Annotated in this window: 55 protein-coding genes (1 of these 55 cut by a window edge); 28 read left to right on the plus strand and 27 right to left on the minus strand. The window is 64.9% G+C overall.

Annotated elements, in window-relative coordinates; genetic code table 11:
• Positions 1–121: 121 nt before the first annotated feature.
• The 4 genes from F3N42_RS15850 to secF are packed head-to-tail and all read left to right on the plus strand — an operon-like array spanning position 122 to position 3,272.
• Positions 122–244, plus strand: coding sequence for a preprotein translocase subunit YajC (locus tag F3N42_RS15850; RefSeq protein ID WP_318190939.1), 123 nt, complete (start codon positions 122–124; stop codon positions 242–244).
• Positions 241–444, plus strand: a complete 204-nt coding sequence (gene yajC, locus F3N42_RS15855) for a preprotein translocase subunit YajC (RefSeq protein ID WP_318190940.1) — start codon at positions 241–243, stop codon at positions 442–444. The genes F3N42_RS15850 and yajC overlap by 4 nt, the downstream gene beginning before the upstream one ends.
• Positions 445–490: 46 nt before the next feature.
• Positions 491–2,320 carry a protein translocase subunit SecD gene (gene secD, locus F3N42_RS00010; protein WP_150862324.1) on the plus strand — a complete coding sequence of 610 codons (1,830 nt, stop codon included), beginning with the start codon at positions 491–493 and terminating at the stop codon, positions 2,318–2,320.
• A gap of 10 nt (positions 2,321–2,330) precedes the next feature.
• Positions 2,331–3,272 carry a protein translocase subunit SecF gene (secF, locus tag F3N42_RS00015; RefSeq protein WP_150862325.1) on the plus strand — a complete coding sequence of 314 codons (942 nt, stop codon included), beginning with the start codon at positions 2,331–2,333 and terminating at the stop codon, positions 3,270–3,272.
• A 183-nt stretch (positions 3,273–3,455) separates the two neighbouring features.
• Here secF and F3N42_RS00020 read toward each other — a convergent pair whose 3' ends face one another.
• Complete coding sequence (locus tag F3N42_RS00020) at positions 3,456–4,256, minus strand: inositol monophosphatase family protein (protein WP_150862326.1); 801 nt, start codon at positions 4,254–4,256, stop codon at positions 3,456–3,458.
• Here F3N42_RS00020 and F3N42_RS00025 point away from each other — a divergent pair.
• Together F3N42_RS00025 and F3N42_RS00030 are read left to right on the plus strand one after the other, a co-directional pair.
• A complete protein-coding gene (locus tag F3N42_RS00025; RefSeq protein WP_150862327.1) occupies positions 4,255–5,070 on the plus strand; it encodes an RNA methyltransferase in 816 nt (271 codons plus the stop codon). The genes F3N42_RS00020 and F3N42_RS00025 overlap by 2 nt on opposite strands.
• Before the next feature lie 445 nt (positions 5,071–5,515).
• Positions 5,516–5,926, plus strand: coding sequence for an MGMT family protein (locus tag F3N42_RS00030; protein WP_150862328.1), 411 nt, complete (start codon positions 5,516–5,518; stop codon positions 5,924–5,926).
• A 60-nt stretch (positions 5,927–5,986) separates the two neighbouring features.
• Here the strand turns inward: F3N42_RS00030 and fghA are convergent, their stop codons facing one another.
• From fghA to F3N42_RS00100, 14 genes are read right to left on the minus strand one after another with little or no spacing between them, the layout of a single operon-like run.
• Positions 5,987–6,835, minus strand: coding sequence for an S-formylglutathione hydrolase (gene fghA, locus F3N42_RS00035; RefSeq protein ID WP_150862329.1), 849 nt, complete (start codon positions 6,833–6,835; stop codon positions 5,987–5,989).
• A gap of 17 nt (positions 6,836–6,852) precedes the next feature.
• Positions 6,853–7,962: an S-(hydroxymethyl)glutathione dehydrogenase/class III alcohol dehydrogenase gene (locus F3N42_RS00040; RefSeq protein ID WP_150862330.1), complete on the minus strand. Its 1,110-nt coding sequence runs from the start codon at positions 7,960–7,962 to the stop codon at positions 6,853–6,855.
• Positions 7,959–8,786 carry a DUF6498-containing protein gene (locus F3N42_RS00045; protein WP_150862331.1) on the minus strand — a complete coding sequence of 276 codons (828 nt, stop codon included), beginning with the start codon at positions 8,784–8,786 and terminating at the stop codon, positions 7,959–7,961. The genes F3N42_RS00040 and F3N42_RS00045 overlap by 4 nt, the downstream gene beginning before the upstream one ends.
• A complete protein-coding gene (locus F3N42_RS00050) occupies positions 8,783–9,076 on the minus strand; it encodes an encapsulin-associated ferritin-like protein (RefSeq protein WP_150862332.1) in 294 nt (97 codons plus the stop codon). Before F3N42_RS00050 ends, F3N42_RS00045 begins: the two co-directional genes overlap by 4 nt.
• Before the next feature lie 6 nt (positions 9,077–9,082).
• Entirely contained in the window at positions 9,083–9,916 is an 834-nt protein-coding gene (locus F3N42_RS00055) for a mechanosensitive ion channel family protein (RefSeq protein ID WP_150862333.1), read from the minus strand.
• Between the two features lie 25 nt (positions 9,917–9,941).
• Complete coding sequence (locus F3N42_RS00060) at positions 9,942–10,349, minus strand: hypothetical protein (RefSeq protein WP_150862334.1); 408 nt, start codon at positions 10,347–10,349, stop codon at positions 9,942–9,944.
• 10 nt (positions 10,350–10,359) lie between these two features.
• Positions 10,360–11,127 (minus strand): SDR family NAD(P)-dependent oxidoreductase, encoded by a 768-nt coding sequence (locus tag F3N42_RS00065; RefSeq protein ID WP_150862335.1) that lies wholly within the window; start codon positions 11,125–11,127, stop codon positions 10,360–10,362.
• 4 nt (positions 11,128–11,131) lie between these two features.
• The gene (locus tag F3N42_RS00070; protein ID WP_150862336.1) at positions 11,132–11,938 is read right to left on the minus strand and encodes an enoyl-CoA hydratase/isomerase family protein; all 807 of its coding nucleotides are present in this window, start codon (positions 11,936–11,938) and stop codon (positions 11,132–11,134) included.
• A 22-nt stretch (positions 11,939–11,960) separates the two neighbouring features.
• Complete coding sequence (locus F3N42_RS00075; protein ID WP_150862337.1) at positions 11,961–13,568, minus strand: carboxyl transferase domain-containing protein; 1,608 nt, start codon at positions 13,566–13,568, stop codon at positions 11,961–11,963.
• Between the two features lie 7 nt (positions 13,569–13,575).
• A complete protein-coding gene (locus F3N42_RS00080) occupies positions 13,576–14,748 on the minus strand; it encodes a thiolase family protein (RefSeq protein ID WP_150862338.1) in 1,173 nt (390 codons plus the stop codon).
• 52 nt (positions 14,749–14,800) lie between these two features.
• The gene (locus tag F3N42_RS00085; protein ID WP_191621125.1) at positions 14,801–15,232 is read right to left on the minus strand and encodes a PIN domain-containing protein; all 432 of its coding nucleotides are present in this window, start codon (positions 15,230–15,232) and stop codon (positions 14,801–14,803) included.
• Positions 15,219–15,443 carry a DUF6364 family protein gene (locus tag F3N42_RS00090; protein WP_150862340.1) on the minus strand — a complete coding sequence of 75 codons (225 nt, stop codon included), beginning with the start codon at positions 15,441–15,443 and terminating at the stop codon, positions 15,219–15,221. Before F3N42_RS00090 ends, F3N42_RS00085 begins: the two co-directional genes overlap by 14 nt.
• Positions 15,444–15,496: 53 nt before the next feature.
• A complete protein-coding gene (locus tag F3N42_RS00095; RefSeq protein WP_150862341.1) occupies positions 15,497–16,642 on the minus strand; it encodes an acyl-CoA dehydrogenase family protein in 1,146 nt (381 codons plus the stop codon).
• A 45-nt stretch (positions 16,643–16,687) separates the two neighbouring features.
• Complete coding sequence (locus F3N42_RS00100) at positions 16,688–17,791, minus strand: Glu/Leu/Phe/Val dehydrogenase (protein ID WP_191621126.1); 1,104 nt, start codon at positions 17,789–17,791, stop codon at positions 16,688–16,690.
• 348 nt (positions 17,792–18,139) lie between these two features.
• Here F3N42_RS00100 and F3N42_RS00105 point away from each other — a divergent pair, with 348 nt between their 5' ends.
• The 13 genes from F3N42_RS00105 to F3N42_RS00165 all read left to right on the plus strand — a co-directional run bounded on the left by F3N42_RS00105 (position 18,140) and on the right by F3N42_RS00165 (position 32,233).
• Positions 18,140–19,384, plus strand: a complete 1,245-nt coding sequence (locus tag F3N42_RS00105) for a sugar phosphate isomerase/epimerase family protein (RefSeq protein ID WP_150862342.1) — start codon at positions 18,140–18,142, stop codon at positions 19,382–19,384.
• Between the two features lie 293 nt (positions 19,385–19,677).
• Positions 19,678–21,363: a dihydroxy-acid dehydratase gene (gene ilvD / locus F3N42_RS00110; RefSeq protein WP_150862343.1), complete on the plus strand. Its 1,686-nt coding sequence runs from the start codon at positions 19,678–19,680 to the stop codon at positions 21,361–21,363.
• Between the two features lie 52 nt (positions 21,364–21,415).
• Positions 21,416–22,426, plus strand: a complete 1,011-nt coding sequence (ilvC, locus tag F3N42_RS00115; RefSeq protein WP_150862344.1) for a ketol-acid reductoisomerase — start codon at positions 21,416–21,418, stop codon at positions 22,424–22,426.
• A gap of 28 nt (positions 22,427–22,454) precedes the next feature.
• Entirely contained in the window at positions 22,455–24,149 is a 1,695-nt protein-coding gene (gene ilvG / locus F3N42_RS00120; protein WP_150862345.1) for an acetolactate synthase 2 catalytic subunit, read from the plus strand.
• 2 nt (positions 24,150–24,151) lie between these two features.
• The gene (locus F3N42_RS00125; protein ID WP_191621127.1) at positions 24,152–24,457 is read left to right on the plus strand and encodes an ACT domain-containing protein; all 306 of its coding nucleotides are present in this window, start codon (positions 24,152–24,154) and stop codon (positions 24,455–24,457) included.
• A complete protein-coding gene (locus tag F3N42_RS00130) occupies positions 24,450–26,006 on the plus strand; it encodes a 2-isopropylmalate synthase (RefSeq protein ID WP_150862347.1) in 1,557 nt (518 codons plus the stop codon). Before F3N42_RS00125 ends, F3N42_RS00130 begins: the two co-directional genes overlap by 8 nt.
• A 19-nt stretch (positions 26,007–26,025) precedes the next feature.
• Positions 26,026–26,982 carry a branched-chain amino acid transaminase gene (locus tag F3N42_RS00135; protein ID WP_150862348.1) on the plus strand — a complete coding sequence of 319 codons (957 nt, stop codon included), beginning with the start codon at positions 26,026–26,028 and terminating at the stop codon, positions 26,980–26,982.
• Positions 26,975–28,393, plus strand: a complete 1,419-nt coding sequence (gene leuC / locus F3N42_RS00140; protein ID WP_150862349.1) for a 3-isopropylmalate dehydratase large subunit — start codon at positions 26,975–26,977, stop codon at positions 28,391–28,393. Before F3N42_RS00135 ends, leuC begins: the two co-directional genes overlap by 8 nt.
• Positions 28,393–28,971 (plus strand): 3-isopropylmalate dehydratase small subunit, encoded by a 579-nt coding sequence (gene leuD, locus F3N42_RS00145; protein WP_150862350.1) that lies wholly within the window; start codon positions 28,393–28,395, stop codon positions 28,969–28,971. Before leuC ends, leuD begins: the two co-directional genes overlap by 1 nt.
• Positions 28,961–30,040, plus strand: a complete 1,080-nt coding sequence (gene leuB, locus F3N42_RS00150; RefSeq protein ID WP_150862351.1) for a 3-isopropylmalate dehydrogenase — start codon at positions 28,961–28,963, stop codon at positions 30,038–30,040. Before leuD ends, leuB begins: the two co-directional genes overlap by 11 nt.
• Positions 30,040–31,623 (plus strand): threonine ammonia-lyase, biosynthetic, encoded by a 1,584-nt coding sequence (ilvA, locus tag F3N42_RS00155; protein WP_150862352.1) that lies wholly within the window; start codon positions 30,040–30,042, stop codon positions 31,621–31,623. Before leuB ends, ilvA begins: the two co-directional genes overlap by 1 nt.
• A 129-nt stretch (positions 31,624–31,752) precedes the next feature.
• Entirely contained in the window at positions 31,753–31,986 is a 234-nt protein-coding gene (locus F3N42_RS00160) for a CopG family transcriptional regulator (RefSeq protein WP_150862353.1), read from the plus strand.
• The gene (locus F3N42_RS00165) at positions 31,973–32,233 is read left to right on the plus strand and encodes a type II toxin-antitoxin system RelE family toxin (RefSeq protein ID WP_150862354.1); all 261 of its coding nucleotides are present in this window, start codon (positions 31,973–31,975) and stop codon (positions 32,231–32,233) included. The genes F3N42_RS00160 and F3N42_RS00165 overlap by 14 nt, the downstream gene beginning before the upstream one ends.
• 13 nt (positions 32,234–32,246) lie before the next feature.
• Here the strand turns inward: F3N42_RS00165 and cysG are convergent, their stop codons facing one another.
• On the minus strand, positions 32,247–33,659 hold the full coding sequence (gene cysG / locus F3N42_RS00170; RefSeq protein WP_150862355.1) for a siroheme synthase CysG: 1,413 nt from the start codon (positions 33,657–33,659) through the stop codon (positions 32,247–32,249).
• A gap of 371 nt (positions 33,660–34,030) precedes the next feature.
• Between cysG and F3N42_RS00175 the strand changes: the two genes are divergently transcribed.
• Positions 34,031–35,056, plus strand: a complete 1,026-nt coding sequence (locus F3N42_RS00175) for a LysR substrate-binding domain-containing protein (protein ID WP_150862356.1) — start codon at positions 34,031–34,033, stop codon at positions 35,054–35,056.
• A gap of 6 nt (positions 35,057–35,062) precedes the next feature.
• On the opposite strand, the gene F3N42_RS00180 is transcribed toward F3N42_RS00175, so the two are convergent.
• The 5 genes from F3N42_RS00180 to F3N42_RS00200 all read right to left on the minus strand — a co-directional run bounded on the left by F3N42_RS00180 (position 35,063) and on the right by F3N42_RS00200 (position 41,090).
• Positions 35,063–36,217: a BamA/TamA family outer membrane protein gene (locus tag F3N42_RS00180; protein WP_150862357.1), complete on the minus strand. Its 1,155-nt coding sequence runs from the start codon at positions 36,215–36,217 to the stop codon at positions 35,063–35,065.
• 2 nt (positions 36,218–36,219) lie between these two features.
• Positions 36,220–36,666, minus strand: a complete 447-nt coding sequence (locus tag F3N42_RS00185) for a hypothetical protein (protein ID WP_150862358.1) — start codon at positions 36,664–36,666, stop codon at positions 36,220–36,222.
• Positions 36,667–36,738: 72 nt separating this feature from the next.
• Positions 36,739–37,497 (minus strand): phosphoadenylyl-sulfate reductase, encoded by a 759-nt coding sequence (locus F3N42_RS00190; RefSeq protein WP_150862359.1) that lies wholly within the window; start codon positions 37,495–37,497, stop codon positions 36,739–36,741.
• A 142-nt stretch (positions 37,498–37,639) separates the two neighbouring features.
• Positions 37,640–39,277 (minus strand): assimilatory sulfite reductase (NADPH) hemoprotein subunit, encoded by a 1,638-nt coding sequence (gene cysI, locus F3N42_RS00195; protein WP_150862360.1) that lies wholly within the window; start codon positions 39,275–39,277, stop codon positions 37,640–37,642.
• 1 nt (position 39,278) lies between these two features.
• Positions 39,279–41,090, minus strand: coding sequence for a diflavin oxidoreductase (locus tag F3N42_RS00200; protein WP_150862361.1), 1,812 nt, complete (start codon positions 41,088–41,090; stop codon positions 39,279–39,281).
• 123 nt (positions 41,091–41,213) lie between these two features.
• Between F3N42_RS00200 and F3N42_RS00205 the strand changes: the two genes are divergently transcribed.
• Positions 41,214–41,681, plus strand: coding sequence for an META domain-containing protein (locus tag F3N42_RS00205; protein WP_224784596.1), 468 nt, complete (start codon positions 41,214–41,216; stop codon positions 41,679–41,681).
• Between the two features lie 24 nt (positions 41,682–41,705).
• Here F3N42_RS00205 and F3N42_RS00210 read toward each other — a convergent pair whose 3' ends face one another.
• On the minus strand, positions 41,706–44,633 hold the full coding sequence (locus F3N42_RS00210; protein WP_150862362.1) for a M16 family metallopeptidase: 2,928 nt from the start codon (positions 44,631–44,633) through the stop codon (positions 41,706–41,708).
• 184 nt (positions 44,634–44,817) lie between these two features.
• On the opposite strand from F3N42_RS00210, the gene F3N42_RS00215 reads away from it, so the two are divergent.
• Genes F3N42_RS00215 through F3N42_RS00225 form a run of 3 tightly spaced genes read left to right on the plus strand, consistent with a single transcriptional unit; the run spans position 44,818 to position 48,605 of the window.
• The gene (locus F3N42_RS00215) at positions 44,818–46,746 is read left to right on the plus strand and encodes a DUF3604 domain-containing protein (protein ID WP_150862363.1); all 1,929 of its coding nucleotides are present in this window, start codon (positions 44,818–44,820) and stop codon (positions 46,744–46,746) included.
• A 27-nt stretch (positions 46,747–46,773) separates the two neighbouring features.
• On the plus strand, positions 46,774–47,601 hold the full coding sequence (locus tag F3N42_RS00220; RefSeq protein WP_150862364.1) for a peptidyl-prolyl cis-trans isomerase: 828 nt from the start codon (positions 46,774–46,776) through the stop codon (positions 47,599–47,601).
• On the plus strand, positions 47,598–48,605 hold the full coding sequence (locus F3N42_RS00225; protein WP_150862365.1) for a HupE/UreJ family protein: 1,008 nt from the start codon (positions 47,598–47,600) through the stop codon (positions 48,603–48,605). The genes F3N42_RS00220 and F3N42_RS00225 overlap by 4 nt, the downstream gene beginning before the upstream one ends.
• A gap of 60 nt (positions 48,606–48,665) precedes the next feature.
• On the opposite strand, the gene F3N42_RS00230 is transcribed toward F3N42_RS00225, so the two are convergent.
• Genes F3N42_RS00230 through F3N42_RS00240 form a run of 3 tightly spaced genes read right to left on the minus strand, consistent with a single transcriptional unit; the run spans position 48,666 to position 50,061 of the window.
• On the minus strand, positions 48,666–49,265 hold the full coding sequence (locus F3N42_RS00230; protein ID WP_150862366.1) for an HdeD family acid-resistance protein: 600 nt from the start codon (positions 49,263–49,265) through the stop codon (positions 48,666–48,668).
• Positions 49,266–49,295: 30 nt separating this feature from the next.
• Complete coding sequence (locus F3N42_RS00235) at positions 49,296–49,790, minus strand: PIN domain-containing protein (RefSeq protein ID WP_150862367.1); 495 nt, start codon at positions 49,788–49,790, stop codon at positions 49,296–49,298.
• On the minus strand, positions 49,768–50,061 hold the full coding sequence (locus tag F3N42_RS00240) for an AbrB/MazE/SpoVT family DNA-binding domain-containing protein (protein ID WP_150862583.1): 294 nt from the start codon (positions 50,059–50,061) through the stop codon (positions 49,768–49,770). Before F3N42_RS00240 ends, F3N42_RS00235 begins: the two co-directional genes overlap by 23 nt.
• 89 nt (positions 50,062–50,150) lie before the next feature.
• Between F3N42_RS00240 and F3N42_RS00245 the strand changes: the two genes are divergently transcribed.
• The 3 genes from F3N42_RS00245 (at position 50,151) to F3N42_RS00255 (ending at position 52,759) form a co-directional block, all read left to right on the plus strand.
• Positions 50,151–51,035, plus strand: coding sequence for a transporter (locus F3N42_RS00245; RefSeq protein ID WP_224784597.1), 885 nt, complete (start codon positions 50,151–50,153; stop codon positions 51,033–51,035).
• A gap of 132 nt (positions 51,036–51,167) precedes the next feature.
• Entirely contained in the window at positions 51,168–52,169 is a 1,002-nt protein-coding gene (locus F3N42_RS00250) for an HAD family hydrolase (RefSeq protein WP_150862368.1), read from the plus strand.
• Positions 52,170–52,195: 26 nt separating this feature from the next.
• The gene (locus F3N42_RS00255) at positions 52,196–52,759 is read left to right on the plus strand and encodes a DUF4136 domain-containing protein (RefSeq protein WP_150862369.1); all 564 of its coding nucleotides are present in this window, start codon (positions 52,196–52,198) and stop codon (positions 52,757–52,759) included.
• A 75-nt stretch (positions 52,760–52,834) separates the two neighbouring features.
• On the opposite strand, the gene F3N42_RS00260 is transcribed toward F3N42_RS00255, so the two are convergent.
• Positions 52,835–53,512, minus strand: coding sequence for a DUF3313 family protein (locus F3N42_RS00260; protein ID WP_150862370.1), 678 nt, complete (start codon positions 53,510–53,512; stop codon positions 52,835–52,837).
• Between the two features lie 17 nt (positions 53,513–53,529).
• On the minus strand, positions 53,530–54,738 hold the full coding sequence (locus tag F3N42_RS00265; RefSeq protein WP_224784598.1) for a BamA/TamA family outer membrane protein: 1,209 nt from the start codon (positions 54,736–54,738) through the stop codon (positions 53,530–53,532).
• 117 nt (positions 54,739–54,855) lie between these two features.
• On the opposite strand from F3N42_RS00265, the gene F3N42_RS00270 reads away from it, so the two are divergent.
• Positions 54,856–56,254, plus strand: the 5' portion of a protein-coding gene (locus F3N42_RS00270) for a carbohydrate-binding family V/XII (RefSeq protein ID WP_150862371.1). The gene runs 875 nt beyond the window's last position; the window shows 1,399 of its 2,274 coding nt (coding positions 1–1,399); it begins with the start codon at positions 54,856–54,858; its stop codon lies off the right edge, out of view.

Genomic DNA, 56,254 nt, shown 5'->3' on the forward strand with positions numbered 1-56,254 from the left:
ACCCCGAACCCACACCCCCACCCCGCAACACCCCCGTCAGGTATAATTGCGCGCCCCCGAGTTGAACTGGCTGCCCAGCGGCCCCATTTCGGGGAAATGACATAATAATTTGAGGCATTCCATGGACTTTTTCATTGCTTCCGCATACGCACAGGACGGCGCCCAACCCGGCGGCCTGGCGCAGTTCCTGCCGCTGATCCTGATCTTCGTGTGTTCTATTTCCTGCTCATTCGCCCGCAGATGAAGCGCGCCAAGGAGCACAAGGCGCTGGTCGCAGGCCTGGGTAAGGGCGACGAGATCGTCACCAACGGCGGCCTGCTCGGCAAGATCGTTGACCTCAACGATTCCTTCGTGACCCTTGAGCTGGCGGACAACGTCCAGATCAAGATCCAGCGTCACGCCATCGCCAGCGTCATGCCGAAAGGCACGATCAAGTCCTCCTGATAGCGGCACCAGAAACCGTAACAGGACCACCCTCAGGGAGCGTTCCATGAACCAGTATCCAGCCTGGAAGTACGTGCTGATTCTCCTGGTGATTGCCGTGGGCGTGATTTACGCGCTGCCCAACCTTTACGGCGACCACCCGGCGGTGCAGGTGACTTCCGCCCGTGGCTTCCAGCTTCCGCTGGAGATCGAGACCACGATCGACGACACCCTTGCCAGCGAGCAGATTCCGTTCCTCGGCACCGAGCTGGGCGACAATCGCGTGCTGGTTCGGCTGAGCAACACCGACGACCAGCTGCGTGCCTCCGACGCGCTGCAGAAGACCCTGGGCGACGGCTACGTCGTGGCCCTGCACATGGCCCACGCCACCCCGGGCTGGCTGCGCGCCTTCGGCGCCAAGCCGCTGACCCTGGGCCTGGATCTGCAGGGCGGTGTGCACTTCCTGATGCAGGTGGACATGGAAACCGCCCGCAGCCAGCAGCTCGACCGCTATGTCGATGACATTCGCGCCGCGCTGCGCGAGGCCGGCATCCGCTACGTGTCGGTCCGTCATGAGAACGAGAACGTGCTCATCCAGCTGCGCTCCGAGGCCGACCGCGAAGAGGCCGAGCGCATCATCAACCGTGACCAGAGCCTGGACGGCCTGGACCTGGAAGAGCTGCCGGCCGGCGAGACCTTCGGCCTGTCCGGCACAGTGCTGGAACGCCAGTTGCTGGAATTGCAACAGACCGCGCTGAAGCAGAACATCACCACGCTGCGTAACCGCGTCAACGAACTGGGCGTGGCCGAGCCGGTCATCCAGCAGCAGGGCGCCGACCGCGTGGTCGTGCAGCTGCCCGGCGTGCAGGACATGGCCGAGGCCAAGAAGATCATCGGCGCCACGGCCACCCTGGAGTACCGCGCCGTGGACGAGGTCAATGACGCGTTTACCGCGCAGCAGACCGGCCGCATTCCATCTGACTCGCGTATGTACAGCTACCTGGGCAGCCCGCTGCTGCTGAAGAAGCGCCTGATCGTGTCCGGTGATCAGCTCATCGGCGCCTCCGGCGGTTTCGACCAGCAGAGCGGCACGCCGATGGTGTCCGTCACTCTGGACGGCGTCGGCGCCTCGCGCATGCTGGACTTCACCCGCGAGAACGTCGGCAACCGCATGGCGGTGGTCTACATCGAACAGAAGCCAGGCGGTGAGCGCGTCGAGGAAGTGATCTCGGTCGCCAACGTCCGTGAGCCGTTTGGCAAGCGTTTCCAGACCACCGGGCTCGACTCCATCGGCGAAGCCTCGCAGCTGGCTCTGCTGCTTCGCGCCGGTGCCCTGGCCGCGCCCATGGAGATTGCCTTCCAACGCACCGTCGGCCCCTCACTGGGTGCCGACAACATCGCCCGCGGCTTCAAGTCGGTGATTATCGGCTTCGCCCTGGTGCTGGTGTTCATGGCCATCTACTACCGCACCTTTGGCCTGTTCGCCGACATCGCGCTGTTCTGCAACCTGGTGTTGCTGCTGGCGCTGCTGTCGATGCTGGGCGCCACGCTGACCATGCCGGGTATCGCCGGTATCGTCCTGACGGTGGGTATGGCGGTGGATGCCAACGTGCTCATCTTCGAGCGTATCCGCGAGGAGCTGCGCAACGGCAACACGCCGCAGGCCAGTATCCGCGCGGGTTATGACAAGGCGTTCTCGACCATCGCGGATGCCAACGTCACCACGCTGATCGCCGCCTTCGTGCTGTTCCTGTTCGGCAGCGGCCCGGTGAAGGGCTTCGCTGTAACGCTATCGCTGGGCATCATCACGTCCATGTTCACCGCCATCATGGGTACGCGCGCGCTGGTGAATCTCTACTACGGCCGCCGCGCGCGGGTCGAGAAACTGGCGATTTGAGGGCGATCACATGAGACTTCTCAAGGACAAGACCAATATCGACTTCATGGGCAAGCGCAAGATCACGCTTGTCTTCTCCGCCATCCTGATCATCGTCGCCCTGGTGACGCTGCCGACCATGGGCCTGAACTTCGGCCTGGACTTCACCGGCGGTACCGAGGTCGAGGTGCGCTTCAACGAGGCGCCGGATGTGGGCGCCGTGCGTGAATCGCTGGCAGGCGCCGGCATGGATGACGCCACGGTGCAGACCTTCGGCTCCAGCACCGACATGCTGGTGCGGATTCCGCCGCACGAGGGTGATTCCAACGCCGACACCCAGGCCACCCAGGTGATCGAGGCGCTGGCCCAGGACTTCCCGTCCGGTGTGGAAATGCGTTCCTCGGGCTTTGTCGGCCCGCAGGTGGGCGAAGAGCTGACCGAGCAAGGCATCCTGGCGGTCATCTACGCGCTCATCGGCATCTTCATCTACGTCATGTTCCGCTTCCAGTGGCGCTTCTCCGTGGGCGCCGTGATCGCGGTTATCCATGACATCCTGGTGACGCTGGGCATGCTGGCCATCCTGCAGATCGACTTCGATCTGACCGTGGTCGCGGCGTTGCTGGCCGTGGTCGGTTATTCGCTGAACGACACCATCGTGCTGTTCGACCGCATCCGCGAGAACTTCCCGCGCATGGGCAAGAGCACGCCGACCGAGGTCATCAACCGCTCCGTCAACGAGACCCTGTCACGTACGTTGATGACGTCGTTGACCACGCTGCTGGTGCTGATCGCGCTGTTCTTCTTTGGCGGCGAGATCATCCACGCCTTCGCCTGGACGCTGATCGTCGGCGTTGTCGTGGGTACCTACTCGTCCATCTACGTGGCCAGCGTCGCGCTGTTGCTGCTGGGTGTCAGCAAGCAGGACCTGCTGGTTATCGAGAAGGAAGGCGCCGAGATCGACTCCATGCCTTGATGGGTGACGCGTTACGCGTTACGCGTGACTCGTAACGCGTGGACCGGGCGGCCATCGGCCGCCCTCGGTTACAAAAAAACCCGCCGGTTGGCGGGTTTTTTTACGTCCGGGATGTCGCCGGGCTTAGAGTGGCGCGGGTCCGGCCGCTACGCCCTTCGCGTCACGCGTCACGCGTCACCAGCCTCACCCGTTCTTGGCGGCCTTCCAGGCCGGCTCAATCAGCTGCCGCAGCGGCGTCATCAGCTTGTACGGCGCGGCGATCACGCTGCCGGAGTTTTCCAGGCGGTCATTGCCGTCGAAGTCGGTGCAGACGCCGCCGGCTTCGCGGACCAGCAGGGCGCCTGCGGCCACATCCCAGGCCGCGGTGCCAATCTCGAAGTAGCCGTCCAGGCGGCCGGCCGCGGTCCAGGCCAGGTCCAGCGAGGCGGCGCCGGCGCGGCGAATATCCTGGATGCGGCGGAACACCGAACTGAACATCTTCGTGTACATCGGCATCAGTTCGCGTTTGCGGAACGGGAATGCCGTGGAGATGATGGCGTCGTCCAGCGTCGTGCGCTGCGATACGCGGATGCGGCGCTGGTCCAGGAACGCGCCCTTGCCGCGGCTGGCGGTGAACAGCTCGTCACGCATCGGGTCGTAGACCAGCCCGTGCTCGGTGCGGCCATTGACCTGCAGCGCAATGGACACAGCAAAATGCGGGATCCCCTGGATGTAATTGCTGGTGCCGTCGACCGGGTCGATGATCCAGACGTGGTCGGATTCGCCCTGCATACCGCCTTCCTCGCCCAGGATGGCGTGGTCGGGGTAGTACTTGCGGATTTCTTTTACAATCACGTCCTCGCAGGCCTGGTCGACTTCGCTGACGTAGTCGTAACGGGCCTTTTTGGCAACCGGGACACTATCCAGGTTGCGCAGATTTCTGCGCATCAGTTCGCCGGCGGCGTGGGCCGCCTCGGTGGCGACATTGATTGCGGGATGGGCCATGACTGAAACACTCGACGACAGGGCGGCACAGGATACCAGAACAGCGGCGCAGGCGGCAGAGCGACTGGCCCGCGTGCGTATCGTGCTGATTCACACCACCCATCCCGGCAACATCGGATCCACCGCCCGCGCCATGAAAGTGATGGGGCTTTCGCAGTTGCACCTGGTCGCCCCCGAAGCGGCCTTTCCCAGCGCCGATGCCACCGCGCTGGCCTCCGGCGCCGCCGACCTGCTGCAAACCGCGCAGGTTCATGACGACCTGGACGGCGCGCTCGAGGGCTGCTCGCTGGTCCTGGGCACCAGCGCGCGCCTGCGCAGCCTGTCGATGCCGCAGATGGATGTGCGCCGCGCCGCCGTCGAGGCGCTGGCGGAGGTGTCCGCCGACAGCGCTGGCGACGTGGCTATCCTGTTCGGCCGCGAGGCCTGGGGCCTGACCAACGAGGAGATCCAGCGCTGCCACCAGCTGGTGCATATCGAGACCAACCCCGAGTTCGGTTCGCTGAACCTGTCCCAGGCCGTGCAGGTGGTGGCTTACGACCTGCGCATGGCGGCCCTGGACGAGACCGGCGTGGAGCGTGCACCGCTGGACTGGGAGCCCGTCGACGCGGTCCAGATGGAGCGGTTCTACGAGCACCTGGAGCAGACCCTGCTGGATATCCGCTTCCTTAACCCCGACCAGCCCAAGCGCCTGATGGGCCGCCTTCGGCGCCTGTTCAACCGCGCCCGGCCGGACCAGAACGAGATGAACATCCTGCGCGGCATCCTGGCCGCGGCGCAACGCGAGGCCAAGCCCGAAGACCGCTCCGGGGACTGACGTTTTACCGATTCCCGGTTTGAATTCCGGTGTGCTTCTGATACGGTTTAACCAGGGAGTGAGTCAGGGAAGATATCGCTACCATTGGTGGCGACAGGGACCACGGAAAAGGTTCTGAGTTCGAATGAATTTACACCTCCCTTCAGCCCGGGTGCGTCCGGGTTCGGTGCCGCATCTTTCCCTGTCTCGCGTTTGAAAACCCACCTCGTCCCCTGCGTGGGCCCTCGAGCAACTCCCTTTTGCCGGAAACGGTGGACCTTCGCGTCGTTGGCGCGTCGGCGTTTCCGGGAAATGCCGCCCATCGGGTTCCTCTCCCTTCTCGTAAGGGCGGCGCAAGACAGCGGGCCGGCTCGGAGCCGGCCCGCTTTTTTCATGCTGGTTTGACAAGTCCGTCACATCCAACTGTTAAAATGGAGGCTGATTCCGCACTGCACCCTGTCGCAACATGAACGACACCAGCGCCGACACCGACATTGATTCGGGCGTCAGTACGCCCACGCGCCCCGATGCCGAGTGGTTTGAGGCGGTCTGGAAGGTTGTCAGTGATATCCCCCGCGGCCACGTGCTGACCTATGGCGACGTCGCCAGGCTTTCCGGCCTGCCACGCCAGGCCCGCCGCGTCAGCCAGGCAATGCGCCGCGCTCCCAATGACGTGGAACTGCCCTGGCACCGCGTCATCAACGCCCAGGGCAAGATTTCCTTCCCGCCCGATTCCGCCGGCTACGAGCGCCAGAAAGACCTGCTGCAGGAAGAGGGCGTGGTGTTCATCGACGGCCGAATCGACCTGGACCGCTTCGGCTACAAGGGCGCGCTTGACTGCCTGTTCTGGGGTGAGCCGGGGGTCAGTAAGACTTAGGGCGCATTTTCAGGGCTTTCCAGTCGTTGAAGACATTCCAGCCCCGGTCCCTGCGAAGCCTCAGTCGGCCGAAGCGATCAGCCCGAGCGCCTTGGCGTGATGGCGCAGGTGGTCGTCGATAAAGCTGGCCACAAAGAAGTAAGAGTGGTCATACCCTTCACGTAACCGGATTTCGAGCGGGTGGTGCGCGCAGATTGCGGCCTGCTCCAGCGCGCCGGGCTTTAATTGCTCGCCCAGGAACGGGTCGTCGGCGCCCTGGTCGATCAGGATGGGAAGCTGGATGTCGACGTCGGTGAGTAGCTGGGTGGCGTCCCATGCGCGCCAGTCGTTGCGGTCGTCGCCCAGGTAGTGGCTGAAGGCCTTCACGCCCCAGGGGCAGTCGGACGGGTGGCAGATGGGCGCGAAGGCGCTGACCGAGGCGTAGCGTTCCGGCTCGCGCAGGGCGCAGAGCAGGGCGCCGTGGCCGCCCATCGAATGACCACTGACGGCGCGCTGGCCGGTGACCGGCAGGTTGGCTTCCACCAGGGCCGGCAGCTCCTTAGTCACGTAGTCGTACATGCGGTAGTGCCTGTCCCACGGCGCCTGCGTCGCGTTGACGTAGAAGCCGGCGCCGGAGCCGAAGTCCCAGTCGTCGTGCTCGCCGGGCAGGTCGGTGCCACGCGGGCTGGTGTCCGGGCAGACGATTGCCAGGCCCAGTTGTGCGGCCAGGCGCTGTGCACCTGCCTTTTGCATGAAGTTCTCGTCGGTGCAGGTCAGGCCCGACAGCCACCACAACACCGGCACGGGGCCGGTATCGGCCTGCGGTGGCAGGTAGACACCGAATTCCATGTCGCAGTTGAGCGTGGCGCTGGCGTGCTTGTAGCGTTCGACCCGGCCGCCGAAGCTGCCGGTGGATGACAGTTTTTCCATGTGTGCGGGGTCCCGGCTCAGAAAATCACCACGGAGCGGATGCTCTCACCGTCGTGCATCAGGTCAAAGGCTTTATTGATGTCTTCCAGGCCCATGGTGTGGGTGACCATGTCGTCCAGGTTGATGCCGCCGGCCATGTATTTATCCACGTAGCCCGGCAGTTCGGTGCGGCCGCGCACGCCGCCAAAGGCGGTGCCGCGCCAGACCCGACCGGTGACCAGCTGGAACGGCCGCGTGCTGATTTCCTGGCCGGCCCCGGCGACACCGATGATGATCGACTCGCCCCAGCCCTTGTGGCAGCACTCCAGCGCCGCGCGCATGACCTCGACGTTGCCGATGCACTCGAACGAGTAGTCCACGCCGCCGTCGGTCAGGTCGACGATCACGTCCTGGATGGGCGCGTCATAGTCTTTCGGGTTGACGAAATCGGTGGCGCCCAGCGCCTTGGCCATGTCGAACTTGTCCGGGTTCATGTCGATGGCGACGATGCGTTCCGCACCGGCCATCACCGCGCCCTGGATCACCGCGAGACCAATCCCGCCCAGGCCGAACACGGCCACGGTCGAGCCCGGCTCCACCTTCGCGGTGTTCAGTACCGCGCCAATGCCGGTGGTGATGCCGCAGCCCAGCAGGCAGACCTTGTCCAGCGGCGCCGCCGGATTGATCTTCGCCAGCGCGATCTCCGGCACCACGGTGTATTCGCTGAACGTGGAGGTGCCCATGTAGTGGAATAACGGCTCACCGCCGGACGAAAACCGCGAGGTGCCGTCGGGCATCAGGCCCTGGCCCTGGGTGGCGCGGATCTTCTGGCACAGGTTGGTCTTGCCGGACTTGCAGAACGAGCACTCGCGGCACTCCGGCGTGTACAGCGGGATCACGTGGTCGCCCGGCTTCAGCGAGGTCACGCCCGGGCCGACTTCCTCGACCACGCCGCCGCCCTCGTGGCCCAGGATGGCCGGGAACAGGCCCTCCGGGTCGGCGCCCGACAGCGTGAAGGCGTCGGTGTGGCAGACGCCCGTGGCGACGATGCGCACCAGCACTTCACCGGCCCTCGGGCCGGCGACGTCGATTTCCTCGATGACCAGGGGCTGCCCGGCGGCGCGGGCAACGGCGGCACGTGATTTCATGGTGTTCTCCTTTCAGATTCGTGTTGGACGGTGGGTTCCACGCCAGGTTCCATGTCGGTCTTCGTGGCTGGCTCCACCGGGTCGTTCAGTTTTTCCCGCTCACGCTCGTGCATGGCGAGATCGGTGACGGTCTTCAGCAGCACCAGCACCAGCAGCAGCCCCAACGGGCTGCCCAGCGCCTGGGCCGCGATGCCACCGAAAATGATGGTGATATGAAGCACGATGATACGCCCGTAGGGACGCGCCATCATCTCGCCCACCGTGGCCGTGCGCCACTCGCCGCGGCCGATGTAGTTGGCGAAGAAGGAATAAAGGTGGCTGATGGCCAGCGCGGCCAGGGACATCGCCAGCGCCGTGGTCATGAAGTCGGGAATCGACTGCCAGTAGTCCATGCCATGACTACCTTCTTTCTCGAACAGGTCGAACACGAAGGCGCCGTGCACCAACGTGAATATGCCGTAGTGGACGCAGAAAAACGGCACCATGAACAGCTTGGCGCCGATGTTGATGATCCACAGGATCTTTTTCGCCGGTGCCGGAATTTCGTCACGCGGCACTTCCTTCGGGATCGGCAGCGGCGAGGCCATCAGCATGCGCAGCACGTTGATCACGCCGATGATGACGTTCTCGGCCCAGTACAGGAAGACGATCTCGAACACGCTCCAGTCGTAGCGCAGCACGCCCACCAGCACGCCCAGGTTGACGGCCAGCAGTACCCAGCCGGACCGCCGCCGCAGCGCGTCACGCAGCGTCTGGCGGATGGAAAAACGCCGCCCCGGCTTATCGGGGCGGCGTTGACTTCCCTTGCGCGGTGACCGGCTCAATCGTGGTGGTGCCCGATTTCGCCTTCGGTGAACAGGTAGTCCTTCAGTTCCTTGTCGAAGCGCGGGTCGCGGCGGCGAATCCATTCGAGCACCATCGCCGCGTGCTCTTTCTCCTCGTCGCGGTTATGGGCCAGGATCTTGGCCAGTTCCGGGTCCTTGCAGGCGTCAACGCGCTGCTGGTACCAGTCGACCGCTTCCAGTTCTTCCATCAGCGAGATGATGGCCCGGTGCATGTCGCGGGTCTCGTCGCTGAGCTCTTCTACAGGTTCGTGATAGCCCTCGTTTGACATGAGCGATTACTCTCCTTCTTTCACTTCGTGAATGTGAACATCGCGCTGCGGGAACGGGATATTGCAGCCCGCGGCTTCCAGTTCAGCCTTGGCTTTCTCCATGATTTCCGCGCGCACGACCCAGTAGTCAGAGGTCGCGGTCCATGGCCGGACCCAGAAGTTGACGCTGGAATCGGCCAGTGCGGTGATCAGCACCACTGGCGCCGGGTCTTTCAGCACCTTCGGGTGCTCGGTGCAGACCCGCATCAGGATTTCGGCGGCCACTTTCAGGTCGTCGCCGTAGCCGACGCCGAATTCCATGTCGATACGGCGCGTGTCGCGCGTGGTGTAGTTGATGATGGGCGAGTTCCAGATGGCGCCGTTGGGCAGCGTGATCTCGCGGTTGTCCGGCGTCACGATCAGCGTGTTGACCAGGTGGATTTCCTCCACCGAGCCCGATTCGCCGGCGGCTTCGACGAAGTCGCCCTTGGCGAACGGCCGGAACATCACCAGCATGACACCGGCGGCGAAGTTGCTGAGTGAATCTTTCAGCGCCAGACCGATGGCCAGGCCCGCGGCGCCAAGAACAGCCACCAGCGACGTGGCGGGGATACCCAGTTTCTGCAGCGCGGCGACGAAGGTAATGGCCAGAATCAGCCACCAGATGATGGTGCCGATGAAATCGACGAGGATGTCATCCATTTCCTTCTTGCGCATGACCTTCTCGGCCCAGTGCTGCGTGAAGCGCCCCAGGCGCATGCCCAGGAACAGGATGACCAGCGCGATCAGCAGGTTGAAGCCGAACGTGATCAGGATATCGGTGATGCCGGAATCGGCGTACCAGGTTTTAAATTGCTCCATGGTTCCCCCGTGAGCGTTGATTGAATCAGGCGACGTCGCTGTCGCCCTCCAGGACTTCCTCGAAACGGTCGGCGAACGGCGCCACGTGGTTCACCACGTGTTCCAGTTCCTGGCCGCTCAGGATTGAATAGGGCAGGTTCTCGCACATCTTGATGTAGGCCACGCCGTCCAGGTCGCCGACGGCCAGGTAGCCGACGCGCTGCATCAGGTTGATGCGCAGGCATTTCTCGGCGTCGAAGTCCTCCAGCGGCACCACCGGCGTTTCCACGCGCAGGTAGCGGCGGCCATCGCCGCCCTTGATCTCGGCCAGGAAAATGCTCTGCTTGCGGCCTTCGCTGCCCACCGGGCATTCGAAGCCCAGCAGGAACGGCTCGTCGATGATCAGCTCGTGATGGCCGGCGACGAAATCACGTACTTCCGTGAACGTTTCCACGTTGGTTTCCTTACTTTGGTTGCATGCGGACGGCACCGTCCAGTCGCAGCGTGGTGCCGTTGAGGTACCCATTCTCCACGATATGGGCCGCGAGTTCAGCAAACTCTTCGGGTTTGCCCAGCCGTGACGGGAACGGAATGGAGGCGGATAACGACTCCTGAACCTCCGGCGGCATGCCGTCCACCATCGGCGTCCAGAAAATGCCCGGTGCAATCGCCATGACCCGCACGCCGATGCGGGTAAACTCGCGCGCCATCGGCAGCGTCATGCCAACGATGCCACCCTTGCTGGCCGAATACGCCGCCTGGCCGATCTGGCCCTCGTAGGCCGCCACCGAGGCGGTGTTGATGATCACGCCGCGCTCGCCGTCTTCGCCCGGCTCGTTCGCTTCCATGGCCGCGGCCGACGCCTTGGCGACATTGAAGCTACCCACCAGGTTGATGTTGATGACGTTGGCGAAGTAGTCCAGTGCCATCGGTGCCTCGCGCCCCAGTACCCGTCCGGCGCCGATGACACCGGCGCAGTTGACGTTGACGTTGACGCCGCCCATGTGGCCCTTCGCCGCCTCGATGGCGGCCACCACCGCGGCCTCGTCGGTGACGTTGACGTTCAGGTAGTTCGCGTTGGCGCCCAGCTCGGCCACCGCCGCCGCGCCGGCCTCGTCATTGATATCCAGCAGCGTGACCTGGCCGCCAGCGGCGACGACGTGTTTCGCCACGGCCAGGCCAAGGCCGGAGGCGCCGCCGGTGATGACGGCTTTCGCCTGTGAAATCTTCATGGTGTTACTCCTTGGGGTCTGCGCCGGCGGAAATCCACCCCGGCGCGCGTTTGTCGAGGAATGCGCGCATGCCTTCCCGGCCCTCGTCGCCGGTGCGAAGCCGGGCGATCAGTTGGGCGGTGTGCTGGTCCAGTTTCAGTTGTGTGTCGATGCTGTGGCCGCCGGCGAAACCGGCGAGTGCCTTGCCCTGCGCCTGCGCCTGCGGGCCACCTTTCGCGAGCTCTTCCGTAAAACGAAGGGTTGCGCTATCCAGGGCGTCGGCCGCTGTGACTTCGTGCACCAGGCCAATGTGTAAGGCGTGCGCGGCGTCGAATCGCTCGCCGGTCAGGAAATACCGCCGCGCATGACTCTCGCCGATCTTGCGGAACACGTAGGGCGAGATTACCGCCGGGGCGAGCCCTAAGCGCACCTCGCTGGTGGCGAACACGGCGTTCTCGGCCGCAACGGCGATATCGCAGCAGGCGACCAGGCCCATCCCCCCGCCGATGGCGGCGCCGTTGACGCGGGCGATGGTGGGTTTGTGCAGGTAGTTCAGGGTGCGCATCAGGCGCGCCAGGTGCAGGGCGTCGTGCTCGTTGGTGGCGGCGTCGGCCTCGGCCATGCGCCGCATCCAGTTCAGGTCGGCGCCGGCGGAGAATGATTTGCCGGCGCCCGTCAGGACCACGACGCGGACGGCGGTGTCGCTGCCCACGGCCAGCAGCGTGTCGGTCAGGCAGCCGATCAGCTCGTCGTCGAAAGCGTTGTGGACCTCCGGGCGGTTCAGCGTCAGTGTGGCGACGCCGTCTTCCAGGTGGTATTGCAGGCTGCTCATGGTTCGATCCCCCGGCCGGTCGTTACATCCTGAACATCGGCACGCGCTGCGGGGCAAGCGGCGCGTTGGCGGCAATCGCCAGGCCGCGGGCCAGTGTGGCTCGGGTGTCGATGGGGTCGATGATGCCGTCGTCCCACAGGCGGGCGGTGGCGTAGTAGGGGTGGCCCTGTTGGTCGTAGCCCTCCAGGATCGGGCGGCGGAACTCGGCCTCGTCTTCGGCGGACCACTCGCCGCCCTTGGCCTCGATGCCGTCACGGCGCACCGTGGCCAGTACCGAGGCGGCCTGTTCGCCACCCATCACCGAGACGCGGGCGTTGGGCCACATCCACAGGAATCGCGGGTCGTAGGCGCGCCCGGCCATGGCGTAGTTGCCGGCGCCGAAGCTGCCGCCGATCACCACCGTGAACTTGGGCACGCGCGCGGTGGCGACGGCCGTGACCATCTTGGCGCCGTCTTTGGCGATGCCGGCGTTCTCGTAGGCGCGGCCGACCATGAAACCGGTGATGTTCTGCAGGAACACCAGCGGAATGCCGCGCTTGTCGGCCAGTTCGATAAAGTGCGCGGCCTTCAGCGCCGATTCGGAGAACAGGATGCCGTTGTTGGCGATGATGGCCACCGGCCAGCCGTCGATGCGGGCGAAGCCGCAGACCAGGGTCTTGCCGTAGCGGGCCTTGAACTCGTGGAATTCGCTGCCGTCGACGATGCGGGCGATGACCTCGCGTATGGGCAGCTGCACGCGCGAGTCGCGTGGGACCACGCCGTAGAGTTCTTCCGCCTTGTACTTCGGCTCGCGCGGCTCGGCGCGCTCGTAAGCGGTAAACGCCGGCCGGTTCAGGCAGGCCAGGGCCTCGCGCGCCATTTGCAGGGCGTGGCCGTCGCTGTCGGCCAGGTGGTCGGTAACGCCGGATTTGGACGAGTGCACCTCGGCGCCGCCCAAAGTCTCGGCGTCCACCACCTCGCCGGTGGCAGCCTTCACCAGCGGCGGGCCGCCCAGGAAAATCGTGCCCTGCTTCTTGACGATAATGGACTCGTCGCACATGGCCGGCACGTAGGCGCCGCCGGCGGTACACGAGCCCATCACCACGGCGATCTGCGGGATGTTGTCGGCGGCCAGCCGGGCCTGGTTGAAGAAGATGCGGCCGAAGTGCTCGCGGTCGGGGAACACCTCGTCCTGAAGCGGCAGGAAGGCGCCGCCAGAGTCGACCAGGTAGACGCAGGGCAGGTGGTTCTCGGCGGCGATCGCCTGCGCGCGCAGGTGCTTCTTCACCGTCATCGGGAAATACGTCCCGCCCTTCACGGTGGCGTCGTTGGCCACCACCATCACGTCGCGGCCATGCACCTGGCCGATGCCGGTGATGATGCCGGCGCCGGGTGCCGCGCCTTCGTAGAGCCCGTATGCTGCCAGCGCGGACAGTTCCAGGAACGGGCTGCCCTCATCGAGCAAGCCAGTGACACGGTCACGCGGCAGCATCTTGCCACGCTTCAGGTGTTTGACCCGGGCGTCATCGCCGCCGCCCAGCTTCACCGTCTCCAGCTGTTTGCCCAGGTCATCCACCAGCGCGCGCATGGTGCCGACATTGGCGTCGAAAGACGCCTGCGAGGGGTCGAGCCGGGTGTCGATGACGCTCATTGTGGCTTTAAACCAGCTCCACCGCGATCGCCGTCGCCTCGCCACCCCCATTGCACAGCGCCGCAACGCCACGCTTCAGGCCGCGCTGGGCCAGGGCGTTCAGCAGTGTGACCACCAGTCGCGCGCCGCTGGCGCCGATGGGGTGACCCAGCGCGCAGGCGCCGCCGTTGACGTTGATCTTGTCGTGCGGGATGTCGTGGTCGTGCATCGCCGCCATCGTGACCGCGGCGAAGGCCTCGTTGACCTCGAACAGGTCGACATCGGAGACGCTCCAGCCCGCCTTTTTCAGCACGTTGGCGATCGCGCCCACGGGGGCGGTCGTGAACCATTCCGGTTCCTGCGAGTGCATGGCGTGGGCGACGATACGCGCCAGCGGCGTAACGCCGCGCTCGCGCGCCGCGTCGGCGCTCATCAGTACCACGGCGGCGGCGCCGTCGGAGATCTTTGACGACGTGGCGGCGGTGACCGTGCCGTCCTTGGCGAAGGCGGCGCGCAGCGTGGGAATCTTCTCCAGGTTGCAGCGCGGCGGCTCTTCGTCCTGGGTGACCACGGTCTCACCGCGGCGGCTGCGTACCGTGACCGGCGCCAGCTCCGCCTCGAATTCGGATTCCATGGCGTGCAGAGCGCGTTCCACCGAGGCCGTGCCGAAGGCATCCATCGCCTCGCGGCTGAACGCGTACTTGTCGGCGCACTTCTGGCCGTAGACGCCCATCATGAAACCCTCGTCCGGGTCCTGCAGGCCGTCGGTGAACATGTGGTCCAGCACCTCGCCGTGGCCCATGCGGTAACCGCCGCGCGCTTTCGGCAACAGGTAGGGCGCGCGGGTCATGGATTCCATGCCGCCCGCCACGACTACCGACTTGCTGCCGGCGACAATGCTGTCGTGCGCCTGCATGATGGCCACCAGGCCGGAGCTGCAGGCCTTGTTGACCGTGACCGCGCCGGCGCTGACCGGGATACCGGCCTTGCGCGCGGCCAGCCGCGCGGGCGCCTGGCCGACACCGGCCGGCAGCACGCATCCCATGACCACGTCGTCAATGGCATCGACAGCCACACCCGACTGCTCGACGGCCGCCGCAATGGCCGCCGCGCCCAGATCGTCGGCGGGAACGTCACTGAACTGGCCCTGGAAAGAGCCGATGGGGGTGCGCTTGGCGCCTGCGATGATGATGTCAGTCATGATGTTGTGTCCGTGATTCTGTCGATGGTGGATTGTTGGGTATTCACTGGATTCAGCGCTCGTGTACGGCGCCGATAAACGGGTTCCTGATCTTGACGCCGCTGATGCTCTGTCCGTGGTTCATGTCCTCGCTGAGCAAGGTTGAGCAGCCCGCTTTGCGGGCCGCGTTGATGATCAGCGCGTCCCAATAGGACAACTTGTGAAGCCTGACCAGGTCAACCGCATCCAGCGTGTCGTCGGTTGTGATCTGTATGACATTCAGCGTTGTCAGCAGTTGCATGCGACGTTGAACGGTTTCGGGCTTGATGCCGAGTTTTCGGGTGCAGACCGCGAAGAACTCCTGGAGTACCTGGGTTGATATCACTCCGGTTCCGTCGTGCATCGCCGCGGTCACCAATTCGATAGCCCGTTGTCGCTTAATGGGTTCGTCGGCATCTTCAGCGTAGACCAGGACATTGGTGTCGAAGAAGCTAAGTTCTTTCATGAAGCTCGTCGCGATCGAAAGCCCAGCCCTTCTCGCGCCTTCCCTGTCCGCTACCGCCGATGTACTCGTCAATCGTTGCATCCAGTGCCTGGCCGGAGCACAGCTGCTCCAGGTACTCGCGAACCATCTGGTTGACGCTTTTTCCCTGGGCCCGCGCGGCCTTGCGGGCGCGCTCAAGTAGGTCCTTGTTGATTGAAAGTGTCAGGTTCATCAGCTATTCACGTATTAAGTGTGCACATAATAAGTGTATCAAACTGCCCTGAATTACGCCTTGTCCTGCACAAGCTCCCTGCCAATCAGCATGCGCCGGATCTCGTTGGTGCCGGCGCCGATTTCGTAGAGCTTGGCGTCGCGGAGCAGGCGGCCGGCCGGGTATTCGTTGATGTAGCCGTTGCCGCCCAGGGTCTGGATCGCCTCCAGCGTCACCTCGACGGCGGAGCGCGAGGCGTGCAGCAGGCACGCGGCGGGGTCGATGCGCGACTTGCGGCCGTCGTCGAAGGCCTCGGCGACGGCGTAGGCGAAGGCGCGCGAGGACTGCAGCGCTGTGTACATGTCGCCCAGCTTGGCCTGCATCACGCCGAACTCGCCCAGGGCCTTGCCGAACTGTTTGCGCTCGCGGGTGTAGGGCAGGGCCAGGTCCAGCGCCGCCTGCATCAGGCCGATGGGGCCGCCGGACAGCACCATGCGCTCGGTGTCCAGGCCGCTCATCAGCACCTTCACACCCTGGTTCACTTCGCCCAGCACGTTCTCGGCCGGGATGACGCAGTCCTCGAATACCAGTTCGCAGGTGTTGGAGCCGCGCATGCCCAGCTTGTCGAGCTTCTGGGCCTTGCTGAAGCCGGGCAGGTCGTCGGTGACCAGGAAGGCGGTCATGCACTTGGAGCCCGCTTCCGGGCCGGCGGTGCGCATGTAGACGATCAACACGCCGGCCTCGGGGCCGTTGGTGATCCACATCTTGTTGCCGTTGGCGACCCAGGTGCCGTCGTCGCGCTGCTCGGCGCGGCAGGCCATGGAGCCCACCACGTCGGAGCCGGCGCCCGGTTCGGACATGGCCAGCGCGCCGACGGTCTCGCCGCTGCACAGGCCGGGGAGGAAGCGTTGTTTCTGCGCCTCGGTGCCGTTGCGCTGCAGGTTGTCGACGCACAGGTTGGAGTGCGCGCCATAGGACAGGCCGATGGAACCGGAGGCGCGGGAGATTTCCTCCATCGCCACCAGGTGGGCCAGGTAACCCATGTCCGAGCCGCCGTAATCGGCCGGCACGGTCATGCCCAGCATGCCCATCTCACCCAGCTTGGGCCACAGGTCCTGTGGGAATTCGTTGACCTCGTCGATCTCGGCCGCGCGCGGCGCGATCTCGGCTTCGGCGAAACGCCGCGCGGTGTCGCGCAGCAGCTCCAGTTCCTCGTTCATCGGTGTCCCCTCCCGTCAGCCTGTCCAGTATGGCGCGTGAATGTGTCAGCCGCTGTTGCGCTCCCGGCCGGGGAAACGGTGCGGCTTACCCATGTGCGGCATCTTGATCTTGCCCAGGATGGCGATGCGCTCCTCGGCCATGCGGTCGGACGCCTGATAGGTGGGGATGCCATCGCGCTCGGCGATTTCGAAGATGCGTTTCAGGTTGTAGTAAATCGCGCGCGTCATGCGGTAGCCACGTTCCTCGCTGTAGCCTTCGAATTCGATCGACACGTTCATCAGGCCGCCGGCGTTGACCGCGTAGTCCGGCGCGTACAGGATGCCGCGCTTTTCCAGCTCGTCACCGGCCGCGTCATTGGCCAGCTGGTTGTTGGCGGAGCCCGCCACCACCTTGAACTTGAAGCGCGGAATGGTGTTCTCGTTGACCACCGCGCCCAGGGCGCAGGGGCTGAACACGTCGGCGTCGACATCGTAGATGTCATCCAGGCCCACGGCCTCGGCGCCCATGTCGACGGCCTGGGCCACGGCTTCCTCGTTGATGTCGGTGACGAAGATCTTTGCACCGGCTTCGCGCAGCAACTTGACCAGGTGGTGGCCGACATGGCCGGCGCCCTGAACGGCGAAGCTGTACTTGCCGACATCGTCATCACCAAACTTGGCCACCAGCGCGGCGCGGATACCCTGCAGCGTGCCGAACGCCGTGAACGGCGACGGGTCGCCGGAACCACCGTGGACTTCGTGCACGCCGACCACGTTATTGGTTTCCTGGAAAATGAATTCCATGTCGTTCACATCGATGCCGACATCCTCGGCGGTGATGTAACGGCCGTTCAGCGTGTCGATAAACTTGCCGAAGGCGCGGAACAGCGCCTCGGACTTGTCCTGGCGTGGGTCGCCGATGATCACGGCCTTGCCGCCACCCAGGTTCAGGCCGGACACCGCCGCCTTGTAGGTCATGCCGCGAGACAGGCGCAGCACGTCGTTCAGCGCTTCCTGCTCGGTAGCGTACGGCCACATGCGCAGGCCACCCAGGGCCGGGCCCAGCGTGGTGTTGTGAATGGCGATGATGGCTTTCAAGCCGACGTCGGTGTTGTTGCAGAACACGATCTGCTCGTGCTCGGTGGTCTGGATGGTTTCGAACAGTTCCATGAGGATAGGAATCTCCAACATTTATGGTCTACCGGGCGTGTCCACGCGGGCGACAGTTCGCCACTGGGGCATGCTGGAGCACGTCCGGGATGAAGAAATCGACGGGCAGAAAAGCTGAGCCGGCCCGGGTCGGCTGGAAATTGTATCAAAAGAAACTAGTTTGGGTGACGGGTGACGGGTGACGGGTGACGGGTGACGCGTGACGGGTGACGGGTGACGCGTGACGCGTGACGCGCGACATGTGACGCGAGGCGTGCTTGCGAGGGGCGGGGCGGTTGTGGTTTATTCGTGGGCCCTAAAAATACATCGCAGGATTCCGAATGCGATGGCCAGGTTGGAGAGCATTTGATGAGTGATACCGCACCGTTTGAGCCCAAAGCGATGAAGATCAGTGTCCTGACGGCCGCGTTCCAGGAGCTGACGCCGCGCGAGAAGCGTGATGCCGACCCGGATCTTGCGATCGAGGACTGGCTCGAGTTTTCCGCGGAAATCGGCTCGCCCTACATCCAGCTTTCCGCGGCGTTGCACCCCAGCGTCACCGACGTGCCGGCCGAGGCCATGCTGGACCCGGTGGCCAATCACCTGGACCTGCGCGAGCCGTTCAACCAGCAGCGTGCCGACCGCGTCATTGCCGCCATGAAGCAGACCGGCGTGGGCCTGTCTGATCTCGGCTATTTCGACAATATGCTGGTCGCCGATGACAGCGCTCGCCAGGCCAAGCACGATTTCATGCTGCGGATTTTCGACGCCGCGGTGCTGATGGGCACCGATGCCGTCTGCGGTTTTGTCGGCCGCAACTACGACCTGGAAATGGACGAGAACCTGGTCATGTTCGAAGAGGTCTTCGTGCCGTTGCTGAAAGAGGCGAAGGCGCGTGGGCTGACCTACCGTGTCGAGCAGTGCCCGATGCCGGGCTGGACCGTCAAGGACCGCTGGCACAACAACATCGCCTACGCGCCGGGGCCGTGGATCGCGCTGCACCGCATCTGCGAGAAGCACGGGGTGGGCGACCAGTTCCGCGTGCACTACGACCCGTCGCACTCCGTGCTGATGGGCCAGGACACACGCTCGATGTTCCAGTACCTGAAGGACGAGGGTTACGCCTTCCTGGTCGACGGTTTCCATGTGAAAGGCCAGGTGGTGGACTCGAAGGGCGTGTCCGCCTGGGGCTACGGCGGCCAGACCATGGAGCGCGGCGACTGGGTCAACGGCAAGCCTTCGGACAATCCGGCTGATCACCTGAACGCGTGGAAGAAGCAGGTCGCTTTGTGCGAGCACGAGCTGCCGGGCACCGCCCGCCACGACCCGCTGGCTTACCTGCAGAACCGCACCGTGGACTGGCTGGATCACCAGCTGGCCGCACGCGAGCTGCTGGACATTGATCCTGCCGAGATGTACCTGGTCGTGGAGCACGAATATCCGCCCGCGCGTATCCAGGACAAGGAGAAGCTGAAGCCGATACTGGCCGGTTCCATTGCCTTTACGAAGGCCATCGACGAGGCGGCCGCGGCCATGTACGCGCTGCAGAACGAGGTCATGCCGTCACTGGGTATACCGGTGCAGGGTGTCGGGCGCGAGGCCTACCGGTCGTAAAACAGTTACAAATAAAACGGTTGACATCGTTTTCCAGAACGGCGATAACACGACACATGATTAAGCGCACGCGCCAATTCGCAACGGACACGAGGGGCCACCTGGCCGCGCTCGGGCGTCTGCGCGGCGCGCACGCCACGCTCCTCCTGGTACTCGTACTTATTATTCCGACTACAGCCGGGGTTGGCGTTTACGCGTAAGCAAAACAAGCAAAGACATCAGAACCCCGCAACCGAAAGGACGCGGGGTTTTTACTTATATGGACCTGAAAAACCGGAACAAATGAAACCATCATGAGTGACGACAAAAAGAACAACGGTGCGCAGACCAGCGACATCATGAAGAGCGGCCCGGCCCGTGCGCCAGCGCGCTCCATGCTGCGCGCCACCGGCCTGGGCGACGACGACCTGGCGCGGCCGATGGTGGCCGTGGTCAACACCTGGAGCGAGGTCACGCCGTGCAACATCCACCTGCGCGCGCTGGCCACCCCGGTGAAGGAAGGCATCCGCGAGGCCGGCGGCACGCCCATCGAGTTCAACACCATCGTCGTTACCGACGGCATCACCATGGGTACGCCGGGCATGCGCGCGTCGCTGATGTCGCGCGAGACCATCTGTGATTCCATCGAGCTGGCCGTGGGTGGCCACTCGCTGGACGCGCTGGTGATCCTGGTGGGTTGCGACAAGACCCTGCCGGCCGCCGCCATGGCCGCCGCGCGACTGAACCTGCCCTGCGTCATTTTGTACGGCGGTTCCATCGGCAAGGGCCGCTACAAGGGCCGCGACCTGTCCATCCAGGACGTGTTCGAGGCCGTCGGCGCGCACGCGGCCGGCACCATCGACGACGAGGAACTGGACGGCATCGAGAAGGCGGCGCTGCCGGGCCCCGGCGCCTGCGGCGGCCAGTTCACCGCCAACTCCATGGCGCTGGCGCTGACCATGCTGGGCCTGTCGCCGCTGGGCCTGAACGATATTCCCGCCGTGCACCCGGGCAAGATCGGTGCCGCCCGCCAGGCCGGTCGCTGGGTGATGGACGCATTGGCCGCGGGCCGCACGCCGGACCAGCTGATCACTCGCGAGTCGCTGCGCAACGCCGCGGCGGCCACCTGCGCCACGGCCGGTTCCACCAATGCCGTACTGCACCTGCTGGCGGTCGCCGCCGAGATGGGCGTGGATTTCGAATTGAATGAGTGGGACGAAATCTCCGCCGCCACGCCGGTCATTGCCGACCTGAAGCCCGGTGGCAAGTACCTGGCCGTAGACATGTTCGAAGCCGGCGGCACCCCGGCCGTGGTCCGTCGCCTGCTGGCCGCGGGCAAGATCAGCGACACGCTGACTGTCACCGGCCGCACCCTGGGCGAGGAAGCCGCCGACCTGGCGGAGCCGGAATCCCAGGACGTCATTTATGACATCGAGCACGCGCTCAAGCCGCGCGGTGGTTTCGGCGTGCTGTTCGGCAACCTGGCACCGGAAGGCTGCGTGGTGAAACTCGCCGGCCACGGTATCCTGCATTTCGAAGGCCCGGCCAAGGTGTTTGATTCCGAGGAAGCCACATTCCAGGCCGTGCAGACCGGCCAGGTGGAAGCCGGCGACGTGGTCGTCATCCGTTACGAAGGCCCGAAAGGCGGCCCGGGCATGCGCGAGATGCTGGCGGTGACCGCCGCCATCGCCGGTCGTGGCCTGTCCGATTCCGTGGCGCTGATTACGGACGGACGATTCTCCGGCGCCACCCACGGTTTCATGGTCGGCCACGTGGCCCCGGAAGCCGCGATGGGCGGGCCGATCGCGCTGGTTCGCAACGGCGACCGCATCACCCTGGACGTGGAAAACCAGGAAATCCGCGTCGATGCCGACCTGGACGCACGCCGCGACGGCTTCGAGCCGTTGAAGAAGCCGGCACCCGCCGGCGTCTACGCCAAGTACGCCCGGCTGGTGGGCTCCGCGTCGAAAGGCGCCGTCACCGTGCCGCATGGCGAATAACCGATTAACCCTGAACACACTGAAAACGCATTTATTTAGAGAGGACTGAACGATGAAACTGTTTACCACCGAAGACGTAAAGCGCGACGCACTCGAAGGCCAGACCCTGGCGGTCCTGGGCTACGGCTCACAGGGTCGCGCCCACGCCAACAACCTGCGCGATTCCGGCTACAACGTGATTATCGGAGCGCGCCCGGGCGGCCCGACCGCGAAAGCCGCCGAAGCCGCCGGCTTCGAGGTCTTTGATTTCGCCGAGGCAACCGCGAAAGCCCAGCACATTTCCATGCTGGTGCCGGACATGGTGCAGCCGGCGGTGTTCGAGCAGATCAAGGACCACCTGCAGGATGGCGACACGCTGCTGTTCGCCCACGGCCTGAACGTGCACTTTGGCGCCATCGAGCCGCCGAAGAACATCGACGTCACTATGGTCGCGCCCAAGTCCCCGGGTGACCTGGTGCGTCGCCAGTACCAGGAAGGCCGTGGCGTGCCGTGCCTGCGCGCGGTCTACCAGGATGCCTCCGGCGAAGCTGCCGAGCGCGCGCTGAGCTACGCCCACGGCCTGGGCGGCACCCACGCCGGCGTGCTGGACACCACCTTTGCCGAGGAAACCGAGACCGACCTGTTTGGTGAGCAGGCCGTGCTGTGCGGCGGCACCGCCCAGCTGGTCATGCACGGCTTCGACACGCTGGTGGAAGCCGGCTACCAGCCGGAAGCGGCCTACTTCGAGTGCCTGCACGAGCTGAAGCTGATTGTCGACCTGCTGTACGAAGGCGGCCTGGACAAGATGTACGAGTTCATCTCCGACACCGCGGCCTACGGCGACCTGGTTTCCGGCCCGCGCATCATCGATGACAGCGTCAAGGCGCGCATGAAGGACGTACTGACCGACATCCAGGACGGCACCTTCGCCAAGGCATGGATGGACGAGTACGCGGCCGGCTCCAATGGCTACCAGGCCATGCTGACCAAGCGTCGCGCGCATCCGATCGAGTCCACTGGCAGCAAGCTGCGTGATCGCATGAGCTGGCTGGCGAAGAAGAACAAGGCCCAGGAAGCGGCCTGAACGAAAGCCTTAAGGAACGGGGAAAACCATGAGCCTGCTGGATAAACGCGAAGACACATCGGCCGAGCCGCTGACCGGTTCGCAGCTGATGATCGAGGCGCTGAAGCGCAACGGGGTGAAGGAGATTTTCGGCTACCCCGGCGGCGCCATCATGCCGCTGTACGACGCGCTGGTAGGCTCCGGCCTGAAGCACTACCTGACCCGCCACGAGCAGGGCGCGTCGCTGGCGGCGGATGCCTACGGCCGCGTCACGCGGCGGGCCGGGGTGTGCATGGCCACCTCCGGCCCCGGGGCGACCAACCTGGTCACCGGCATTGCCAATGCCTACATGGACTCGGTGCCGATGGTGGCGATAACCGGCCAGGTGGCCAGTTCGCTGATCGGCACCGATGCCTTCCAGGAGGTCGACATCTTCGGCATCACCCTGCCGGTGGTGAAGCACAGCTTTGTGGTCCGCGATGTCAGCGAGATCCCCGAGATCATGGACGAAGCCTTCCGCATCGCGGAAGGCGGCCGTCCCGGCCCCGTCCTGGTGGACTTCCCCAAGGACGTCTCCGTCGCCACCCACTCACCGTCACGCGTCACGCGTCACGCGTCACCCAAGCCCGCCCCGGTCGACGAAGCCGCCATCACCGCGGCCAACGAGCTGCTGGCCAAGGCCCGCCGCCCGCTGGTCATCGCCGGTGGCGGCATCGCCATTTCCGATGCCATCGACGCATTTCGTGATTTTGTCGAGCGTACCGGCCTGCCGGTCACCGCCACGCTGAAGTCGCTGGGCTCGCTGCCCACCGACCACGAGCGTTTCCTGGGCATGCTGGGCATGCACGGCAACGAGGCAGCCAACCACGCGGTGCAGAACTGCGACCTGCTGATGGTGATCGGCGGCCGTTTCGACGATCGCGTCACCGGCAAACTGACTCATTTCGCGCCCACGGCCCAGGTCATTCACATGGATATCGACCCGGCCGAGGTCTCGAAGCTGCGCAAGCCGGATGTCGCCATCGTCGGCGAACTGGCGCCGGCGCTGGAGAAGCTGGGTCCGGCTGAGCCGCCGCGCGCGTCCTGGATCAACCAGTGCGAGGCCTGGAAAAAGGAATTCGCCTGGCGTTACGACGCCCCCGGCGAGGGCATCTACGCGCCGAAACTGCTGCGCGACATGAGCCGCATGCGCGACGACCTGGTCGTCGCCTGTGACGTGGGCCAGCACCAGATGTGGGTGGCGCAGCATTGCCGTTTCAACGACCCGCTGCAGCACCTGACCTCCGGCGGCCTGGGCACGATGGGTTACGGCCTGCCGGCGGCCATGGGCGCCAAGGTGGCGAAGCCGGAGGCGAAGGTCGTGGCCGTCTGTGGCGACGGCTCTTTCATGATGAACGTGCAGGAACTGGCCACGCTGAACCGCTACGGCATCGACGTGCGCATCCTGCTGCTGAACAACGCCATGCTGGGCATGGTCCGGCAGTGGCAGGAGCTGTTCTTCGAAGGCAATTACAGCGAGGTCGACCTGTCCGACAACCCCGATTTCGCCCGCGTGGCGGAAGCCTTCGGCCTGATTTCGAAGGCCATCGACAAGCCGGCCGAGGTCGACGGCGGCCTGGAATGGTTGCTGGCCGACGACGGCCAGGGCCCGCGCCTGCTGCACGTGCGCATCGACCCGATGGAAAACGTCTGGCCGCTGGTGCCGCCGGGCCAGGCCAACCACAAGATGATGGGGAACCGTTGATCATGAGCACCGCTACCGCGACCCCCATTGCCGCCGCCGCGGCCACCGATATCCACCAGCTGGACCTGCGCCTGCGCGCGGTCGAGGGCGCCGTCGTGCGTGCCCTGGGCCTGATCGAGCGGCGCGGTTTTCGCCTGCTCGCCTGTGAAGTGGCCGATGCCTGTGAAGATGGCCAGGCCCGGTTCCAGGCCATGTCCGTCCGGGTGCGTTCCGACCGCCCGGCCGAGTTGCTGAAGCGGCAGCTCGAACGCCTGTATGACGTCCTGCAGGTGGAAATGAAACAACCCGGAGTAACACACCATGCCTGATATCAAGATTTTCGACACCAGCCTGCGCGATGGCGAGCAGAGCCCCGGGTTTTCCATGACCCACAACCAGAAGCTGCGCGTGGCCCGCGCGCTCGCGGACCTGAAGGTCGATATCATCGAGGCCGGTTTCCCGGCGGCGTCCCCCGGCGACTTCGCCGCGGTACAGGCCGTGGCCCGCGAGATCGAGGGCCCGACCATCGCCGCGCTGTGCCGTACCGTGCCGCGGGATATCGAGAAGGCCGGCGAGGCCCTGCTGCCGGCAAAGAACCGCCGCATCCACACCTTCATCGCCACCAGCCCCATCCACCGGCGCGACAAGCTGGGCATGGACAAGGCCGAGGTACTGAAAAACGCGGTGGCCGGCGTGGAACTGGCGCGCAGCTTCTGCGATGACGTCGAGTTCTCCGCCGAGGACGGCATCCGCACCGAGCGTGATTACCTGGCCGAGGTGCTGGCCGCGGTGATCGAGGCCGGCGCCACCACCGTCAATATTCCCGACACCGTGGGCTACTCCACGCCGCAGGAAATGACCGAGCTGTTCCGCTGGCTGAGCGAAACCGTGCCCGGCATCGGCGGCGTGACGATTTCCACGCATTGCCACAATGACCTGGGCCTGGCGGTCGCCAATTCGCTGGCGGCGGTCGAGGGCGGCGCACGGCAGATCGAGTGCACGCTGAACGGCGTGGGTGAGCGTGCGGGCAACTGCGCGCTGGAAGAAGTGGTGATGGCACTGCGCACGCGTTCCGACCGTTACGCCTGCCGCACGAATATCGACACCCGCAAGCTGCACATGGCCAGCCACCTGCTGGCGGCCGTGACCGGCAACTTCGTGCCGCGCAACAAGGCGATCGTCGGTGAGAACGCCTTCGCGCACGAGTCCGGCATCCACCAGCACGGCATGCTGGCCTCGCGCGAGACCTACGAGATCATGAAGCCCGAAGACGTCGGCGTGCTGTCTTCGCAGCTGATCCTGGGCAAGCACAGCGGCAAGCACGCGGTCATCGACCGCGCCCGCGCCATGGGTTACGAGCTGGCTGCCGGCGAGATCGACGGCATCATGGCGCAGTTCAAGGAACTGGCCGATGCCAAGAAGCGCGTTTACGACGCCGACCTGGAGGCCATCATCACCGGCAACCAGGCCGGTGGCGAACTGGGTCCGTGGTCGCTGCAGTGGCTGAGCGTGGTCAGCCGCGTCTCCGGCGAGGAAGAGCCCACCGCGTCGCTGACGCTGGCGCACGAAGACGGCACCACCGCCACACAGACGGGTGAAGGTGACGGCCCCGTGGACGCCATCGTCAAGGCCCTGGAAGCGATTACCGGCATGGACATCGAGGTGACCAACCTGGCCATGCGCAGCATCTCGCTGGGCGAGGACGCGCAGGGCGAGTCGACCATGCGCGCACGCGTCGACGGCACCGAGTACAGCGGCCACGGCCTGTCCACGGATATCGTGGCCGCCTGTGCCGAGGCACTGCTGGAAATCATCAACCGCGCGTCCCGCAACAACGCGCGTATCGAAGAATCCGAGCCACGTAGCCACGTGGCCTGACACGAATTAAGGCACGATCATGAAACCGACCGAAACCATCTGGCACAACGGCGAATACAAACCCTGGCACGAGGCCACCACCCACGTGCTGTCGCACGCGCTGCATTACGGTTCCAGCGTGTTCGAGGGCATCCGCGTGTACGAGAAGAACGGCGAGCCGTTCGGCTTCCGCATGCACGACCACGTCAAGCGCATGTACGACTGCGCCCGCGTCTACCGCATGGTCATCCCGTACGATTACGACACGATCTATGACGCCTGCCGCGGCACCGTCAACCGCAATGGCCTGAAGAGCGCCTACCTGCGGCCGATCGCGTTCCGTGGCTACGGCACCATCGGCGTGGCCGCCGGCAAGAACACGCCCATCGACGTGGCCATCGCCGCCATCGAGTGGGGCGCCTACCTGGGCGAGGAAGCGCGCGAGAAGGGCGCGCGGGTGTGCGTATCCAGCTGGCAGCGCGTGGCGCCGAATACCATCCCGGCGGGCGTGAAGGCGGGCGGCAACTACCTGTCCAGCCAGCTCATCAGCATGGAGGCGCACCGCCTGGGCTACGATGAAGGTATCGGCCTGGCGTCCGACGGTACGTTGTCCGAAGGCGCCGGTGAGAACCTGTTCATGATCCGTAACGGCGTGTTGCTGACGCCGCCGCAGTCCGAGGCCATCCTGTCCGGCATCACCCGCGACACGGTCATCCGCCTCGCCCACGCCATGGGCTACGAGGTGCGCGAGCAGCCGCTGTCGCGCGAGTCGCTGTATACCGCCGACGAGCTGTTCTTCACCGGCACGGCGGCGGAGATCACGCCGATCGCCTCGGTCGACGACCTGGACATTGGCAGCGGTTCACGCGGGGTGATCACCGAGAAGATCCAGTCGGCCTTCTTCGGCCTGTTCAGCGGCGAGACCGAGGACAGCTTCGGCTGGCTCGAGCCCATCGCCGACAACGCCGCCGGCCAGCGACAGGTGGCCCATGGCTGATCGCCCGCAATCGCTGTTCGACAAGCTCTGGGCGAACCACGTGGTTCGCGCGGAGAGTGCGGACACCCCGGCGATCCTGTATATCGACCTGCACCTGGTGCACGAAGTGACCAGCCCGCAGGGGTTTGACGTGCTGCGCCAGCGCGACCTGCCGGTGCGCCGGCCGGACCGCACGCTGGCCACGCTCGATCATTCCACGCCGACCACCCCGCCGGGCCCGGACGGCGAGCGTCACTACTTCACCCCGCAGGCGAAGGCCCAGGTGGAAACCCTGGAACGCAACTGCGCCGAGTTCGGTATCCGCCTGGAAGGCTGGGGTTCGGACTACCGCGGCGTGGTGCACGTGATGGGCCCCGAGCTGGGCGCCACCCAGCCCGGCATGACCGTGGTCTGCGGTGACAGCCACACCAGCACCCATGGCGCCTTTGGCGCGCTGGCATTCGGCATCGGCACCACCGAGGTCGGCTACGTGCTGGCCACGCAGTGCCTGCCGCAGCGCAAGCCGAAGAGCATGCGCGTGGTCGTCGACGGGCAACTGGGCCCGGGCGTGGCGGCCAAGGACATGGCGCTGCACATCATCCGCACCATCGGTGTGAACGGCGGTACAGGCTACGCCATCGAGTACGCCGGCGAGGCTATCCGCGCGCTGGACATGGAAGGCCGGATGACGGTCTGCAATATGACCATCGAGGCCGGCGCCCGCGCCGGCATGGTGGCGCCGGATGCGACCACCATCGAATACCTGCGCGGGCGCGAACTGGCGCCCCGGGGCGGGGATTTTGAACGCGCCGCCGAAGGCTGGCTGGCGCTGGCCGGCGACGACGGCGCGACCTTCGATCGTGAGGTCATTATTGACGCCGCCGATATCGCGCCGACCCTGACCTGGGGCACGGACCCGGGCATGTCGGTACGGCTGGGCGAGGCGGTGCCGGAAGGCGACACGCCTGGTCGCCGCCGCGCGCTGGATTACATGGGCGTCACCGGCGGCCAGCCGCTGGACGGCCACGGCGTGGATGTCGTGTTTGTCGGCAGCTGCACCAACGGGCGTTTGTCTGACCTGCGTGCCGCCGCCGAGATCCTGCGCGGGCAGCGCGTCGCCGTCGGCACCCGCATGCTGGTGGTGCCGGGTTCCGAGTCGGTCAAGCGCGCCGCCGAGGCCGAGGGCCTGGACCGCGTGTTCACCGATGCCGGCGCCGAATGGCGCGAGCCCGGCTGCTCAATGTGCCTGGCCATGAACGGCGACCTGGTGCCGGCCGGCAAGACCGCCGTCAGCACCTCGAACCGCAATTTCGAAGGCCGCCAGGGCACCGGCGCGCGGACCATGCTGGCCAGCCCGGCCACTGCCGCGGCCTGCGCGATCGCCGGCCGCGTGGTCGACCCGCGGGGCGAAGCCGCACGGGAGGTGGCCTGATGGACGCGTTTACCCGCCTGACCGGTAGCGCGCTGGTGCTGCCACAGAAAAACATCGACACCGACCAGATCATCCCCGCGCGTTTCCTGACCGCGACCAGCTTTGACGGCCTGGCCGATGGCGCCTTCGCCGACTGGCGCTTCAACGCCGACGGCAGCGAAAAGCCGGATTGTGTCCTGAACGAGGCACGCGGCAAGACCAGCCCGATCCTGGTGGCCGGCCGCAACTTCGGCTGCGGTTCGTCACGCGAACACGCGCCCCGTGCGCTGCTGGCCTATGGTTTCCGTGTCGTGATATCCAGTGAAATTGCAGACATCTTCCGCAATAATTCACAAAATGTCGGGTTATTGCCCATTGTTCTGCCTGAAGACCAGCACGCAAGGCTGCTGGACATGGATGGCCGCGACCTGACTATCGATCTTGAAAATACCGTCGTGTTCGATGCGGATGGCAACAAATACCCGTTTGAAATCGACGGTTTTGCGCGATATTGCCTGTTGAACGGCATGGATCGCCTGGACTTCCTGCTTGCCGAAACGGCAAACATCCAAGCATACGAGGCTCAACATGAACGCTAAAGTCGTCCTGCTGCCCGGTGACGGCATCGGCCCCGAGGTCACTGACCAGGCCGAGAAACTCATACGCTCGATGTCCGACCAGTACGGCCTGGGCATCGAAATCAATACCGGCCTGATTGGCGGCGCGGCCCTGGATGAAACCGGCGAGCCGCTGCCCGAAGACACGCTGGCCATGTGCCGCGAGGCCGATGCCGTGGTGCTGGGCGCCGTCGGCGGGCCCAAGTGGGACGACCCGCACGCCAAAAAGCGCCCGGAGCAGGGGCTGCTGGCGCTACGCCGCGAGCTGAAGCTGTTCGCCAACCTGCGCCCGGTGCGCCTGCACCCCGCGCTGGCCGAGATCAGCCCGCTGAAGACCGAGCGCATCAAGAACGTCGACCTGATGGTGGTGCGCGAGCTTACCGGCGGCAGCTACTTCGGCGACAAGGAAGAGGGCGATGATTTCGCCAGCGACAGCTGCACCTACACGCGAGAGGAAGTCGAGCGCGTGGTCACCATGGCCGCTGACATGGCGCGGGCGCGCTACGGCCGCCTGACCATGATCGACAAGGCCAATGTCATGGCCACCTCGCGGCTTTGGCGCGCGGTCAGCGCCGAGGTCATGGAGAAAAAGTACCCGGACGTGGCCTACGAGACCATGCTGGTGGATGCCGCGGCCATGCATATCGTCGCCAACCCGTCGCGGTTCAACGTCATCGTCACCGAGAACATGTTCGGCGACATCCTCACCGACGAGGCCTCGGTTCTGGTGGGGTCGATGGGTATGCTGCCGTCCGCGTCGCTGGGCGAGGGCAAGGCCGGCCTGTACGAGCCGATCCACGGCTCCGCGCCGGATATCGCCGGCCGCGGCCTGGCCAACCCCTTCGGCATGCTGGGCTCGGTCGGCATGATGTTCGAGTACTCACTGGGCATGCGTGAAGCCGCCCGCCAGGTCGAGCTGGCCATCTGGAACGCGGTCTCCGCCGGCCAGTGCACGCTGGACATCGGCGGCAACCTGCGCACCGACGAGGCGGCCGACGCCGTCATCAACCAGCTCGGCGACATTCACGCCAAGAAAGTCGCGTTCATCTGATGAGCGAGGGGCTGGCCGCCGAATTCCTGCAGCGCGCCCTTCGCGCGCAGGTTTACGACGTGGCCAAACGTACGCCGCTGGAAAAGGCGCCGAAGCTGTCGGCCCGCATCGGTGTGCCGCTGCTGCTGAAGCGCGAAGACCTGCAGCCGACATTCGCCTTCAAACTGCGTGGCGCCTACAACTGCCTGCACCAGCTGCCGGCCGAACAGCGCGCTAACGGCGTGGTGGCCGCGTCCGCCGGCAACCATGCCCAGGGCGTGGCGCTGGCGGCGCGCGAACTGGGTATCGCCGCGCGCATCTACATGCCGCGCACCACGCCGGAGATCAAGGTGCGCGCCGTGGAAGCGCTGGGCGCCGAGATCGTCCAGGCCGGTGACGACTACGACGCTACTTGCGCCGCGGCCATGGCGGACGTGGAAAAGAGCGGCGCGTATTTCGTACACCCATTCAACGATCCGGACGTGATTGCCGGGCAGGGCACCATCGGTATCGAGATCGGCCAGCAGATGGCCAAACCGCCCGCCGTGGTGTTCATACCCGTCGGCGGTGGCGGCATGGCGGCCGGCGTGGCCGCCACGGTCAAGGCCATCTACCCGAACACGAAGGTCATCGGCGTCGAGCCCGAAGACGCCGCCAGCATGAAGGCGGCCATCGAGGCCGGCAAGCCGGTCGATATCGGCGCCACCGGCATGTTCGCCGACGGCGTGGCCGTGCGCATCGTCGGCAGCCGCTCCTACGCCATGTGCGCGGAGCTGCTGGACGAGGTCATCACTGTCAGCGTGGACGAGGTCTGCGCGGCCGTTCGCTCGGTGTTCGAGGAAGTCCGCGCCGTGCCGGAACCCGCAGGCGCCCTGGCCGTGGCCGGCGCCATCGCCTGGGCCGCACGCCACCCGGAAGCGACCGCCGCCGATGCCGCGGACCAGCGCGCCTGGGTCGCCATCGTCAGCGGCGCCAACGTCAATTTCGACCGCCTGGGCCATGTCGTCGAGCGCTGCGCGCTGGGCGACGGCAACGAGGCCCTGCTGGCCGTGACCATCCCGGAACGCCCGGGCAGCTTCCTGGAGTTCTGCCGCACGCTGGGCGACTGCTCGGTGTCCGAGTTCAACTACCGCAACAACGGCACGCCCGACGCGCGCGTGTTCGTCGGCGTGCGCCTGCGCGAATCAGAAGCCACGCTGGAAGACCGCCTGGGCGAACGCGGCTACGAGGTCATCGACCTGTCCCGCAACGAGGTCGCCAAGCTGCACCTGCGCCACCTGGTCGGCGGCTGCCTGCCCACCGGCGAGCGCGAACGCCTGTACCGATTCGAATTCCCCGAACGTCCCGGCGCACTGCTGGAGTTCCTGACCGTGCTCGCGGGCCGCTGGTCCATCAGCCTGTTCCACTACCGCAACCACGCCGCCGCCCACGGCCGCGTGCTGGCCGGCTTCCTGGTGCCCGAAGCCGACGAGGACCGCTTCCACGCCTTCCTCGACGAAACGGGATACCACTACACGGACGAGACGGACAACCCGGCCTGCCAGGCGTTTTTGTCTGCGGCGCCGGTGGCGGTTGCCAAACCCAGGGTTTCGGTGGCCGGGTAGGTTGGTGACGCGTGACGGGTGACGGGTGACAAGTAGTGGGTGGCCGGTGAGGGAATCAGGCGGCGAGAGGCAGGTCCAAACCCAAGTCCATGATATTGTGTCATAACGTTAAGACGTCAGGACGTTATGATGGCCGAATTATCCAAACGCTCAACCATCTATTTCGACCCGCAACTGCATGCTGCGTTGCGGTTGAAAGCGGCGCATACCGATCGTTCCGTGTCGGACCTTGTCAACGACGCGGTGCGCGCGTCCTTGGCCGAGGACCAGGAGGACCTTGCCGCTTTCGCAGACCGGGTGGCTGAGCCGACGATCAGTTACGAAGCCCTTCTCGATGATCTGAAAGCCAATGGCAAGCTATGAGCTGGTTTTCAGAAAGTCCGTCACGAGGGATTTCCGGAGTATTCCCAAGCGCGACGTCGGGCGGATACTGAAGCGGATTGAGCGTTTGCTGGAAGACCCCCGCCCCTCAGGCTGCGAAAAACTGTCAGGACAAGATCGCTACCGGGTGCGGCAAGGGGTCTATCGGATCATTTACGAGATCAGCGATCGTCACCTGGTCATCACTGTCGTCAAGGTTGGCCATCGACAATCGGTTTACCGGAAATAGTCTCCTTGCGTACTCACGCCGCGCGCTGTGCCTCCGCGGCCTGTCCGAACCAGGCCAGTTCCTCACCCAGTCGTGCCACGCGGCCGATAATGAACAGCCCCGGCGCGCCGCTGGGCGCCCTGGCGGCCAGGGCCGGCAGGTGCCGGATGGAGCCATGGAAGACCTGCTGGCTGTCGCGGGCGCCGTCGGTGACCAGCGCCACCGGCAGTTCCGGCGCCAGGCCGGCGTCCAGCAACTTGTCGCGCAGCGTGGCGGCCTGTTTCACACCCATGTAGATCGCCAGTGTCCGGTCCTCGCCGGCCAGTTCGGCCCAGGCCGGGTCCTTGCCGCCGGGCTGGGTATGGCCCGTGATCAGCGTCAGCGCCTGGGAATGCTCACGATGGGTGAGCGGAATGCCGGCGAACGCGGCGCAGGCCGTCGCTGCGGTCACACCCGGCACCACCTCGTAGTCGATGTCGTGGGCGCGCAGGTGTTCGAGCTCCTCGCCACCCCGGCCGAAAACGAACGGGTCGCCGCCCTTCAGGCGAACCACGACACGCCCCCGGCGGGCGTGCTCGACCATCAGCTCGTGGATGCCGGCCTGGGTTTCGTGATGGTTGCCGGCGCGCTTGCCCACATCGATGAACTCGGCATCGCGGCGCGCGACCTCCAGGATGTCGGCGGGAACCAGGCGATCGTGCAGGATCACATCGGCCTGGCCCAGCGCCTGTTGCGCGCGGATGGTCAGCAGGTCAGCGCGGCCGGGCCCAGCGCCCACCAGGATCACGCGCCCGGCCGGTGTGCCCGCGGTGTCCGCGAGCAGTTCGCTGTTCAGCGCGCCCCGCAGCGCGGCGTCGATGGCGGCGTCATCCTTGCGTGCCAGCTCGTCGATGGTGGCGCGGTTCAGCAGCCGGTCCCAGAACTGCCGCCGGCGCTCCAGCGGAAGCACCGCGGCGGCGTCGCGAAGGCGTCCCGCGGCGCTGGCCACGGCGCCCAGGCCGGTGGGCAGCAGCCGCTCGATCCAGCCACGGACGCGCCGCGCCAGCACCGGTGACTCGCCGCCACTGGAAATGGCCACCGTCACCGGGTCGCGGTCGACAATGGCGGGCGTGATGAAGCGGCAATGCTCGCGGTCGTCGACCACGTTGACCGGGATGTGGCGCGATTCCGCGTCGGCGTAGACCTGTCGGTTCAAGCCGGCATCATCGCTGGCGGCAAACACCAGGCGCGCACCATCCAGCTGGCCACCGGTGTACTCGGCCGACGACCAGTCCAGTTGTCCCGCCTGCTGCCAGGCCGCCACCTGTTCATTCAGCTCGCGGGCCACGACGCGAACGCGCGCGCCGGCCTTGAGCAACAGGCGGATCTTGCGCTCGGCCACGGCGCCGCCACCGATGACGGCCACCACCTGGTTCTGAAGGTCCATAAAGACCGGGAAATATCGCATCACAAACGCTCACTTTTTCGAGGTGTCCAGAGTATTCACTCGCAGGCAATGACTGAAATACGAAGTTTTTAGGGCGGCATGACCATTTGTTATGTGCCCCAGCTGCAACCGATTGCACTAATAACCGCTTGTTATGACCCGGCGTTGCCCCTATTCTCGGCATTGAGACACGCAGGAATGGTGACGAAGTGACCGAAACTATTGGCGAAATGTGCTGCCGTACCTATCTCGTACCCCATCTCGTTACCCGGGGGTGCGTGGTTTGCTGACGGGCCGTTGACCCAATCGAGCACTCCACCCGCCCCCCGAGGCGGGTTTTTCGTCCCAGGGGCCAGAAAAACGCAACAATGAACTGCTAGGCTGATACAGCGATGAAACTGCAACAACTCCGATACCTGGTCGCCGTGGTCGATAACGGCCTGAACATCACGGCGGCGTCCGAAGCCCTGTTTACCTCGCAACCCGGGGTGAGCAAGCAGATTCGCCTGCTCGAGGACGAGTTGTCGCTGCAGATTTTCGCCCGCAAGGGCAAGAGCCTGGAGGGCCTGACCGACGCCGGCCAGAAAGTGGTCGAGCGCGCGCGGCGCATCCTGGCCGAGGCCGACAATATCAAGGCGCTGTCATCGGAACTGGCCGGCGAGCAGCAGGGCGAACTGGTGATCGCGACCACGCCCACGCAGGCCCGCTACGTGCTGCCGGACATGCTGGAGACCTTCCAGCGCCGTAACCGTGGTATCTCGCTGCGCCTGCACCAGGGAACCAGCGAGCAGATCGCCGACCAGGTGATGAGCCGCGAAGCGGATTTCGCCATTGCGTCCGGCCGCAGTGAGCTGTTCGACGACCTGGTGACGCTGCCCATCTACAGTTGGGAGCGCATTGTGCTGGTGCCGGCGGACCATCCGCTGGCGGGTGTGGAAAAGCCGACGCTGGCCGACATCGCGCGCCACCCGATCATTTCCTACACCTATTCCTTTAACGAGGAATCATCGCTGGGCCGCGCGTTTTCGCGTGCCGGCGTGGAGCCCAACGTGGTCTTCACGGCGCAGGACCCGGACATCATCAAGACCTACGTGCGCAAGGGCATGGGCATCGGCATCCTGGCCTGCATGGCGTACGACCCGGCCACCGACGGCGACCTGGTGGCGATTGCCGCCGGCGAACTGTTCCCCAGCCCGGCCACCTGGGTGGGCTTCCGCAAGGACCGCTTCCTGGCCGAGTACATGTACGAGTTCCTGGAGATGGTGGTGCCGGGCGCGAACCGCGAGCGTATCGATCGCGCCGTGGCCGGCGAGGCGGAGGATGGCAATATTGTGCCGTTCCCGCGCCTGAAGCCCGTGCACAAGCACCCGACGTTCGGCGACCAGCTGAACAACTGCTGTGGTGACTTCAAGCTCTGAACTGTTTCAGAACGCTTCCATCACGGAAAGGATAAACGCGCTGCTGTCGCGCGATCGCGCATAATCGAGCCTCAGGTTGACCCGGTTGGACTTCTGCACCGCGAATCGCACCCCCACCCCGTAGCTGGGGATGAGATCGTGGTCGCGATTGCCGGCAAACGATTCGGTCAGCTGGCCCGCACCGGCGAAGGCGACCGCACCCCAGCGTTCAGACAGGAACCAGCGTGACTCGGCCTGGGCGCGCAGCGAGGATTTGCCCAGGTAGTCAGTGGCGGCGAAACCGCGCAGGCCAATCTGGCAGGCATCCCACAACGGCACGCCATCGGAGCGGGAGCAGCCGGCCACTTCCCAGGCCAGGCCCCAGTTGTCCTTCAGCAGGTGATACTGCTTGTAGTTGATGTTGAAGGCCTCGTAGGACTCGTCGCTGCCGATGTTTTCGTGATTGAACTGCGCGGTTGCCTTGAAGTACCGGCCCTCGCGTGCATTGGTGGTCATGTCGCGGGTGTCATACGACAGGTCGATGCCGATGCCGGCCGACTGCACCTGGCTGCCGATGTCGAAGGCGTTGGTGTCGAGGTCGATTTCGAAGGTCTGGTCGAGGTCGATGTAGCGCAGCGTCGCGCCCAGGAACCAGCGACTGCCCACGCGGCGGGCCAGCGAGGCCTGGAAAAAACCACCCTCGATGATCCAGTTGATGTTCGAGATATCACCACCGTCGCCGGGTGCCAGCAGTGGCAGGCTCAGGTCGGCCTGCGCGTAGACACCGCTGAAGCGCCACAGGTCTTCCTTCCAGTAGGCCATGTGACCCACTGCGGCGGCCTTGCTCTCGTTGCTGGACCCCATGGCGGCGACGCCCGTCACCGAAGGGGGTTGCGTCTTCTTCTGCGCCTCGGTCTGGGCATGGAACCAGGCGGCGCCCAGCACCAGGCCAGTATCCAGCGTGGGGTTGGAAAAGGGGATCGGCACGACGACAAAATTGCCCTTGCCGACGCTTAACGGGGGTTTGTCTTCGCGCAGGTCAGGCGCAGCGCCCTGCCGGGTGCCGGCCGTTTCAGGGGCATCCCCGGGTTCATCAGCGTGAAGGGTGGCCACCGGCCCGCACAGGCCGGTGGTGATCGTCATCAGCGCGAGCCCATGCCTGAGCACGGACAAAGGCTGCACGATTAATCCAGTTCGAGCTGGGTTTCTTTCTCGTCAGCGAGGAACTCGCGCAGGTCTTCCAGCGCATCGTCGAAGCGGCGATTCATGCGCTCGAAGTCCGACCAGGAGTCGACATTCTGGGCCTGGTAAACGACAGCCTGGTCGTCGAAGGTGAACGACTGGCGGACGAAGACTTCGTCATTGTGGTCTTCCAGCAGCGACTCAAAGGCCCGCTTCTCGATGTTGTCGAGGTCGACGTTACTGTCGCCCGGGAACACCGCTTCGCTGGTATGCGAAAACAGCTTCACGTCGGAAACGTTGTAGATGTTGTCGCGGTAGACCACGGTCTTGTTGGCCGAGTAGACCTTGGTCGATCCACAGCCGTGCAGGCTCGCGGCCAGCAACACGGCGACCAGTACGGCGGCGAAACGCCGGCCCCGGTGTGTCTTAGTAGGAAGAAGGTTCAGCATTCCATGGCTCCAGCGGTGTGTTCAGCGCCGTAGTTTACTCCGAATGATTGCGCCCAGGACACGGTAGTTTTGCTAGGCCTGGTCGCGGTAGCGCTCGGGTTCGTGCAGGCCGCACTCACGAACCAGGCCGAAGAACCGGGCTTCTTCCTCGCTGTTGACCGCGCTCAGCGGACGGCTGGTGTGGTGGTCGCCGATAGAGACATAGCCCTGGTCCCACAGTGGGTGGTAGGGCAGGTCGTGCTTTTTCAGGTACTGGTGCACGTCGCGGTCGGTCCAGTCGGCCAGCGGGTGCACCTTCACCACGCGGTTGTGCCGTTGCACCACGCCGATATGTCGGCGGCTGTCGGACTGGCTGCGGCGCAGGCCGCTAAACCAGGTTCCGGCGTCGAGCTCGCGCAGCGCGCGGGCCATCGGTTCGACCTTGTTCAGCTGGTTGTAGCGCTCGATGCCGTCCTTGCCCTGTTCCCACATTTTGCCCCAGCGCTTTTCCTGCCATGCCGGCGAGATCTCGGCGCTGAAGATCTTCAGGTTCAGGCCCAGGCGGGTCTGCAGGCGGTCGATGAACTCGTAGGTTTCCGGGAACAGGTAGCCGGTGTCGATCAGCACCACCGGGATGTCCGGGCGATGCCGCGTGACCAGGTGCAGCAAGACCGCCGACTGGGCGCCGAAACTGGACGTCAGGATCGGATTGCCCGGCAGGAAATCCAGTGCCCACTCGACGCGTTCATCCGCGCCCAGCTTTTCCAGGCACGGCGTGACCGAGGTCAGCTGTGCGCTGGACCAGGACTGGCCGGGCTGTGGCTTGCAAAGTTTCAGGTTGGCATGTGTCACGTCATTCTTCCCATTTGTGGGTGAGTGGTGAGTCGTGAGTAGTGAGTGGTGAGTGGTGAGTAGTGAGTAGTGAGTAGGAAAAACCTCCTTCGAAGGCGCTCTTACTACTCACTACTCACTACTCCCTACTCACCACTCACCGTCATCTCACGCGCTCAACAAAATCCCCAAAAGTTTCAGCGCCATCGCGTTCGGCGGCGAAGCGTTCGAACCAGCCATCGAGGAGTTCCAGGATGCGAGGTTCGTCGATGTTCTCTTCCACCATGGTGTTCAGGCGTGAGCCGTTGTGGGCGGCGCCCAGGTGGAAGTTGTAGCGACCGGGCGCCTTGCCGACCATGCCGATCTCGGCGAGATATGGGCGGGCGCAGCCGTTGGGGCAGCCGGTCATGCGAATGTTGATGGCTTCATTGCTAAGGGCGTGCTTGTCCAGCAGGCCCTCGATCTCGCCGACCAGGTCCGGCAGGTACCGCTCGGCCTCGGCCATGGCCAGGCCGCAGGTGGGCAGCGCGACGCAGGCCATGGCGTTCAGGCGCGTGGCCGACAGCGTGGCGTAGGCGTCCAGGCCGTACTCGTGGCACAGCGTGTCGATACGGTCCTTCTGGTCCGCCGGTACGTTGGCGATCACCAGGTTCTGGTTGCCGGTCAGGCGGAATTCGCCCTGGTGCAACTTGGCGATTTCGCGCATGCCGGTCAGCTGCGGGATGCCCGGGCGGTCGGCGATGCGGCCGTTCTGGATGTACAGCAGCAGGTGCCAGAGGCCGTCCTCGGTCTCGTGCCAGCCGAACGGGTCGCCGGAGGTGGTGAACGTGAACGGCCGTTCGGGCTGCAGTTCGAAGCCGGCGCGCCTGGCCAGTTCCTCGCGGATGAAGTCCAGGCCCTTGTCTTCCACGGTGTACTTGAAGCGCGCGTGCTTGCGGGTTTCACGGTCGCCGTAGTCGCGCTGGATGGTGACGATGCCCTCGCCGACGGCGTTGACCTGGTCCGGGGTGCAGAAACCCAGCACCTGGGCCAGCACGGGGTAGGTGTCCGGGTCGCCGTGGGTGGCGCCCATGCCGCCGCCGACCGTGACGTTGTAGCCCAGCAGTTCGCCGTCTTCGACGATGGCGATGTAGCCAAGGTCGTGGGCGTAAACATCGACGTCGTTCACCGGCGGCACCACGAACACGGTCTTGAACTTGCGCGGCAGGTAGAGCTCGCCGTAGATGGGTTCATGGTCCGGCGTGCCTTCCACTTTTTCCTGGTCCAGCCAGATCTCGTGGTAGGCGCGGGTTTTGGGCAGCAGGTGCTCGCTGAGCGCGGTGGCGTCGTCGCACACCTGGCGGTGAATCGATGACAGCTCGGGCAGCACCGTGCTCATGACGTTGCGGTTGACGTCGCCGCAAGCGGCGATGGTGTCCACCAACACCGCGTTCATGGCCTGGATGCTCTTCTTCAGGTCGCCTTTCAGGATGCCGTGCCACTGGAACGCCTGGCGCGTGGTCAGGCGCAGCGAGTTATTGGCCCAGGTGGTGGCGATGTCGTCCATCGCCAGCCACTGTTCCGGCGTGCAGATGCCACCGGGGATGCGGGCGCGGATCATGAAGCTGTGATCCGGCTCCAGCATCTGCCGGCGACGGTCCTCGCGCTCGTCGCGGTCGTCCTGCATGTACATGCCGTGAAACTTGCTCAGCTGGGTATCGTCCTCGGCAATCGCGCCGGTGGCCGTGTCGGCCAGGCTTTCCGCCAGCGTGCCGCGCAGGTAATTACTGCGCGCCTTGATCTTTTCAACCGGGCTGGGCATTTCAGTACAGGTCCTTCAGCAGACGCTTTTCACGGCGCAGGTTGGCCACCGCGGCGGCGGCCGCCTCGGCGTCCAGGCCGCGGGCGTTGACCAGCGCGTCGGCAATGGCCGAGGTGACGGACTCACCCATCGCCAGCGCACCACACAGGTAGACGTGCGCACCGCGCGCCAGCCACTCGTCCAGGCGCTCGGCCTGTTCGGCGACGATGTGCTGCACGTAGCGTTTCTCTTCCTGGTCGCGCGACCAGGCGGCGTCGATGCGGTTCAGAAGCCCGTCGGCGCGCCATTGCAGGAACTCGCGCTGGTAGAGGAAATCGGTGCGCAGGTGAGGGTTGCCGAAAATCAGCCAGGTGTCCGGGTTGGTCCCGCGGGCTTCCAGCTCCTGCAGGAAGGCGCGGTACGGCGCCACGCCGGTGCCTGCGCCAATCATGATGATCGGGGTGTCCGGGTTTTCCGGCAGGCGGAAGCGGCGGTTCGGTTCCAGGAACACGCGCACCTGGCCGCCTTCGCCGACGCGATGGTTAAGGAACTGGCTGGCGACGCCGCGGCGCTCGGTGCCGATGGCATCGCTGGCCAGCGTGGCGACCGTCAGGTGCACTTCCTCATCGACCAGCCCCTGGCTGGAGGCGATGGAGTAGGAACGCGAGGCCAGCGGGCGCAGCTGGTCGACCAGCGTCTGCGCGTCCAGCTTCAGCGGGTAGGCAGCGACCAGGTCGGCCAGCTGGCGGCGCTCGAGAAAGGCGCGGCGACCGGCGTCGTCCAGTGCCTCGTACTCGCTGGCCAGTTCTTCAGCTGCGCCGGCCGATGCCAGGCCTTCGATGGTGGCCGCGGTCAGCAGCGTGATTTCGTGGTGCTCGGCCAGCGCCTCGCTGACGGCCAGTTCGCGGTCGCCTTCGCGCACCGTCGTGGCCGGGTCGATGTCCAGGCCGTCGAGAATTTCGGCGACCACTTCCGGATCGTTCGGCGCCCACACGCCCAGCGCGTCGCCGGGCTCGTAGCGGATGCCAGAGTCCTCCAGTGACAGCTCGATGTGGTGAACGTCTTTCTCAGAAGCGTTGGCGGTGATCTTCTGCACCCGCAGCACTTCGGAAGAGAACGGTTGCAGGCGGGTCCACGGCGCGGGCTCGGCCTGCACCAGGCTCAGGTGCGCGGCGTGGGCTTGCGGTTGGCCGGCAGCATCGCCACCACCCAGGGTTTCGCGGGCGTGTTCGAGCACCTCGTCGCCCCAGGCCTCGGACGGAGCGTCGTAGTCGACGTCGCAGTCGACGCGCGGCCCCCAGGGCTTCGCGCCCAGTGCCTGCAGGCGTTCGTCCAGGCGGCGGCCGGCTTCGCAGAACTTCTCGTAGCTGCTGTCGCCCAGTGACAACACCCGGTAGGACAGCTTGTCCAGTTTCGGCGCACGGTCGCTGTCGAGAAACTCGAAGAAATCCAGCGCCTCTTCCGGCGGATCACCCTCGCCATGCGTGCTCATGACGAACACGGCATGCTCGAGCTTCTTCAGCGCGGCGGGACGGAAACCGTCCAGCGACTTCAGCTCGGCGGCCTGGCCGGCGGCTTCGAAGCGGGCCGCCAGTGCTTCGGCCACGGCTTCGCCATTGCCGGTCTCGGAGCCATACAGGATGGTCAGCGGCGCGCCGGCCGCTGCGGCCGCGGCCGCGGGCGCAATGTCCGCGGAGGCGCCAGCCAGCTGCCCAGCCAGGTAGCCGCTTAGCCACAGCGATTGCCCGGGGCTGAGTGCCGCGAGGCTGGATTGCAGCGCGGCAATCTGCTGCTCGTTGAAAGGTGAATTGTCGGTACGTAAAGCGTTCAGCATCGGGTTGTCCCGGTAGAGTCCATGGCGGCAGACTACCGGCGTCACCTGAAAGGCTGAACGACCTTGTTACTATGTCGACATAACGCGACGGCATATCACCGTCATTTCACAGGAGGAAACGTGATGGCTGGGACAATCGTGAAACATAAGGCCATGGGTCTCGCGGCGGCAGTGACCGCCCTGTTCGTGCTGGCGGCTTGCGCGCAAACATCGGAGCCGGCACAGGGCACAGCGTTCAACACGCCCTACGACCTGATTGGCACCGAGTGGTGGGTCGAGGACATCACGGGTGACGGCGTGGTCGACAACTCGCGGACCACGGTGGGCTTTCCCGCCGACGCGCGCGTGGCCGGCAGCACCGGCTGCAACAATTACACGGGTGATGTTTCGATCATTACCGACCGGATGACATTTGGCACCCTGGCGGGCACCAAGCGGGCCTGTGTGCCGGCGCTGGGCAACCAGGAGGTGAAGTTCTACGCCACGGTCAACAAGGTCAAGCGCTGGTACGTTGCCGAGGGCAACATCCTGCACCTGACCGACAATGAAGGCGAGACCCTGGTCAGGGCCTCGCTCATCACCCCCGAGTAAACGGGGGTGCCTGGGTAACGGGCGTTACTCCCCGATGACGTAGCCGTCCTCGTCGAGTTCGACGATGGGCATGCCCAGTGCCTCGATCTCCTCGCGGATGCTGGACTCGTCACCGACAATGACGATGGCCATGTTGTCGGGGTCGATCAGGCGGCTGGCCAGGGCGTTCAGCATGTCGCGGTCAGTCTCCTGCAGGATGGCGTTCTGCTGGGAGCGGTAATCCAGCGGCAGATCGTAGCGCAGGATATTGTCCAGCAGGCCCAGCTTGCGGCCCGGCGTTTCGTACTGCAGCGCGTCACGCTGGCCGATGGCCGAGCGCATGTAGTCGAAATCTTCCGGCGTCATGCCGGACTCATCGTAGGCCTGCAGTTCGTTCAGGACTTCCGTGACCGAGGCGGCCGTCGCATCCTTGTTGACCTCGGCGCTGAACCGGAAGCTGCCCAGTTCCGGCCCACCCGAGAACCCGGTGCGGGCGCCATAGGTGTAGCCCTTGTCCTCGCGCAGGTTCAGGTTGACCCGGCTGGAGAACGTGCCGCCCAGCACGAAGTTGGCCAGGCCCGCGCGGTAGTAGTCACCCAGCGCATCGTAGGGCAGGCCGTGCTGGCCGGTGCGGATGCTGGACTGCGCGGCGCCTTCCTTGTCGACCAGGTAGACGGTGCGGCCCTCAATGGCCGGGCGATCCGCCAGCGGCTCACGTGCGGCCTCGGTCACCTCGAGCTGGGCAAGCGGTTCCACCGCGGCCACTACGCGTTCCTGCGGCAGGCTGGAACTGACCGTAACGCCGGTCAGGTGCGTGGGTACATGGGCCGCGTAGTAAGCCTTCACGTCATCCAGGGTGATGGTTTCGACCGTGTGCGGCAGGCCGCTGACCGGGTAGGACAGCGGATTGTCCGGGCCGTCGAGCACCGCGCCGATGGCACGACTGGCCAGGCCTTCGGGCGTCTTGCGGTTCTGCATCAGGCCCTCGATCGTCTGCTGCTTCACGCGCGCGAAGTCCTCCTCGGTAAAGGCCGGCTCCATGATGCGCTCCATGAACAGCGGAATCGCGGTGTCCAGGTGCTTGGCCAGGGTGTTCAGCGTGACCGTGGTCTCGTACATGCCGGGGCTGACGTACACCCGGGCGCCGATGCGCTCCATGGCTTCTGCGAACTCGGCGGCCGATTTCGACTGCGTGGCTTCGCCCATCAGTGAAGAGGTCAGCGCGGTCAGGCCCGCCTTGCCGGGTGGTTCGTCGCGCAGGCCCATGTCAAACACGGCGCGGATGGTCACCGTTGGTGTTTCGTCGTTCGGCACCGCCAGCAGGCGCACGCCATTGGCCAGCGTCACGTCGCCGATGGGCGGCAGCTCGACGCTGGGATTCACACCCGGAGTGGGTCGGATGCTGCGGTCGAAGGTGTCGCTCACCGGGCGCAGCGCCAGCGGTTGACCTTCATCTTCGAAGGTTTCCGGGATGTCCCGCTCGCCGATGTTGAAGTTCTGCTCGGCGGCGGCCAGTTCCGGCTTGCCGTTCGGCACGATGCTCAGCACCACGGCCGGCTTGCCATCGATGTACTTGTCAAAGACCCGCTGCACGTCCTCGGTCGTGACGGACAGGTAGCGGTCGATCTCCTCGCCGATGCCGGCGGGCGAGCCGGTGAAGGTTTCGAACGCGGCCAGCGTGGACACCTTGCCGGCGACGGACTGCAGGCCGAACACGCGGCCGGCCTCGAAGTCCGCCTTGAACTTGGTCAGGTCGTCTTCGCTGACCGGGCGCTCGGCGAACTCGGCGATGGTCTCGCGAACCGCGGCTTCCATTTCCGCCAGGGACTCACCCGAGGCGGGGTTCTGGATGACGATGAACCACATTTCGCAGGCCAGTTCCTTGCAGGCGTGGTTGACCGAGGCCTGAACGGCGCGGCCGGTCTGCACCAGGCGCTGGTAGAGCAGCGAGGCCTGGCCCTGGCCCAGGATCTTGGCGGCTGCGTCCAGGGCGGGCTCGTCCTGGTGGAACGAGTACACCGTGGGCTGCATCATCGCCAGCGCGGGCAGGTGAATGTTGTCTTCCAGGGTGACGTAACGGTCGCCGTCCAGGCTGGCCGGCTGCTTGGGCAGGTTGTCGACTTCAGGGCCGGCCGGGATTGGGCCGAAGTAGGTGTTGACCCATTCCAGCGTCTGCGCGACGTCGATATCGCCACCCACCGTCAGCGTGGCGTTGTTGGGGCCATACCAGCGCAGGAAAAAGCGCTTCAGGTCATCCAGGTCGGCCGCGTTCAGGTCCTCGATCCAGCCGATCACCGGCCAGGAGTAGGGGTGACCTTCCGGATACATCGTCTGCATCAGGGTTTCCAGCGCGCGGCCGTAAGGGCGGTTGTCGACCCGCTGGCCACGCTCGTTCTTGACCGTCTCGCGCTGGATTTCGAACTTCTCCTGCGTGACCGCGTCCAGGAACACGCCCATGCGGTCGGCCTCCAGCCACAGCACGGTCTCGAGCTGGTTGACGGGCACCGTCTCGTAATAGTTGGTCCGGTCCGTGTTGGTGGTGCCGTTCAGCGTGCCACCGGCGTTGGAGACAATCTTGAAGTGCTCATCATCGCCGACGTTCTCAGAGCCCTGGAACATCATGTGCTCGAAGAAGTGCGCGAAGCCTGAACGCCCCGGCTCTTCGCGATCCGAACCCACGTGGTACGTGACGTCCACGTGCACCAGCGGGTCGGAGTGATCCTCGTGCAACACCACGGTCAGGCCGTTGGCCAGCGTGTACTTCTTGTACGGGATCGAGATGCCCCTGTCGTCGCCGTCGAACTCCTCCACCAGGGTAACGCCGGCGGGCAGGGCCGCCGCGACAGCCGGTGCAGCGGTTTCAGGGGTGGCGGCCGGTGTGCCGGCAGTGGTCGCCGGGGTCGAGGCGTCCTGCTGGCAGCCGGCCAGCACGAACACGGTGGTGAACATCAAGATTCTGGTGAAAAGCTTCACGGATGGTTTCCTGGTGGGTCTTTCGAAGGGGCGAAAAGGTTATCACATACGGCGGAAGGGCCCCATGTGTTGGAGGTCATGATGCCAGGTATAAGGGGCTCGGAATGACGGTGGCCAGAACGTTCACCGTGGACTTGCTACACTTGGATGAGGATTGTTCCGGTCACGATTGGGGGGGGGTACGATGCGTCATTCAAAGGTTACCTCACTGGGTGCGTTGGTCATCATGGCGCTGTCCGCCTGCCAGCGAGATGAGGGTTCATCCACCCAGGCCACACAGTCACCGCCGCCGGACGCCGAGCCGGTGACCGAGGTCACGCCACCGGCATCGCCGGCCGAACCCGCAGAAACGCCGCTGCCCCGGACGGCCTGGTTCGGCGACACCCACGTGCACACCGGCTGGTCCGCCGATGCGGGCATGGACGGTGCCATCACCGGCCCGGTCGACGCCTACCGCTACGCGCTGGGCCAGGAAGTCAAATCGAACACCGGCCTGCCGGCGAAACTGTCCCGGCCCTACGACTGGTTCATGGTGACCGACCATTCCGATGGCATGGGCACGATCAACGAGATCATCGCCGGTAACCCGGAAATGCTGGCCGACCCGATGCTCAAGGGCTGGTACGACGCATTGAATTCCGGTGACGAAGCGCAGGCGGCGAAAGCCAAGAGCGAACTGATCGTGGCGCAGTCCACCGGCAAGCTACCGTCGCAACTCATGGACCCCAAGTGGATGGTGTCGGCCTGGGAGAAGACCGTGAAAGCGGCCGAGGATTTCTACGAACCGGGCACGTTCACCACCTTCATCGCCTACGAATGGACCGTGAACGCCAACGGCGGCGACAACCTGCACCGCAACGTTATCTTCAAGGGCACCGGCGACCAGGCGCTGCAGATTCTGCCGCTGACGACCTTCGAAACCGAGGACCCGGAAAAGCTCTGGGAGTGGATGGCCAACTACGAGGCCAAGACCGGCGACCGCGTTCACGCCATCCCCCACAACGGCAACATGTCCAACGGCCGGATGTTCGAGGAAAGCCGGTTCGACGGCTCACCGATGACATCGGAATGGGCCGAGCAACGGCAGAAGTACGAGCGCCTTTACGAAGTCACGCAGATCAAGGGCCAGAGCGAGCAACACCCCGCGCTGGCGCCCAATGACGAGTTCGCAAGCTGGGACCTGTGGGACCGCGGAAACCTGATCCTGGCACCCAAGCCGGACGGTTCGTTCAAGTACGAATACTGGCGTGAATCGCTGAAGTCGGGGATGCGCCTGGAAGCGCAGCTGGGCACCAACCCGTTCAAGTACGGCGCCAACGCCGGCACCGACACCCACACCGGCCTTTCCTCCACCGAGGAGGACAGTTTCTTTGGCAAGTTCAAGACCCTGGAGCCCAGTAACCTGGAACGCTGGAATTTCCCACTGCTGAGCGGCCCAACCGACGAGTACATGGGCTGGGAAATGGCCGCGTCCGGCGTCATGGGTGTATGGGCCACCGAGAACACCCGCGAGGCCATCTGGGACGCCATGTACCGCCGCGAAACGTTTGCCACCACCGGTCCGCGCATGAGCGTGCGCCTGTTCGGCGGCTTCGACCTGGACGAAAGCGACCTGCAGGGCGACGTGGTGGCCAATGCCTATGCCGGTGGCGTGCCGATGGGCGGCGACCTTGCCGGAACGGGCGGCGACCAGGCACCGGTGTTCCTGGTGCAGGCGATGAAAGACCCGCAGGGCGCCAACCTCGACCGGGTGCAGATGATCAAGACCTGGGTGGACGCGGATGGCGGCCAGCATGAGCAGGTCTACGAACTGGCCTGGTCCGGTGACCGCCAGCCCGGCGCCGACGGCAAACTGCCGCCGGTGGGCAGCACCGTGAACCTGGACACCGCGGAGTACACCAACAGCATCGGCAGCGCATCGTTCACCACCGCTTGGACGGACCCGGACTTCGACCCGGCGCAGAAGGCGGCGTACTACGTGCGCGTGCTGGAAATCCCGACGCCGCGCTGGACCCTCTATGACAAGGTCAACCTGGGCGCGGAACCCGGACCGGACGTGCCTCTGACCCACCAGGAGCGTGCCTTCAGTTCGCCGATCTGGTACACGCCCTGAGCATTTGGCCCTGGGAGTTTCCTGACCATGAGTGATCGGCGCTGGCTGCGTGAGCCCCTGCTGCATTTTTTCCTGATCGGCGCGCTGCTGTTTGTGCTTTTCGGCTGGGTGAACCGGGGCGAGACGGTGGCCGAAGACGTCATCGTTGTCGATGACGACCGCGTGTCGCTGTTGGCCATGCAGTTTGAACGCGTGTGGATGCGGCCACCCACGGCCGCGGAGATGGACGGCCTGGTCGACAAGTGGGTGCGCGACGAAATCCTTTACCGGGAAGGCGTGGCCATGGGGCTGGACCAGAATGACCCGGTATTCCGCCGTCGCGTGGCGCAGAAAATGACCTTTATCGCCGAGGGTGCGGTGAACGAAACACCCACCGAGGCGGAGCTGCAAGCCTGGCTGGACGAGCGCCCCGAACAATACCGGGCCGAGCCTGCCCTCACTTTCCGCCAGGTGTATTTCCAGGGTGATGGCGCGGCCCGCGCGGATGCCATCGAGCAGGCCCTGGCGGCCCTGGAGGACGGTACCGTCGCCGAAGCGCTGGGTGATCCGTCGCTGTTGCCACAGCGCATGGATGCCGCCGGCGCATCGCGCGTGGACGCCATGTTCGGCGACGGTTTCGTCGCCACGCTGCAGGCGCAGGCCACCGGTGAATGGGTGGGCCCGGTCGAGTCCGCCTTCGGTACCCACCTGGTCTTCGTCGAACAGGTGACGCCGTCGCGGGCGGTGACCCTGGACGAGGTGCGCCAGGCGGTGCAGCGCGACCTGATGACGGCGCGCCGCGAACAGGCGGAAGACGCGTTCGTCGACGCGCTGCGACAGAAGTACACGGTGCAGTTGCCTGTAAGCGCACCATGACCCGGTTTCGGCACCTGCTGTTGATCCTGGTGGGTCTGCTGGTCTGGATTGCGCCGGCACAGGCCGACGTGTTCCGGCCCGCCTACCTGGAGCTGCGTGAACTGGCGCCGGAGCACTACGCGGTGTTGTGGAAAGTGCCCACCGCGCCAGGTCAGCGGCGCCTGTCGGCCTACCCTGTGTTTCCCGAAGGCGCCGAGGTTGTCTCCCCGCCGGTGGGTACACCGGTGGATGGCGCACTGGTGGAGCGCCAGGAAATTCGCGTGCCGGGCGGGCTGGAAGGCAAGACCATAGTCATCGAGGGCCGCGCGCTGGGTGTCACCCAGGTGATCGCCCGCATTGAACGCCTGGACGGCAGCAGCCAGGTGGACGCGCTGGAAATGGAACAGCCGCTCTTCACCATTAACGAACCGGCCGGCGCCGGGCAGGTGGCGTGGTCGTATTTCGTGCTCGGCGTGGAGCACATCCTCGGTGGTATCGACCATCTCCTGTTCGTACTGGCATTGCTGCTGGTGGTGCGCGGTGTGAAGGCGATCATCGCCACGGTCACGGCGTTCACGGTGGCGCACAGCATTACCCTGGCCATCGCCACGCTGGGTTGGGTCTCAGTGCCGGGCCCGCCGGTGGAGGCCATCATCGCGCTGAGTATCGTGTTCGTGGCCAGCGAAGTGCTGCACGGCCTGAACGGCCGCCCTGGGCTGACCGCCCGGATGCCGTGGGTGGTGGCGTTCAGCTTCGGCCTGCTGCACGGCTTCGGCTTTGCCGGCGCGCTGGAAGAAGTGGGTCTGCCGCAGGCGGCCATTCCGCTGGCGTTGTTGACCTTCAACCTGGGCGTGGAAGCCGGCCAGCTGTTGTTCGTGGCCGTCATCCTGTCACTGCGACGCCTGTTCCAGGCGGCGGTGAAGCGGCCGATGCGCTGGGCCACCGTGGCAACGTCCTACGCGATCGGCTCAGTGGCCGCATTCTGGGTCATCGAACGGGTGGCCAGTTTCTGGAACCCTTACTGAGCCCGAACAAAAAACGGGGCCGTTGCAGGCCCCGTTTCGCTTTAACCAGCCGCTGACGGATCAGCCACCCACCGCGTCCTTCACATCACGCACCAGGCTGCGCGCCTTCAGCGCGAAGACGATGCGCAGCAGGCCGATGACCACGGCCCAGAAGGCGATGATGTAGACCAGCGTCAGTCCGCCGATCTCCACGCGGAAGAACAACAGCAGGCTGAAGATGATCGACAGGATGCCGTTGAGATAAAGCACCCACTCACGCGTGGTTTCCTTGCGAATTTTCCAGCCCAGCGACACCAGCGTGATACCGACGACCATGGCGAAAAAGGCGACGGTGTAGACAAAGGCCACCATCGACACCGGCGGCACCAGCAGCAGGTAGCCGCCGATGAGAATGCCCAGCACACCCATCACCGCGGCCAGAACCCAGCCGTCCTTGTCGCGGTGCGACAGCGCACCGGCGAGGTTGGAAACGCCGTCGACCAGCAGAAAAATTGCGAACCAGATACTCAGTACCAGGAACGCAACACCCGGCTTGGCGAAGGCCAGGATGCCGAACACCAGTGCGGCGATGCCGCTGATCAGGAACATCCACCAGGTGCGTTTGCAGAACTGCCTGACGTCGCCCAGGGTGGGCGCGTTGGGGGTCATTTCATCTTGCATGATCGTACTCCCTCGTTGAACCTGCTGCCATCATACGCCAGTGGTGTCGGCGTAGAGCGGCGGCAGTTCATGAACGCTGTTCGCGGCCACCAGGAATGGGTCGACGACGCGGACGGTGCCATAGCGGCGGCCATGCTCAAAATCTTCAGAAAGAATCTCTCCGGCGCCGGACATTTCTGCGTAGGCCCACAAGTGGGCATCGAACCATGACAAACGGTACGCGGCCATGCCCCGCATGGCGGTGCGTAGTATTGACTCGTCGGGGTAGCGCACCGAGAACAGATCCAAAAGGTTTTCGGCCTCCTGCAGCGCATCAGCGTAGCTCAACAACGGCTGCCCGCCGAGGTCGGGTCGAGGGCGAGTGATCGCCGCGACAAATTCAATGATGGCTTGGTGGGGTAACACCAGGTCGCCGGCATTCAGCCCTTTTTCAAGAATGCGTTCCGCAACATGCTGCTTGAACGGGTCGCGGGGGTCGAACCGGTAAACCAGGATGTTGGTGTCAACGAGCCTTGTCACGGTCATAGAGTTCCTCGCGCGTCCAGCCCCGGTCCGCGGGCGGTTCCTTCGGAAGGGTCATGCGCTTTTCTCTTTCACGTTGGCGCGCGGTGGCGGCGGCAAAAGCACGCTTGCGCTCAGCAAGGCTAAGGCGCACAGCCTGGCGCTGTCCCGCCGGAACCAGGTGAATGATATCGCCTGCCGCCCTGAACTCGACCTCATCGCCAGGTGTGATGCCATACGCTTCGGCGAGCCGCTTGGGGATCGTGACCTGGAGTTTGCTGGTGATTTTGGACATATCCTTACTATAGCAAGGAAAAAATCCTTGTTTCAAGCGTTCCTGAATAAATCCGTTCACGGGCATGGGACTGGTCGGGCCAATCGGCTATGCTTGGGAACTCGAGATCGGAACCGGAATCGCTGGTTCCGATCGGTCAAATCCTTGGGGGGATGATGAACACACAACGTAATACGCTGGCGCTGGTTTTGTCCGGTTTCCTGCTGTCGATGGCTAGCAGCGCGAAGGCCCAGCAAAGTAACGAGGAGCTGGCCAAGCAGCTGGCCAACCCCATATCGTCACTGATCTCGGTGCCGTTCCAGTTGAACTGGGACCAGAACATCGGCGCGGCGGATGCGGGCGAACGCCTGACCCTGAATGTTCAGCCGGTGATTCCTTTCGACATCAGCGACGACTGGAACCTGATCACCCGCACCATCTTGCCGGTGGTCAGCCAGGACGATATTTTTCCCGGTGCAGGCAGCCAGTTCGGCCTTGGCGATACGGTGCAGAGCCTGTGGTTCTCGCCCAAGGCGCCGACGTCGAATGGCTGGATCTGGGGTGCGGGCCCCGCGTTTCTGCTGCCGACCGCCACCGACGAGTTGCTCGGCACCGATAAGTGGGGCGTCGGCCCAACCGGCGTCGCGCTCAAACAGCAAGGGCCGTTCACCTTCGGCGGCCTGGCCAACCACATCTGGTCGGTGGCCGGCGACAGTGACCGGGCCGACGTCAACTCGACCTTCCTGCAGCCGTTCTTCACCTACACCACGCCGTCCGCCTGGTCCTTCACGGCCGTGGCTGAGGCCACCTATGACTGGGAAAGCGAGCAGTGGAGCGTGCCTGTCGGGTTAATCACGGGGAAAGTCTTCCGCCTGGGCAGCCAGACCGTGCAGTTCAATTTCGGTCCGCGTTATTACGTCGAACACACTGATGGCGGCCCTGAGGGACTGGGCCTGCGGGCGGTGTTTATTTTGCTGTTCCCGACGGGGCATTAAGTAAGAAAACCCACGCTTCCAGTGCTGCAGGCACTGTAAACAGGAGGCCGTCGGGATTTCGGGTTTGATAGTAAGCTTGTCTTCAGGGGTACCCGCGGGGTACCCCACAACGCCTGAACCCTGGGGGGATTTATGCGCAATCACTTGATGGGCTTTACCTTGTTGTTGGCCAGCGCTTTGCTGGCCTTCTCCGCCCCGGCCCAGGGCGATCCGCTGCCGTCGTGGAATGACGGCGATGCCAAGACCGCGATTATCGAGTTCGTTGAACGCGTGACCGATGAGGGCTCACCGGATTTCGTGCCGGTGTATGAGCGCATCGCCACGTTCGACAACGACGGCACCTTGTGGAGCGAACAACCGCTGTACTTCCAGGTGATTTTCGCGCTGGACCAGGTCAAGGCGAAAGCCGCCGACCACCCGGAATGGGCAACGACAGAGCCGTTCAAGAGCGCCATTGCGGGCGACATGGAAGGCCTGATGAAGACCGGTATGGCCGGCCTGGCCAAGGTGATGGGTGCATCGCACACCGATGTCACTGCCGATGAGTTCGCCGCTTCGGTGAACAACTGGCTGGATACCGCCCGACATCCGACCACCGGCAAGCGCTATGACGAAATGGTGTTCCAGCCCATGCTCGAGTTGCTGGAGTACCTGCGCGAAAGCGGCTTCAAGACATTTATCGTCTCCGGCGGCGGCATCGATTTCATGCGCGTGTTCGCCGAGCGCGTGTATGGCATTCCGCCGGAGCAGGTCGTTGGTTCCTCAATCGACGCGAGGTTCGAAATGCGCGATGGGGTGCCGACCATTATCAAGGAAGGCAAAGGCCTGTTCGTCGACGACAAGGCCGGCAAGCCGGCGGGTATCTACCGCCATATCGGCCGTCGTCCCCTGTTCGCAGGCGGCAACTCCGATGGCGACCTGCAGATGGTGCAATACACCACCATGCCTCGTGGCCCGGAAGATACGACACCGCGTTTCGGCCTGTTTGTTCACCACACCGACGCTGATCGCGAGTTCGCCTACGACACGCCTTCGCACATTGGTGAGTTCAAGGAAGCCGCCAAGTTGGCGCCGGAGAATGGCTGGCTGGTTGTGGACATGAAGAACGACTGGAAGCTGGTCTACCCTGACTGAAAACCACGTTTCAAGGAGGCTATGCAATGAACTACGCAACGATGAAAATGCTGGCCGCCGTGGCACTGGCAAGCCTGCTCAGCGCCTGTGCCAGCACGCCCAGTGTCGACACGCAGACGGCGCCCAACACCAACCTGGCCGAGTACAACACCTTCGGATTCGTCTCGCCGCTGGGCACCGACCGGGCCGGTTACACCTCGTTCCTGTCCAACTCGCTCACGGGCGCGACCCGTGCCGCGTTACAGGGCAAGGGCTACACCTACACCGAGGACAACCCGAAGATGCTGGTCAACTTTAACGTGAAGGTGCAGCAGAAAACCGATATTGATACCTTCGGCCCGCCTATCGCCTACGGGCCCTGGGGCTACCGCGCCGGCCTCTACGGCGGCTGGGCCGGTTACGGCTACCCGGACATGGTGGACCAGTACGATGAAGGCACGCTGATGGTCGACCTTGTTGACCCGGTGCAGAAAGCGATGATCTGGGAAGGCGTCACCAAGATGCGCAGCAACGATGCCAGCAAGTGGAACGAGCAGCAGATTCGTGACCACGTCAACGCGGTATTTGCCGAGTTGCCACCAGCGCAGTAACAGCGCGCTGCTGTAAGACCAACAACCGTGGGGCATCGCGCCCCACGGTTTTTTTATGCCAGTGCCAGCCCGGCCTCAGTTCCCGGCTTTCAGCACCGCGACGATATCGTCAGCCCAGTCGCGCATGGCGCGGTTGGCCTCGGCGCGGTTGCTGACGCTGTTGGCCATCCAGAACATGCCGGAATCGGTGTCTTCCTTCTCGTCGATGACATGGCCGATGACCTTGCCGGTGGTCGAGTCGACCATTTTCAGGTCCAGCGTGGCCTTGCCTTTCGACTTGGTGTACGTGGTGGACACGCTGGAGGAATAGCGCGAGGTATCCGGCGCCGCCACGTCCAGGTCGACGATGGCGGGTTCCAGTTGCAACACATCGGGGCCGGCGTCATCGGTGAGCGTGTAGCCGGCGCGTTCGAATTGGCGGCCGAACTCGATCAGCAGCGATTCCGCGGCGCCCTTGCGCACCTCTTCGACAACTTCGTCGGTGACCCGGTCGGTGCTGACCGAGCGGCTGGCGTTCTGGTCACGCTGCCAGTGCGGCCGGAATTCCACTGACGGTACGGTCAGCTTGATTTGCTTGTATTGACCCGCGTTGGCGTCGGCCGCCAGGTACAGCGCGTCGAAATCCTTGCTGGCCTGGCGGGTCAGGCCGTTGGCGTCGGTGGACGGGTACGGGTCGGTTGTGGCGCAGGCGGCCAGCAGGCCGGCCAGGGTCAGCGCGGTTGTCGCGATCAGGCGGGTGCGTGTGGTGTGCATAACAGGTTCTCCAGTGTTTACCAGGTCGAGCCGGCCTGGATGTAAAACGCAGTTTCTTCGGGCCCGCGGGCAATATCGGCGCCCATGGCAAAGCCGAAGCGCTTGGCGATCAGGTAGCGAAAACCGGTGCCGTAGGTGGCCTCGGTGGAGGCATCCGACAGGTCGCCGAACGACTGCGCGGCGCGGCCCGCACCGGTAAAGCCAATGAGCGTCCAGCGGTGGTCCAGCTTCCAGCCCAGTTGCACCTCGGCCACGGCCACGGCGGTGCCCTGGTAGCGGCTCTTGGGAATGCCGCGCAGGTCGATAAATGGTGGCACGTAGGTGGGCAGGCGGGCATCGTCGTCGGCGCTGACGCCGTCGTATTGCACCCGGAACCCCAGGTTGAACTTCTCCGACAGCGCCCAGTAGTTCAGCGCCGTCAGCTTGTAGGCGGAGTAGTCGACATTGCTGCCGATGGCGTCGTTAAACCAGGTCCACTTGGCGCTCCAGTTGTAGCCGGTGCCGGGATTGAACTTGTTGTCCACCGAGTCGTACTCGGCGTTCAGGCCGATGCCGGAAGTGGTGGTGTCGAAGTCGAAATGCTCGCGGATGTAATCCAGGAACTCGGGCGGCACGGGGATCACGCCGCCGCCTTCGTACGAGGTCTCCACGCGCCGGTACATCTGGTTGGCGCCCAGGAACAGGTTGGAGTCGCCCAGGCGGAAAGCCAGGTTCTGCACAATGGCGGGTCCGGTGATGTTCAGTTCCACCGCCTCCGGCAGGTCGCGGCCGCCCAGCGAGTAAAAATCCAGGTTCAGCGAGCTGTAGCCGCCAAAGACCTTGTAGCGAATGGTGTCTTCTTTCCAGAATCCGATATGGCCGCCGCCCACGCCCCAGGTGCCATTGGTGGTCGCGGCGCCGCCCAGTATGGAAATATCGGACGGCAAAACGGCCTGGGAAATGGCTTCCGGGTGGGCCTCGCGCTGCTCGCGCTGGGCTTTTGATTCATGGAAGAACAGGCCCATCATGCCCAGGCCGAAGCCCACCGCCGGCTCGGTGATGATGGACGGCACCGGCAGGAAGCCCAGGGTGTGGTCGACCAGGTACTGGCTCGCATCCAGCATGCCGTCTTCGGGGTCGATGAACATGTCGCTGAAGTCGGCGCGGGCCGGGCTGGCCATGCCGGCGCCCAGGCCTAACGCCAGCGTGACGGTTACCGCGCCGGAAATGGCTTTCTGTTTTGCCATGGTCTTCGAAAAGTCATCCGTGTGATGCACTAATGTAACAGTTTGCGCGCTGCCGGCGCTGGTCATCAGCGGGCGGTCTGCGACTATACTGGAACCACTCAACGGGGGGAGTGAACCATGAAAAACAGATTCAATACCGTCCTGCTGACCCTGGCCCTGCTACTGCCGTCGCTGCCGGCGCTGGCCATGACCTGGCCGCAGGACATCACCGCCAGCGAGGGCACGATTACCGTCTACCAGCCGCAGCCGGAATCGCTGGAAGGCAATACGCTGAAGAGCCGCGCGGCGTTTTCGATTGACCTCGCCAGCGGTGGCGACCCGATCTTTGGCGCGATGTGGTTCACCGCACGCCTGGACACCGATCGTGACAGCGACACCGCCATCATCCGTGACCTAGTGGTCGACCATGTACAGTGGCCGGACTCGAAAGATGCCGAGGAACAACGCTTCACCACCGTGGTTGAGGGCGCGATGCCGCAGGCCGGGTTCGAGATCTCGATGGAGCGGCTGACCGCCAGCCTGGCGGCGGCCGAGACCGAGGCGAAGAGCCTGCAGAACCTGAAAAACGACCCGCCGAAAATCGTTTTCCGCCAGGACCTGGCGGTGCTGCTGCCCTACGATGGCAAGCCGCGCTTTTCCGATATCGACAACAGCCCCTACGAGCGCGCCCTGAACGCGCCGTTCGCAGTCATCCACAAGAAGCGCTCCGACGACTACTTCCTGACCAGCGGCGACTTCTGGTACGCCGCCCGCGACCCGCTGGGCCCGTGGACACCAGACAGCAACCCGCCATCTGACCTGGTGTCGATGGTGCCGAAGCCGTCCGGCGATGACCCGAAGCCGGCCTCGCCGCCGGAAATCGTTACCGCCACCGAACCCACCGAGCTGGTGGTGACCGCCGGCGCGCCGGACTGGGAATCGCTGCCCAACGGCCAGGTGCTGTACGTGAAAAACACCGAGACCGCCTGGCTGCGTGACCTGGCCAGCGGCAATATGTACCTGATGCTGTCCGGGCGCTGGTACCGCTCGAAAGCCGAGGACGGCCCGTGGACCTTCGTGCCGGCCGACGAGCTGCCCGCCGGCTTCCAGGACATTCCACCGGCCTCCGACATCGGCGGCCTGCGCACCTCGGTGGCGGGCACGCCGGAGGCCGAGGACGCCATGCGCGACCAGGCCATCCCGCAGACCGCCGCGATCAAGCGCAGCGACGCCTCGCTGACGGTGACCTACGACGGCAAGCCGAAGTTCGAGAAGATCAAGGGCACCGACGTGGCCTACGCGGTCAACACCGGCGCCCAGGTGCTGGAAATCGACAAGCGCTACTACGCGGTCGACAACGGCGTCTGGTACACCTCGGCCGAAGCCACCGGGCCGTGGGTGGTAGCCGACAGCATCCCCGATGACAAGATTGCCGAGATTCCGCCGTCCTCGCCGGTGTACAACACCACCTACGTGCACGTGTACGACTCCACGCCGGAAGTGGTGTACGTGGGCTACACGCCGGGCTACATGTGGT

The sequence above is a fragment of the Marinihelvus fidelis genome, from assembly GCF_008725655.1.
GTDB lineage: Bacteria > Pseudomonadota > Gammaproteobacteria > Xanthomonadales > SZUA-36 > Marinihelvus > Marinihelvus fidelis.

Bases quoted from the DNA above. Each gene is read 5' to 3' on its own strand.
- F3N42_RS15850 (WP_318190939.1), top strand. From the start codon at position 122: ATGGACTTTTTCATTGCTTCCGCATACGCACAGGACGGCGCCCAACCC.
- yajC (WP_318190940.1), top strand. From the start codon at position 241: ATGAAGCGCGCCAAGGAGCACAAGGCGCTGGTCGCAGGCCTGGGTAAG.
- secD (WP_150862324.1), top strand. From the start codon at position 491: ATGAACCAGTATCCAGCCTGGAAGTACGTGCTGATTCTCCTGGTGATT.
- secF (WP_150862325.1), top strand. From the start codon at position 2,331: ATGAGACTTCTCAAGGACAAGACCAATATCGACTTCATGGGCAAGCGC.
- F3N42_RS00025 (WP_150862327.1), top strand. From the start codon at position 4,255: ATGACTGAAACACTCGACGACAGGGCGGCACAGGATACCAGAACAGCG.
- F3N42_RS00020 (WP_150862326.1), bottom strand. From the start codon at position 4,256: ATGGCCCATCCCGCAATCAATGTCGCCACCGAGGCGGCCCACGCCGCC.
- F3N42_RS00030 (WP_150862328.1), top strand. From the start codon at position 5,516: ATGAACGACACCAGCGCCGACACCGACATTGATTCGGGCGTCAGTACG.
- fghA (WP_150862329.1), bottom strand. From the start codon at position 6,835: ATGGAAAAACTGTCATCCACCGGCAGCTTCGGCGGCCGGGTCGAACGC.
- F3N42_RS00040 (WP_150862330.1), bottom strand. From the start codon at position 7,962: ATGAAATCACGTGCCGCCGTTGCCCGCGCCGCCGGGCAGCCCCTGGTC.
- F3N42_RS00050 (WP_150862332.1), bottom strand. From the start codon at position 9,076: ATGTCAAACGAGGGCTATCACGAACCTGTAGAAGAGCTCAGCGACGAG.
- F3N42_RS00055 (WP_150862333.1), bottom strand. From the start codon at position 9,916: ATGGAGCAATTTAAAACCTGGTACGCCGATTCCGGCATCACCGATATC.
- F3N42_RS00065 (WP_150862335.1), bottom strand. From the start codon at position 11,127: ATGAAGATTTCACAGGCGAAAGCCGTCATCACCGGCGGCGCCTCCGGC.
- F3N42_RS00070 (WP_150862336.1), bottom strand. From the start codon at position 11,938: ATGAGCAGCCTGCAATACCACCTGGAAGACGGCGTCGCCACACTGACG.
- F3N42_RS00075 (WP_150862337.1), bottom strand. From the start codon at position 13,568: ATGAGCGTCATCGACACCCGGCTCGACCCCTCGCAGGCGTCTTTCGAC.
- F3N42_RS00080 (WP_150862338.1), bottom strand. From the start codon at position 14,748: ATGACTGACATCATCATCGCAGGCGCCAAGCGCACCCCCATCGGCTCT.
- F3N42_RS00085 (WP_191621125.1), bottom strand. From the start codon at position 15,232: ATGAAAGAACTTAGCTTCTTCGACACCAATGTCCTGGTCTACGCTGAA.
- F3N42_RS00090 (WP_150862340.1), bottom strand. From the start codon at position 15,443: ATGAACCTGACACTTTCAATCAACAAGGACCTACTTGAGCGCGCCCGC.
- F3N42_RS00095 (WP_150862341.1), bottom strand. From the start codon at position 16,642: ATGAACGAGGAACTGGAGCTGCTGCGCGACACCGCGCGGCGTTTCGCC.
- F3N42_RS00100 (WP_191621126.1), bottom strand. From the start codon at position 17,791: ATGGAACTGTTCGAAACCATCCAGACCACCGAGCACGAGCAGATCGTG.
- F3N42_RS00105 (WP_150862342.1), top strand. From the start codon at position 18,140: ATGAGTGATACCGCACCGTTTGAGCCCAAAGCGATGAAGATCAGTGTC.
- ilvD (WP_150862343.1), top strand. From the start codon at position 19,678: ATGAGTGACGACAAAAAGAACAACGGTGCGCAGACCAGCGACATCATG.
- ilvC (WP_150862344.1), top strand. From the start codon at position 21,416: ATGAAACTGTTTACCACCGAAGACGTAAAGCGCGACGCACTCGAAGGC.
- ilvG (WP_150862345.1), top strand. From the start codon at position 22,455: ATGAGCCTGCTGGATAAACGCGAAGACACATCGGCCGAGCCGCTGACC.
- F3N42_RS00125 (WP_191621127.1), top strand. From the start codon at position 24,152: ATGAGCACCGCTACCGCGACCCCCATTGCCGCCGCCGCGGCCACCGAT.
- F3N42_RS00130 (WP_150862347.1), top strand. From the start codon at position 24,450: ATGCCTGATATCAAGATTTTCGACACCAGCCTGCGCGATGGCGAGCAG.
- F3N42_RS00135 (WP_150862348.1), top strand. From the start codon at position 26,026: ATGAAACCGACCGAAACCATCTGGCACAACGGCGAATACAAACCCTGG.
- leuC (WP_150862349.1), top strand. From the start codon at position 26,975: ATGGCTGATCGCCCGCAATCGCTGTTCGACAAGCTCTGGGCGAACCAC.
- leuD (WP_150862350.1), top strand. From the start codon at position 28,393: ATGGACGCGTTTACCCGCCTGACCGGTAGCGCGCTGGTGCTGCCACAG.
- leuB (WP_150862351.1), top strand. From the start codon at position 28,961: ATGAACGCTAAAGTCGTCCTGCTGCCCGGTGACGGCATCGGCCCCGAG.
- ilvA (WP_150862352.1), top strand. From the start codon at position 30,040: ATGAGCGAGGGGCTGGCCGCCGAATTCCTGCAGCGCGCCCTTCGCGCG.
- F3N42_RS00160 (WP_150862353.1), top strand. From the start codon at position 31,753: ATGGCCGAATTATCCAAACGCTCAACCATCTATTTCGACCCGCAACTG.
- F3N42_RS00165 (WP_150862354.1), top strand. From the start codon at position 31,973: ATGGCAAGCTATGAGCTGGTTTTCAGAAAGTCCGTCACGAGGGATTTC.
- cysG (WP_150862355.1), bottom strand. From the start codon at position 33,659: ATGCGATATTTCCCGGTCTTTATGGACCTTCAGAACCAGGTGGTGGCC.
- F3N42_RS00175 (WP_150862356.1), top strand. From the start codon at position 34,031: ATGAAACTGCAACAACTCCGATACCTGGTCGCCGTGGTCGATAACGGC.
- F3N42_RS00185 (WP_150862358.1), bottom strand. From the start codon at position 36,666: ATGCTGAACCTTCTTCCTACTAAGACACACCGGGGCCGGCGTTTCGCC.
- cysI (WP_150862360.1), bottom strand. From the start codon at position 39,277: ATGCCCAGCCCGGTTGAAAAGATCAAGGCGCGCAGTAATTACCTGCGC.
- F3N42_RS00200 (WP_150862361.1), bottom strand. From the start codon at position 41,090: ATGCTGAACGCTTTACGTACCGACAATTCACCTTTCAACGAGCAGCAG.
- F3N42_RS00205 (WP_224784596.1), top strand. From the start codon at position 41,214: ATGGCTGGGACAATCGTGAAACATAAGGCCATGGGTCTCGCGGCGGCA.
- F3N42_RS00215 (WP_150862363.1), top strand. From the start codon at position 44,818: ATGCGTCATTCAAAGGTTACCTCACTGGGTGCGTTGGTCATCATGGCG.
- F3N42_RS00220 (WP_150862364.1), top strand. From the start codon at position 46,774: ATGAGTGATCGGCGCTGGCTGCGTGAGCCCCTGCTGCATTTTTTCCTG.
- F3N42_RS00225 (WP_150862365.1), top strand. From the start codon at position 47,598: ATGACCCGGTTTCGGCACCTGCTGTTGATCCTGGTGGGTCTGCTGGTC.
- F3N42_RS00230 (WP_150862366.1), bottom strand. From the start codon at position 49,265: ATGCAAGATGAAATGACCCCCAACGCGCCCACCCTGGGCGACGTCAGG.
- F3N42_RS00235 (WP_150862367.1), bottom strand. From the start codon at position 49,790: ATGACCGTGACAAGGCTCGTTGACACCAACATCCTGGTTTACCGGTTC.
- F3N42_RS00240 (WP_150862583.1), bottom strand. From the start codon at position 50,061: ATGTCCAAAATCACCAGCAAACTCCAGGTCACGATCCCCAAGCGGCTC.
- F3N42_RS00245 (WP_224784597.1), top strand. From the start codon at position 50,151: ATGCTTGGGAACTCGAGATCGGAACCGGAATCGCTGGTTCCGATCGGT.
- F3N42_RS00250 (WP_150862368.1), top strand. From the start codon at position 51,168: ATGCGCAATCACTTGATGGGCTTTACCTTGTTGTTGGCCAGCGCTTTG.
- F3N42_RS00255 (WP_150862369.1), top strand. From the start codon at position 52,196: ATGAACTACGCAACGATGAAAATGCTGGCCGCCGTGGCACTGGCAAGC.
- F3N42_RS00260 (WP_150862370.1), bottom strand. From the start codon at position 53,512: ATGCACACCACACGCACCCGCCTGATCGCGACAACCGCGCTGACCCTG.
- F3N42_RS00265 (WP_224784598.1), bottom strand. From the start codon at position 54,738: ATGGCAAAACAGAAAGCCATTTCCGGCGCGGTAACCGTCACGCTGGCG.